Raw genomic sequence first — 49,668 nt, 5'->3', positions numbered from 1 at the left:
GGATGGCCCGCGCCCCACCTCCTATCTTGGTGCTGGCGGCGCGTGGGGGCGGGGTTGCCCCCGGGTTCGCAGTCCCGCTGCCCCCGCCCCAGGGGCGGCAAACCCCGCTCCCACAGGCCTTCGGCCTCAGAACAACGGCAAGGTATAGGCCAGGATCACCCGGTTCTCATCCCGCCGCCCGGTGGCATCGCCCTGCAACTGCACGTTGCGCCAGCGCAGCGCGAGGTTCTTCAGCGGTCCGCTCTGCACCACGTAGGTGATGTCGATATTGCGCTCCCACTCGCTGCCATCCTCGCCAGCGACCTTGAAGTTGTCGCCTTTGACATAGCGCGCGAAGGCACTCAGTCCCGGCACCCCCAAGGCTGCGAAATCCAGGTCGTAGCGCGCCTGCCACGAGCGCTCCTGGGCCCGGTCGAAACGCAGCACCTGCACGGCGTTGGCCGCCGCCGGCAGGTCGGTGTCGTGAATGAACGGCAGCGCACTGTCGCCAGCGTTGTACTGGTAGCCAAGGCGGAAGGTCTGCGGCCCGAGGTTGGCACTGACCATGCCGGAGCTCATGCGGCTGTCGAGCTTGCCCGCTTTTTCCGCACCGGACTCGCCGGTGTCGAGGTAGTTGAGGGTGCCGGACAGGTTCCAGTCGCCGAGCTTGCGCGTGTGGGTCACGGTGGCCAGGTTCTGCTGGTAGACATCCTCCAGCCGCCCGCCCCACAACCCCGCCGACCATTGCGGGGTGATGCGCCAGGTGCCGCCGAGGTAATCGAAGCGGTCACTGAACACGCTGTAGTAGTTGCCCACCTGGATATCCCGTGCCCCGGCGAACTCGCGCTGGTTGACCTGGCGCATCTGGCCGAGACTGAGATCGAGATTGTCGATCTCCTTCACATCGAGCATGGCGCCTTCGAAGAACTGCGGCAGCAGCCGCGCATCGCCGGAGCTGACCAGGGGAATCTTCGGGAACAGTCCGCCCACCTTCAGTTCGCTTTTCGAGTAACGCAGTTTCACCGCAGCAGTGGCCTCGGAGAACTGGTCCACCGAGCGCGGGTCGGCGTTGCGCGGCCCACCCGCACGATCGTAGGCCCCGGGCAGCAGCGCGCTGCCGCTGCGCGATGGCGAGGAGTCGAGCTTCAGGCCGAGGCCGGCGTAGAAGTCCACGCCAACGCCGATGGTGCCCTCGGTATAGCCGGACTCGCCCTTGAGGATGAAACCCTGCGCCCACTCTTCCAGCTTCGATTGCGCGGGCTTGGTGGAGTCACGCAGGTCGTGGTTGTAGTAGAAGTTGCGCAGGGTGACATTGGCCTTGGCATCGTCGAAAAATGCCGCGTGTGCGCCCAACGGCGCCAGGCCGAACAGCAGTGCCAGGGGTTTTGCCGAGCGAGCGAAGCCCGCCCCGTACGAGGATGATTTCATTGTTTTTGTTCTCTTGTTATGGAGGGTGGATCAGCGTTGCCAGGTGAAACTCAAGGTGGCCTCCAGGCTTTGCCCAGGGGCCAGTTCATGGGTGCCGCTCTCGCCCCAGTCCGTGCGCGGGCCGTTGAAGGCATCGGCGACATGGGAAACCGGCTCCAGGCACAGGTAGGCCGAACCCGGCGGGGCAAAGGCGACGAAGTGATTGAGCAGCGGCGATGCCTGCAACAGCAGGCTGCCCTGGCGATAGCTCAGGCGCAGCTCGCCATCCCAGCGCGACTGGTAGTGAGCGACCGGCGCAGCGTCGTCGGCCACCAGTTGCACCGTCTTCAAGGCGTCTTCGTAGTCGCCAGTTGCCAGGTACTCAGCATCGATCGACCACTCGCGGCCAACCCGATATTCGGCGCGCATCCCCGCATGGCGCTGGAAATACGGATGCAGGCCGAGCCCCGCAGGCATTGGCGTGTCGCCCAGATTGGTCACCCGCAAGGTGATGTGCAGTTGCTCGCCCGCGAGGACGAACACCTGCTCGGCACGAAACGCCCAGGGCCAGTGCTCACCGTCATAGTCGCAACGGATCAGCGCCTGCCCGGCATCGGCACTCACCACGTCCCACGGACGGGTATGGGCCACGCCATGCAAGGTGTGCGGTCGCGCTGCCGGATGCGCCGGCAGGCGATGCTCGACCCCCTTGAAGGCCAACCGTGCATCCCGCAGGCGATTGGAATACGGCATCAGCGGATAGGCTCCGGCCCGCGGCCAGTCGAGCGGATCGAACGCATCACCGGTGATCGGCAACAACAGATCCAGCCCGCCAGCCCGCAGCGCAGCGATACGCCCACCCCATTCCGGCAACAGGTGCAGTTGCCAGGTCGAATTGCCCAGTTCAATGGATTTCATGACACCTCCGCTCCCTTCAGCTACGCCGGAAGCGCTCGATAACCTGCAGGTCGATATCCAGGCCAAGACCGGCACCCTGCGGAACCTGCAACTGCTTGCCGCTGCGCAGGGCCTCCACCGGATACAGCCAGTCCGCCGGCTCGACGAACAGGTATTCCACCTGCGGCACCGTCGGCTGCACCGCCGCCAGGTGCAGGGTGGCGATCAGTCCGGGACCGAAGTACGGACAGTGCGGCAGCACCACGGCGTCATGCTGGCGCGCCAGCTCGGCGATGCGCAGGCATTCGGAGATGCCGCCGACCTTGGTCACGCTGGGCTGGATCGAGTCCACCGCCCCGGTCACCAGCGCTTGCTCGAACTGCATCGCGGTGCACCAGTTCTCCCCCGCCGACAGCGGCACGCCCTGCCCGCGCAGGCTGGCCAGGGTGGCGAAGTCTTCCGGCGGGAAGATCGGCTCTTCCAGCCAGGCCAGGTTCATGTCGCGCAGGGCCGGCAGCCACTCGCGGGTGTCGCTGACGCTCCAGCCGCAGTTGACGTCGGTGGCCAGCGGCACGTCATCGCCGATGGCGCGGCGGCAGGCGGCGATCTCGTCGAGGGTCACCTCGTGCAGCTTGATATCGCTGAAGCCCATGCCGAGAGCCTTCTCGCAGATGGCCGGGGCCACCTCGTTGTCGGCATAGCGCACCAGGCTGGCGTAGGCCGGCACCTGCTCGCGGGTCGCCTCGCCAAGCAGGCGGTGCAGCGGCAGGTTCTGCCGGCGCGCGGCCAGGTCCCAGAGGGCGATGTCGACGCCAGAAATGGCGAACATCGTCACGCCATAACGACCGAACAGGTGCAGGCGCAGCTGCAGTTCGCGGTTGAAGGCGGCGATGTCGGTGATTTCCCGGTCCAGCAGCAGCGGCGCGATCAGGCGGTCGACCAGGGCCTTGGTGGCGTCGGCGACGAAGTAACCGAAGGCCTCGCCCCAGCCGACATTGCCCTGCTCGTCTTCCAGGCGGATCAGCACGTTTTCCAGGGTGTGCCAGGTGGTCGGGGTGATGCCCAGGCCCTTGCCGCCGTCGTGGAAGGGAATCTCGACGACCCGGGTGTCGATACGGACGATCTTCATACGCGCTCCAGCACACTGGCCAGGGGAACGCCGGCGTAGGCACCGCCGACATGGTCACGGCCCGAGCCTTCCGGCGCCATGGCTTCGTAAGGCAGGTAATCGGCCGCGAGGTGGTCGCCTGCGTTGTCCTGCGGCGCGTAGCCCAGTTCGCGGGCGCGGCGGTTGTGGAACAGCGGGTTCGGGCTTTCGGAGACGCCGTAGACGATCTCGTTGCGCACCGCCGGGTGCTCCAGGCCGATCAGCAGCAGCTGGGCCAGGTCGCGGGCGCTGGTCCACAGGCGCAGGCGGCGGGCATCGGCAACCCTGGCGTCGGCGTTGCCGATGCGCACGATGAAGGTCGCCAGCTCGCCACGCAGGGAGAAGGTGGCGCAGGCCGCTTCGCCGAATACCTTGCTCATCGCGTAGTAGCTGTCCGGCGCCACCGGCAGGTCGTCGAAGAACGCGGCGTGGTCGCTGCGGTACTGGCCCAGCACATGGTGGCTGCTGGCGAAGACGAAGCGCTTGACGCCAAAGCGCTGCGCGGCCTCCAGCAGGTACAGGGTGGCGTGGTAGTTGGCTTCGACGGTGGCCTGGAACGGGATGTCGGTGCCATGGGCACAGGCCAGGTGAAGGATGCCATCGACGCCCTCCACCGCCTGGCGCACGCAGTCCGGGTCGGTGAGGTCGCCGACCAGCGCGCTTTCGCCTTCGACCAGGCCCTCGACGGGCTTGCGGTCGAGCAGGCGCAGGTTGAAGCGCTGGCGCAGGAAGGGCCGCAAGGCGGTCCCGACGATACCGGCGGCGCCGGTGACAAGAAGCGTAGGCATGACGAATTCCTGGAAAACTTGGGGTGTGGCCAGCCCGGGTAAGGGCTGGCCTGGCACGGCGAACCGCGCCACGGTTACCGGCCCGCAGGCCGGTGGTCGAGTATCAGGCCGCGGTTACCGCCGCGCCCTGCCTGGCCGGCTTGTGGCCGACGAAGAACGCCACGATCAGCGCACCCATGACGCCCAGCCCGCCGGCCAGGGCGAAGCCGCTGCCATAGGTGCCGGTGGCCTGGATGATGAAACCGGTGACGGTCGGCGCGACGATCCCGGACAGGTTGGCCAGGCCGTGCATGAAGCCGCCGGCGGTGCCCACCTGGTGATCCGGCACCGCGTCCTGGATCAGCGACCAGTAGGCCGGCGCGGTGAGCATCAGGAAGCCGATGGCCACGGTCATCACCGCCACGGTGCTGGTGACCGACTCTACCCGCCCGGTCAGCACGATGCACACCGCCGCCACCAACAGGCAGGTGACCAGCACCACCTTGCGCGAGAACAGCTGCTTGCCGGTGCGCTTGAACACCCAGTCGATCAGCAGGCCGCCACAGACGAAGCCCACCGTGCCCACCAGCCAGGGCAGCGCGGTGACGATGCTCATGGACTTGAGGTCGATGCCCTTGGCGTCGATCAGGTAGCTGGGGAACCAGGTCATGAAGAAGTACAGGATGTAGTTGTAACAGAACAGCGAGACACCGGTGACCAGCACCGAGCGTTGCAGGATGATCTGCAGCACCGGGGTGCGTGGGGCCTGCTCGGCAGTCATCACCGGGGCGACCCGGCCTTCGTTGATCTCGGCCAGTTCTTCCGGCGAAACCTTGGCGTGTTCCTGCGGCGTCGAGGTGGCCAGGCGGTACCAGGCGATGGCCCAGAGCACGCCGACCACGGCGATCACCACAAAGGCCACGCGCCAGCCCAGCCACAGGGCGAGGAAGCCGACGATCGGCCCGGCCAGGGCGCCGCCCAGCGGGCCGCCGGCCTGGTTGATGCCGATGGCGCGGGCACGTTCCTTGATCGGGAACCAGCTGTTGACGGTCTTGTTGGCAGTGGTCGACACCGGGCCCTCGCCAACGCCGAACAGCGCGCGGACGATCAGCAGCGACCAGAAGTTGAAGGCCAGCGCGGTGGAACCGCAGAGCACCGACCAGAAGCTCATCGACCAGGTCAGCACCTTCTTCGGCCCGAAGCGGTCGGCCAGGTAGCCACCAACGAAGCAGAACAGCGCATAGCCGAAGAAGAAGCTGGAGAAGATCATGCCCTTCTCGGCAGGGGTCAGATGGTACTCCTGGGTGATGAACGGCATGGCGATGGACAGCGCGGCCCGATCGACATAGTTGATGATCATGGCGATGAACAGCATCGTCAGGATCGTCCAGCGGTAATTCTTTTTCTTGTTCATGTACGTCTCCGTCCGGCGCCAGTGGCAGACCGGATCTTGTTGTTATAGCGCCTGCCCCCAGGCAGGGGCAGGCTGCCTGTCGGGTCCGGTGGCCTGTGTGGCTGATTCGATTACTCCACTTCGGCCCGAGGCTTCGCCATGCTGCGTTGCCATTCCTCGCCGTAGCTGGCTACGACTCGTCATGTCGCCTTGCCTGGCAAACCCTCGGACTCGAAGTCGAGCAACCGAATCAGCCGTACAGGCCACTAGACGCTGTAATCCACTGCCACCCACTCGAAGTACTGCTTCAAGTCCGCGACCAGGGCCTGGTGCGCGGGATGGGGCAGGTAACGCTCTACCGCAGCCGCATCGTCGAAGCCCGAGTCGAGGATGTAGTCCCAGCAGATGGGGCGCTCCAGCTCGTTGGCGGCGACGGTCCAGTCACGGATGAAATCGATCTCCTGATCGAGGCCGCGCATGCGCGCGACCAGGCGTTGCTCCAGTTCCGGCTGCCGCTCGACATGGGCCAGGCGGCGGAACATCACGACATGACGCATCATCGCGGCGCCCTCCCCTCAGCCCAAGACCCAGGCCGGCGCATCCTGCAGCGCCACCGGGCGCAGGAAGCGCTCCAGCGCGGCATAGCCGACCGAGGTGGTTTGCGGGGTGGTCGAGGACGGCCATGGACCGCCGTGCTGCTGGGCGTGGCACACCGCGACACCCGTCGGCACGCCGCCGAACAGCACGCGGCCGGAGACTTTCTGCGCCGCACGAACCAGTTGGCGATTGTCGTCGCTGGCCTGCTCGGCGCCCCACAGGGTGGTGGTCAGGCTGCCGCCGACGGCTTCCAGTACCGCCACGACTTCTGCAACGGATGCAGCACGCACCAGCAACGCCGCCGGGCCGAACATCTCCTCGCGCAGATGGGCATTGGCGATGAACGCCGCCGCATCGGTGCTGAACAGACGCGGCGCCGGACCGGCAGCATCGGCTGCCGGGGCGAACAGCGCCGACGCATGGGCCGCCACGGTTGCGACAGCCGCGTCGAAGCCCTGGCGCATGCCCGGCGTGAGCATACGGTGCGTGGCGATCGGCGCAATGGCCTCGGCCAACTGGGCGACGAAGCGCTCGCTGTGGGACGAATCGAGCAGCACGATCAGGCCGGGGCTGGTGCAGAACTGGCCACAGCCCAGGGTGATCGAGGCGGCCAGGGTCCTGGCCAGGCCTTCGCTGTCTTTTTCCAGGGCGGCAGGCAATGCCACCAGCGGGTTGATCGAGCCCAGTTCGCCGTAGAACGGCACGGGCGTCGGACGCTCGTTGGCCGCCTGCCACAGGGCCTTGCCACCCTGGTAGGAGCCGGTGAAGGCCACGGCCGCGATACCCGGATGCTGGACCAGGTAAGTGCCACCGGCGCGCGAAGTCGCTTCCACCAGGGTCAGCACGCCTTCCGGCAAGCCTTGCTGGCGCACCACCGCAGCGGCCAGTTCAAACACCGCGCGGGACAACTCCGGGTGACCGGAATGAGCCTTGACCACCACCGGGCAACCGGCGGCCAGCGCCGAGGCGGTATCGCCACCGAGCACGGAAAAGGCGAACGGGAAGTTGCTGGCGGAGAACATCGCCACCGGGCCCAGCGCACGCTGCACACGCACCAATGCCGGACGTCCGGCAGGCGGCGCACCGGCCACGGCCTCGCTGACGACCTGGCGATAAGGCACGCCGGCCTGCACTTCGCTGGCGAAACCGCGCAGCTGGAAAGCGGTGCGGGCCACCTCGCCGTTGAGGCGCGCTTCGCCCAGGCCGCTTTCGCGGTCGGCAATGGCTACCAGCTTGGCCTGTTGTTGCTCCAGCGCGGTGGCCAGGCCATCGAGCAGCGCGGCACGCACGGCCGCCGGGGATTCAGCCCAGAAGTCGGCGGCGGCAACGGCCTTGGCGACCACCTGGTCGATCAGCGCCAAGGACGGATCTTGTTGAATGCTCATCAAAGGGTTCCTTCAGCGGGCCTGGGGTTCGAGGTGGTAGCCACGGCCGGTGTAGTCGAAGTCCACCAGCTCGTTGATCGTCACGTCCTTGTCCGCCGGCGAGGCGTAGTAGGCGCGGATCTCGCGGATCAGGCCGCTCTGCTCATCGAACACGTACCACTCGTCACCGCGCAGGGCGGTGCCCAGCTTGCCTTTCCAGTGGGTCCACTCGATCACCGCCTCGTTGCTGTCGTGGCTGACCAGGATCTTCTCGATGGTCCACTGCGAACCGAGGTTCTCCACGCACCACACCCATTTGCGCGCGATGGTGTCGGCCGTGCGCCACGGCACGTCCGGCAGGCCGGCGGGGAAGTAGTGCACGGCGTCCGGGGTGAAGCAGGACACCAGCTTGTCGTAGTCGCCCTCGTTGCAGGCGGCAAAGTAGCGGCGGATGGTTTGCGCGTGCTTGTGCTCGGCCACGGTTCAGCCCTCCTGCTTGTCGATGATCGAAGGGATGGCCGGACGGCCGTTGGCGACCCAGGCGTGGTAGTCGGAGACCGACGCCGGGCTTGGCGGGTAGACGCCCCACAGCGGCTCGCCCGAGGCGATGCGCATGGCCAGGTAGTTTTCGATGTCGTCCTGCACGCTGCACACCTCGGCCAGTTCCTCGGCCAGGTGGGCCGGGACCACGGTCAGGCCGTCGGCGTCGCCGACGATGATGTCGCCCGGGTAGACGGCGACGCCGGCGCAGCCGATCGGCACCTGCAGGTCGGCAACGTGGTGGTAGGAAATCCGCGTGGTGGCGGTGATCTCGCGGGCATAGGCCGGCAGGTTCATCGCGGCGATCTCGCTGCCGTCGCGCAGGGCACCGTCGGTGACGATGGCCTTGGCGCCACGGGCCAGCAGGCGGGTCACCAGGATATTGCCGGCGGAGGCTGCGGCGGGGTCGTTGCGGCTGTCGATCACCAGCACGTCGCCGGCCTGCACCTGTTCCACGCCGACCCATTGCAGGTTGTCGTCGTTGGGCTTGGTGGTCATGGTCTGGTAGGTGTCGATGTCTTCGCGGGCCGGGATGAAGCGCATGGTGAAGGCTCGGCCGGCGAACGGCTTGGTGTCGCGGCTCATGGCGCGCAGGCCGACCAGCGCCGGCTGGCGGAAACCGCGCTTGAACAGCTGGGTGGTCAGCGACCCGCTGCTGCATTGGGCGAGCTTGGCCAGGGTGGCGTCACTGACCTCGACTTTCTTGCCCGAGGCGCTTTCGTGGGCATCGGCATAGGTGTGGATGACGGACATTCTTGTAGGTTCTCCAGGCGGGGTTCATCCGATGGGCGGCGGGCGCGGATTCCCAAAATGTGGAACAAAGACCGCTTGCCACCCCCGTTGACCTGGATTCTATGGGCGAAAAACCTGTCGGAAATGGGCAGAATCGCTGCCATGGCCAATCCGTTCCAACTGATGGGAAAAACCATGAAAACAGGTGAAGGCACCGCCGCCCTCGAAAAAGCCCTCGATGTCCTCCAGGCCGTGGGCGCCGAACCCCACGGCATCAGCCAGGCACAACTGGCCGAACAGGTGCCGCTGCCGCGCACCACCCTGTACCGCATCCTCGCCACCCTGGTGGAACGCGGGATGATCCGCCGCGACCCGACGCGCAAGGTCTATCGCCTGGGCTTCAACTACCTGGAGATGGTGCGCAACGCCTACCTGGAACCGGACCTGGTGGCCGCCGCCAGCGAAGAACTGCGGGCCTTGCGCGACCTGACCGGGGAAACCTCGTACCTCGCCGTGCTGGACGGCAACCAGGTGCTGTCGCTGGAACGCTGCGACGGCGCCCACACCCTGCGCTCGGCGGCCAGCCTCGGCCAGGGCAAGCCGGTGTATTGCACGGGCCAGGGCAAGGCGATCCTTTCCGCGCTGTCGACGCTGGCGCGGGACGAGATCCTCAAGGGCCTGGTGCTGGAGCCGCTGACCCCGCTGACCATCACCGACCGCCGCCGCCTGCTCGCCGAGCTGCAGATCACCCGCACCCGCGGCTATGCCCTGGACGATGAGGAAATCCGTCTTGGCGTGCGCTGCGTGGCCGCGCCGATCATCGACAAGCAGGGGGTGGTCCGTGGCGCCCTGAGCGTGGCCGGGCCGGCCTATCGCCTGACCCTGGAACGCCTGACCCTGCTCGGCCCGGAACTGGCCGACGCGGCGCGGCGGGTGGGTGAGCAGTTGCGCCCCGAGGCCGCCCAGCGAACGGCCGGCACCCAGCAGGTGCTGCCAGCGCCGTGGTCCTTCCATGGCGCCTTTCCGCGCTGGCACGCGGCGAGCGGCACCCTGTACTGGGCCGACACCCTGGCTCCGGCGATCCATGCCTGGGATGGCCAGGCCAGCCGCCTGCTGACCCGCCTGGACATGCCGGTGCGGGCCATGGAGCTGCACCGCGACGGCCTGCTGGTGGCCCAGGCCGGCGGCTGGTCACTGGTGGACTGGGAGGGTCGCGAGCACCCGATGCAGGATGTGCTCGGCAGTCGCCTGCTGGCATTGGCCAGCCATCCTTCGGGCAGCCTGTGGGCCTGCGCGCGCACGGCGGGTGGCTGCCTGATCGGCGAGATGAGCAGCGAGGGCGAGTTGCGTCATGGCTGGGCGCTGAGCGAGCAGGTCAGCGGCTTTCGCTGGGATGCCAGTGGCAGCGCTGTGTATGCCATCGCCCCGGAGACCGGCGACATCCTGCGCCTGCAACCGGGCAGCACGCTGGTCCGGCGCCTGGCCTCGCTGCCACGGGGCGGCGGCAGCCTCAGCGGCCTGGCGCTGGATGCACAGGGGGGCGTGTGGACCACCCAGCGGGATGGCTGGAGCCTGGCGCGCTTCGACGCGGAAGGAAACCTGGAGCGGATGATCGGCTTGCCGGTGCCCTGCCCCACGGACCTGTGTTTTGGCGGGCCGGATTTGCGCACCCTGTTCATTACCAGCGCCAGGCAGGAGCTGAAGCTGGAGGTGCTGGGCAGTGCGCCGGATTCCGGGTGCGTGTTGCAGGTGGAGAGCGAGGTGGCCGGGCAGGTGGCGGGTGGGGTCAGTCGGTTTCCGTGAGGGCGACCTTTAAATTCCATAAAGGCATTAATAAATGAAAATTCATTATTTCTGGTTCTATATGGAAATCCGTAGTCTCAGCCCATGCCCAAGGCCCCAGACAAGGAACATCCCATGAGCCAAGCCGCCACCGTCATCGACTTCACGCTCCACCGCAAACGCAAGCAGGCCCAGCAACAAGGCCGCCTGCTCTGGGCGCTGTACGCACGGCAGGCCGGCCTGGCCGCACAACCGGAGAGCATCGCCCCGTCGGCGAGCAAAGCCCCGCGCCTGGCCTGAGGCTGCCATGAACATCCCCACCGGTTTTCTCGTCACCTCCGACGAGCCGCCGCTGAGCCTGCCGCAAGCCAACCTTGAAGACGACGGCATCGGCCAGCGGGTCGCCAGCAACCTGCAACGCCTGCGCGGCAAGCGCCAGCTATCGCTGGATGCCCTGGCCCGGGCCAGCGGGGTCAGCCGGGCGATGCTGGCGCAGATCGAATCGGGGCGCAGCGTGCCGTCGATCCGCGTGCTGTGCAAGATCGCCCGCGGCTTGAAGGTTTCGGTGGCGGCGTTTCTCGATGACGATGCCTGTGCCGGCGTGACCGTCCTGCCGGCCCGCGAGAGCAAGCGACTGGTCAGTGGCAGCGGCAGCTTCGTCAGCCGTGCGTTGTACCCGGTGGATGCGTCGCAGCGGGCGGAGTTCTACGAGTTGCGGGTCAGTCCGCTGGGGGAGGAACACTCCGCAGGACATGGTCCGGGAGTGCGGGAGAACCTGGTGGTGGCCCAGGGCGCGCTGGAGATCAGCGTCAACGAGGAACGGTTCCTGCTGGCGACCGGCGATTCGATCGTCTTCTACGCCGACCAGCCCCACTGCTACCGGAACCCGGTGGACAGCGAGGCGGTGGCGTACCTGGTGGTCACCCACCCGGAATGAAGCTGCGCTGAATCAGCAGGTGCAGCACATCATCGGCATGCCGTTGGCGCTCATCATCATCGGCATGCTGCAGTCGTTCATCATCTTCATCATCAGCATGCAGCAGTTGTTCATCATCTCCATGCTCATGCCCGCCATCGGCATCATCTTGCAGGTCATGCCGTCGGCCATCAGGGTGCATTCCATCATGCACTTCATCATCGGCATCATCATGCCGTTCATGGGCATGGCCATCATCGGCATGCTCATGGCGTTCATGCCCATCATCGTCAGGTTGCCGCACTGCATCATCATCGGCATGCCGCAGTTCATCATCATCTGCATCATCTGCGCGCTGTTGCGGAACATCGCCATGTCCATGCCGGCGGCCGGCTTCATGGTGCAGAGCATGCCGCCCTCGACCATTTCGCAGGTCATGGTGGCCATCATCATCGGCATGCCGGTCATGGGCATCATCGGCATGGCGGCGTTCATGTTCATCGGCATCTGCATTGCGTTCATCATGGTGAAATCCTTGTTCAAGGTGACGAGGGGGACAAGTTCGATGGGGGCGATTCTAGGGCCGGCCCGGCTGGCGGCAAGATGGCGAAAAAGCAGCGGGAGGGGGTGTCGCGGCAAGCGTTTCGTGCAGATGGCAGGCCTTGCGAATGCAATGCTGACGATAGCGATGCGATCACAGCTGCCATGGCCGGCCTGGCAGCGAAAACGACAGGATGGATATCTCTGGAAAATCCAAGCTCATAACCTGGATGCATATTCGATCTAAGCGGCCAGCAGATATTTGTCTGGCCCGCGGCCTTGGCAGCTCTTCACCCCGCACCGGATCACGGCTAACCTTGGCGACCGACCGTTATTCCCTGTTCTGGAACTCCCCGTCACGATGGATATCCCTTCCCCGCAACCCGCGACCAACGGCAAGGACACCGCCGGCGGCCGCGTCCAGGTCATCGACCGCTCGATCGTCCTGCTGCGCACCCTGGCCAGCCTCAAGCATGGCGCCAGCGCCCTGGACCTTGCGCGACACACCGGCATCGAGCGCTCCACCATCCATCGCCTGCTCAAGACCCTGACCCACTGGGGGCTGATCGAGTCGCGCGGGGCCATCTATCACATCGGGCCGGAAAGTCTGATCTATTCCGCCGCCTACCTGAACCGCCTCAACCTGCGACGCATCGCCCTGCCCTATGCCATCGAGTTGCAGCGGGTGATCGGCGAACGCCCGGCGATCGTCTCGCTGTCGGTGCCGGTGGGCGACCAGGTGGTGCTGATCGAGCGCATGTGGACGCCGAGCACGCCGCTCAATGTCATCGTCGACCTGGCCGACCAGTTCCCCATCGAAGGCAGTCCCAGCGGGCGTGCGGTGCTGGCCACCTACAGCACGGCGATGGCGCTGGCGGTGCTCGGCGAGGAGCGTCATGCCAAGGCGTTGCCGGCGCTGGAACTGATCCGCAGCGAGCAGGACTTCGCCTTTGGCCATGGCGAGTTCAAGCCGGGGTTGTCGTCGGTGGCGTTCCCGATCCGGACAGAAAGCGGCCAGGCATTGGGTGCCCTGGTGGTGGCGGGGTTGGGAATGGAGGAAGAAACCCATCCCGGCTCGTCGCTGGCCGCGCATGTGCGCCGGGCCTGCGAGGGGATCGCGGGGCAACTGGGCAATCCGTGATTCGCCGCGCCCTGCAGGTCGAGCGCCGACCTTGTGGGAGCGGGTTTACCGGAACGCCGGACCGCCGCGATGACGATAGTGAATTCACCGACGCCATCGCGGGTAAACCCGCTCCCACAAGTCCCCGCGAAATCAACAAGTCATGTGGCCAACACCTCCAGCAAGCGCCCCCGCTGCACCTTCCCGTAATGCGAGCGCGGCAGTTCCTCGACGAAGAACACCCGCCGCGGCACCTTGTAGCGCGACAGCTGCCCACGGCAATGCTCGATCAGCGCCTCGGCCGAGGGCGCGCGGCCGGCTTCGACCACCACCGCCGCGCACACCTGCTCACCCCATTCCACATCGCCAAGGCCGAACACATGGGCCTCGCGCACTGCCGGATGGGCCAGCAGGCTCTGTTCCACTTCTCCCGGCTGCACCGACTTGCCGCCGCTGCGGATGATGTCCTTGCAGCGACCCAGCACCTCCAGGCGTCCATCCGGGCGAATCCGCCCCAGATCGCCGCTGCGCAGCCAGCCGTCCTCCAGCACCTCGGCAGTGCGTTCGGGCTGCTGCCAGTAGCCGCGCATCAACTGCGGGCCACCCAGGAGAATCTCGCCCACGCCGTCGGCACCGGCACCGTCGATGCGCAGCGCCGCCGAGAACAGCGGGCGGCCTACCACCCCTTCACCGCTCTCCCCGCGCTCGCGCAGCAAGGCCATCTGCCCGGCGGCGAGGTAGCAGCTCCAGGGAGCCTCGGTCATCCCGTAGAGCACGGCGATGCGCCCGGCGAACAGGCTGAAGGAGCCTTCCAGCACATCGCCTGTCAGGGCTGCCGCGCCGATATCCAGGCTCTTGAACGACGGCAATGACGCCGCCTGGCGACCTGTCTCGCGCAACAGGCGCAACAGCTGGGTCGGCACCAGCGAGCTGAACGCCACCCGATGCTCGCTCAGTTGCCCGAGGAACGCCTTGCTGTCGAAGCGCCCGCCCAGCACCACCTGGCCGCCGGCCAGCAGATGGGCCAGCACCGCCACCGCCGCGATGGGCCACAGCGGCCGCACGTTGAGCAGGACATCCCCCGGCACCGCGCCACGGGCCATGACGATGTTCTGCAGCACCGCGCAGAGGCTGGCGTGGCGATGCATCACTGCCTTGGGTACGCCGGTGGTACCACCGGTGTAGTTCAACGAGGCCAGGGATTGCGGGGGCTGCGCTGCGCGGGGCGGCAGATCGGCGGAGAACCCGGGGACGAAGGATTCAAGGGCGCGACAGGCGATACCGGCCTCGCCCAGCGCGCCTGCCATGTCGGTGAAGGCCGTCGAGTACAACAGCAACACCGCGCCGGCATCGCGCAACTGCGCCAGCAGTTCCTCCTGCGACAGGCTCGAATCCAGCGGCACCCGCACCCGCCCGTTGGCCATGCAGCCGTAGTCGGCGACCAGGTAGTCGATACTGGCGTCGGCCAGCAAGGCCACGCGCTCGCCCGGGCCGATCGCCAGTTCGTCGAGAACCTTCCCGAACGCGCTGAGCGCCCGGTCCAGCTGGGCAAAACTCAGGCGCCGCTGCCGCGCCGGTTCGAACAGCGCCGGGGCATCCGGCCATTTGCGCGCCGCCTGGCCCAGCAGGGTACTGATATCCATGCTCACCACCCGCTCAGGACGATACGTCCGCTGACCTGGCGCGACTCCAGCAAGGCATGGGCATCGGCCGCCCGGGGGAACGGCAGCACCCGGTCGATCAATGGCCTGACCTGCCCGCCATGGATCAGCGCCAGTGCGGTACGCAGTTGCTCCAGGGTCGCACTGCCCGAGCCTTGCAGCTTCAAACGGCGGCCGATCAGCAACCCCGGATTGACGGGCACGCTGCCCGGCTCGACATTGCCCAGCACCACCACGCGGCCGCCCAGGGTCATGCTGCGCAAGGTGTCCTCAAGGGTATGCCCAAGGTTCTCCATGGCGACGTCGACGCCACGCTTGCCGGTGAGCTTCCACACCTCGGCGCTGTAGCCGCCGGCAGCGACCACCACCTCATGGGCCCCCAGTTCATGCAGGAAGTCGCGCTTCGACGCGCTGCCAGTGACGGCAATCACTCGCGCACCCAGCGCCCGGGCCAGCTGGATCTGGTGCGCGCCCAAACCGCCGCTGGCGCCATTGATCAAGACTGTCTCCCCGGGCTGCAGGCCGGCTTCGCCATACAACGCGCGAACACTGGTGGCGATGGGGCAGGACGCCAGCGCCGCCAGGCTGTAGTCCAGCCCGTCCGGCAGTTCGACGGCGGAAATCGCCGGGATGCGCAGGTACTCGGCATAGGCGCCCTCGGTGTCCACCGACGGCAGGCCCAGCGCCCGGCACAGGTCCTGGCGCCCGCGCAGGCAATCGCGGCACTGGCCACAGAAGCGCCGCTGGTAGACCACCACCCGCGCCCCGACCTTCAGCTGCAACACGCCAGCGCCAACCTCGACCACCTCGCCTGCCACTTCATGCCCCAGCACCACGCCGGTATGTGCTCCCGGCAACTGTCCGGCACGGTGCAGCAGATCGTGATGGCAGACCCCGGCCGCGTGCACGCGAACCAAGACTTCACCCGGCCCGGCCTGGGGCGTGGGCACTTCCTCCAGCTGCAACTGCTCCGGCCCGCCGAAGGATTTAAGTACTATCGCTTTCATTTTTTATAACCATTTGTGAGGAATACAAAACATGTTCGTATAACAAACATGTTGTTTGCATTGTGAACATCCATTAAGTTTTCCCCACTTCGACGCCACGCCGCAAGAGGCAAAGCGTCTTTCTTTCACCCGCAGCGAAAACCCAGTCATGACCGTCGACTATCAACACCTTGGCGAAGGCGTGGTGCAGATCACCCTGAACCGCCCCGAGCGCCTGAATGCCCTGGATGGCCAGGCCAAGCGCGAGCTGGCCGAGGCCTGGGCCCGTGCCGCCGACGACCCGCAGGCCCGTGCCATCGTCTTGCGCGGCGCCGGTGACAAGGCGTTCTGCGCCGGCTCCGACCTCAAGGAAATCCAGGCCACCGGCGAAGCCGTGGCCAGCACCCTGCTCGCCCGCGCCCTGCCGGATGTCGGCCTCGACCTGGGCAAACCGGTGGTCGCCGCCCTGCACGGCCATACCCTGGGCCTGGGCATCAGCCTGGCGATCCATTGCGACTTCCGTATCGCCCGTCCGGATACCCGCTTCAGCTTCCCGGAAGTGCGCCACGGCATGCTCTCCGGCTTCAGTGCGATCACCCTGCCCAGCCTTGTCGGCGAAGCGGCGGCCCTGGACATCATGCTCAGCGCCCGCAGTTTCGATGCCGAAGAGGCCCTGGCCCTGGGCCTGATCAACCGCATCGCGCACGACCCGCACGCCGCCGCCATCGAACTGGCGACGCAACTGGCCGGCCATTCGGCCAAGGCCATGCAATGGAGCAAGACCCTGCTGCTGGCCACGCGCAAGCAGCGCCTCAAGGAACATATGGCGCTGGTCGACCAGGCCCGACAGGACGTCATGCTCTACCGATAAGCAGAACGACAAGCCCAACACCCCAAAAGCCTCGCCAGTACTGTCAGGAACACCCACCACCAGGAATGGATAGCGGCCCCCGATCCCGGAGCCTCACCATGTCTCGCCCCACCCTTTTCCAGCCCAGGCTCAACCTGCTCACCGCAGGCATCCTCGGCTTGTGCGTCGCGCCCCTGGCCAGCGCCGCCGACACCAGCAGCACCGACACCGCCCTGCAGACCGTGGTAGTGACCGGCGCCCGTGACAGCGGCCGCACCGTGGCCAAGAGCCTGGCGCCGATCGATGTCATCAGCGGCGCAGACCTGGCCCGCTCGGGCAAGCAGAACCTGCGCGATGCCCTCGCCGCCAGCGTGCCGTCCTATACCAATGCCGCCGGCTTTACCGGCGGCACCGGGCTGTCGGTGAAGTCCGCGACCCTGCGTGGCCTGGGCGGCAACCATGTGCTGGTGCTGGTCAACGGCAAGCGCCGGCACAACACCTCGCTGATCTTCGTGCAGACCGCCGCCACCTCCAGCGGCCAGTCGCCGGCCGACCTCGACCTGATCCCGGTCAGCGCCGTGGACCACATCGAAGTCCTGCGTGACGGCGCGGCGGCGCAGTACGGTTCCGATGCCATCGCCGGGGTGATCAACATCATCCTCAAGAACAACAGTTCCGGAGGCAGCGCCAGCGCGCTGTACGGCCAGTACGAGAATCGCATCGGCGGCAAGGGCAACTTCGGTGCCCGCGGCCAGGGCCAGATCAACCAGGGCTTCGAACTGCCCAACGACGGTTTCTTCAGCCTCAGCGCCGATATCGGCATCCAGGAAAGCTCCAACGTCGCCGGCGCAGTGCCCGACCGCACGCGCATCTACTTCCCGGTCAATGGCGCTGCCGACCCGCGGGAGAACAGCGAAAGCCGCTATCGCCAGCAACTCGGCCAGCCGCGCTCGCAGACCTACAACTTCGGCTACAACGCCGAACTGCCGCTGAACGAGCAGGTCAGCCTGTATTCGTTCTCCACCCTCAGCCACCGCAACTCCACCAGCTGGGGCACCTACCGCACCGCCAACTCGCCGCAGAACATCGTCTCGGTGTACCCGGAGGGCTTCTCGCCGCGCTTCGTGGTCGAGGAAGACGACTTCCAGGCCGTGGTCGGCCTGCGCAACGAGGATGTGCTGGGCTGGAAACTGGACCTGAGCACCAGCTACGGGCGCAACGACGCCAACACCCGCAACGAGAAGTCGCTGAACCCGTCACTCGGCCCGGACAGCCCGCGCGACATGGACGGCGGCCATCTGATCGCCAGCCAGTGGACCAACAACCTCGACCTGACCCGGGCCTTCGACACCGGCCTGTTCGCCAGGCCGCTGAACGTCTCCACCGGCCTGGAATTCCGGCGTGACGGCTTCGAGATCCAGGACGGCGAATACGCCTCCTACGCCGATGGCGGCTACGTGTTCCCCGCCGGCCACCCCCTCGCCGGCCAGCGCCCTAACCCCGGCGCGCCAGGCCTGGTGGGCTTCACCCCGGCGGACGCGCACAACTATTCGCGGACCAACACCGCCGGCTACATCGACCTCACCCAGAGCCTCACCGAGCAGTGGGACGTCAGCGTCGCCGGGCGCTTCGAGCACTACAGCGACTTCGGCGACACCGGCAGCGGCAAGCTCTCCACCCGCTATGCGTTCACCCCGCAGTTCGCCGTGCGCGGCACCATCAGCAACGGTTTCCGCGCACCGTCGCTGCAGCAGCAGTACTACTCGTCGTCGCTCACCGCCTGGCGCACCAGCCCGCTGAACGGCGTGCTGGAACAGGCCACCACGCGCTACGTGACGGTGGACGACGCGGCCGGCCGCGCCTTGGGCGCCAAGGACCTGAAGCCGGAAAAATCCATGAACTACAGCCTCGGTTTCGTCGCCACGCCGACCGAGAACCTGGACATCACCGTCGACCTGTACCAGATCGACATCAAGGACCGCATCCTGCAGACCAGCAACCTGCAAGGCACCGCCGTGTCCAACATCCTCGCCGCCAACGGCCTGGACCCGAACCAGATCGTCTCCTACTTCGGCAACCTGGCCGACACCCGCACCCGCGGCATCGACCTGGTCGCCGACTACCGCTACGACCTCGGCGAATACGGCAAGACCAAGTGGACCCTGCTGAGCAACCAGAGCCTGCAGACCATCGAGAAGATCAAGGAACCCGACGCCCTCGCCGGCACCGGTATCAGTGCAGTCGGCCGCGACCGCCAGGGCAACCTGACCACTGCCTATCCGAAGAACGTCACTTCGCTTACCGCCGCCTGGCAGCTGGGCGACTTCGACCTGACCCTGAAAGGCACGCGCTACTCCAAGGTCACCGGACGCAACCAGATCTCCGCCAGCCGCGACGAGGAAATCCGCCCGGCGTTCATCACCGACCTGAGCCTGGGCTACTGGCTCAGCGACGCGGTGAAAGTGACCGTCGGCGGGGAAAACATCTTCGACCGCCGGCCACAGCAGCTCAACGCCGAAGCCAAGCGCTACTACTTCTTCCCCACCGACGACCCGACCTACAGCTGGTACTCGCCGTACGGGCTGGAAGGCGCGTACTTCTTCGGCAAGGTCGAGGTGAGCTGGTAAGCCATGACCACGACCCTGTCCACCACCGCCTCCACCGCGCCAGCGGTGCAGGCCGACGCCTTCGACCCGCGCCTGTACCGCAAGCTGGCCTGGCGGATCATGCCGTTCCTGTTCCTGTGCTTCGTGCTGAACTGGCTGGACCGGGTCAACATCAGCTTTGCCCACCTGCAGTTCAAGGCCGACCTGAACATCAGCGACGCCACCTTCGGCATCATCGTCGGTGTGTTCTCCATCGGCTACCTGCTTTTCGAGATCCCCAGCAACCTGCTGCTGGAGAAGTTCGGCGCGAAGAAGACCATGACCCGCATCATGATCCTCTGGGGCCTGGTGACCATCGCCACCGCCTTCGCCCAGACGCCCGCGCAGTTCTACGTGCTGCGCGTGCTCCTCGGCGCCGCCGAGGCCGGCTTCTTCCCGGGGGTGATCCTGTACCTGACCTACTGGTTCCCGGCCCGCTACCGGGCACGGATCACCTCGCGCTTCATCATGGCCATCGCCGTCTGCGGCATCGTCGGCGGGCCCTTGTCGACCTGGATCATGGGCCACTTCGCCGGCATCGGCGGCTTCAGCGGCTGGCAGTGGCTGTTCGTGGTCACCGGCATCCCGCCGGTGCTGGCCGGGCTGTTCGCCTGGTACTGGCTGGATGACAAGCCGGCCAACGCCCGCTGGCTGAGCGACGCGGAAAAACAGGCGATAGCAACGGCCCTGGCCGAGGAAAGACGCAACCGCAAGCCCGGCGGGCACCAGCGCTTCGTCGAAGCCCTGGGCGACTGCAAGGTGTGGTTCATCACCCTGGCCTACTGCCTGACCATCATGTGCACCGGCAACGTCACCAACATCTGGGCGCCGTCGATCATCCGCGACGCCGGGGTGAGCAACCTCGGCCAGCTCGGCCTGTTCTCCGCCCTGCCCTATGTAGTCGGCGTGGCGGTGATGCTCTGGGCCTGCCGCCATTCCGACCTGCACCAGGAGCGCCGTTGGCACTTCGCCCTGGGCGGGCTGACGGCGGCGCTGGCGATGATCCTGCTGCCGAAGCTGATCGCCGGGCCCTGGTCGGCCATCGCCCTGCTGACCCTGATGACCAGCGGCTACCTGGTGGCCACGGCGGTGTTCTGGACCATCCCCACCTACTACCTCTCCGACCGCGCCCGCGCCGCTGGCCTGGCGCTGGTCAACTGCTGCGGGCAGATCAGCAGCCTGCTGACGCCGATCATGATCGGCAGCATCAAGACCAACACGGGCGATATCAGCCTGGCCCTGTACATCGTCGCCGGCCTCGTCGCCAGCGGCACTTTGATCCTTTTGCTCGGCGTTCCGCGCCAGGCCTTGCGCGATGCACCCTGATCCCTTTTTCGAGACATGCCCATGACCGATTACCTTGTACTGGCCAATGAACTGGCCAGCCAGATCCAGCCCGGCGCCGCCGAACGCGATGCCCGGCGCATCCTGCCCCACGAGCAACTGGACCTGATCCGCGGGTCCGGCCTGGGCGCCGCCCGGGTTCCCGTGGAACTGGACGGTGGCGATGTCAGCCAGCTCGACGTGGCGCGGATCTTCATCACCCTGGCCAAGGCCGACCCCAGCGTGGCCCAGGCGCTGTTCCCGCACTTCGCCACGGTGGAGCACCTGCGCCTGATCGCCAATGAAGAGCAGCAGCGTCGCTACCTGGGCGCCTTTGCCGAACGCCAGCTGTCCTCGGGCGCCATCGCCGAGCGCAGCGGCAAGTTCCGTGGCGAGATCCATACCCGCCTGGAGCGCGACGGCGACCGCCTGGTGCTCAACGGCAGCAAGTTCTACAGCACCGGCTGCCTGTTCGCCGACCTGCTGAAGATCCAGGCGGTGGACGAGGCCGGCAACGCGGTGTACGTCATGCTCCCTGCCGACACCCCCGGCATCACCCTGCTGGACGACTGGGACGGCATGGGCCAGCGGGTCACGGCCAGTGGCAGCACCTTGCTGGAGAACGTGCCGGTGCTGCCCGAACAGGTGATCCCGCTTGCCCAGTGGTACCAGCGGCGCAACTACATCGGCGCCAGCGCGCAACTGATCCATTGCGCCATCGACATCGGCATCGGCCTGGCGGCGCTGGACGATGCCGTGCAGTGGTCGCGCACCGGAGCCCGGCCAGTGCGGGAAAGCGGCGTCGACCAGGCGCGCAACGACCCGTACATCCTGCATACCGTGGGCGACCTGTCGGCGGCGATCCATGGCGCCGAGGCCTTGGTGGAAAAGGCCGCGCTGAGCGTCGACCTGGCCGCGCGCACGCAACTGCAGGGCACCCTCGACGGTGAAGCCCTCGACGCCCTGCTCGCCCGCACCTCCATTGTCGTGGCCGAGGCCAAGATCGCCTCGACCCGTGCCGCGCTGCATGTCTGCGAGCGCCTGTACGAAGTGGGCGGCGCGGCGACCACGCAGTCGCGCTACAACTTCGACCGCCACTGGCGCAACGCCCGCACCCACACCACCCACGATGCCGTGGCCTACAAGTACAAGGCCATCGGCGACTACCTGGTGAACGGCAACTACCCGCCGATCGCCTTCACCTATTGAACCGGGGGTTGCCTATGTGGCCATCGCGCGGGTTGGGTGCCGCCCTGCTGCTGTTGTCCGGCATCGTCCATGCCGATCAATGGGGCGACCTGGACGCCCGGATCGCCACGGCGCTGCCGGGGGTGATCGAGTTGCGCCATGCCATCCACCAGCACCCGGAACTGGGCAACCGCGAGCAACAGACCGCTGCCCGCATCGCCAGGCGCCTGCGCGAGCTGGGCCTGGAGGTGCAGACCGGCATCGCTCATACCGGCGTGGTCGGCATCCTTCGCGGCGGCAAGCCCGGCCCGGTGGTGGCGATCCGCGCCGAGCTGGACGCCCTGCCGCTAACCGAGCAGACCGGCCTGCCCTATGCCTCGACGCTGCGCACGCGGGACGAAGGCGGCGATTTCCGCACCCGTGGCAAGGAGGTCGGGGTGATGCATGCCTGCGGCCACGATGCCCATATGGCCATGGCCCTGGGTGTCGCCGAGGTGCTGGCGGCGCGGCGCGCCGAGCTGCCGGGCACGCTGAAGCTGATCTTCCAGCCTGCCGAGGAAGGCCCGCCCCTGGGCGAGGCCGGCGGCGCCAGGCTGATGATCGAGCAAGGCGTGCTGGAGAATCCGGCGCCGGCGGTGATCTTCGGCCTGCACGTCACGGCCGGCACCTCAGGTACCTTCACCCTCAGCCGCACGCGGACCACGGCGGCGGCAGACACCTTCGTCGCGCGGATCAAGGGCCGCCAGACCCACGCCGCGTTTCCCTGGACCGGCATCGACCCGGTACCGGTGGCGGCGCAGACGATCCTCGCCTGGCAGACCATTCCCAGTCGCCAGTCCAACCTCGGCGTGCTGCCGGCGCCGGTGATTTCCGTGGGGCGCATCGAAGCCGGGGACCGGCACAACATCATTCCCGCCGAGGTGCGCCTGGAAGGCTCGATCAGGACGGTCAGCGACGAGCAGCGCGAGGATGTGCTGCAACGCATGCGCCGTACCGCGCAAAAGATCGCCGAGGCGTCGGGTGCCAGTGCCGAGGTGGAGTACCTGCCGGGCAACTACCGGGCCGGACACAACGACACGGCGCTGGTGGACAGCCTGCTGCCGGTGCTGGAGCAGGTCTCGACCACACCGCTGAAGATCGACGCCGGCACCTATGGCGCGGATGATTTCGCCGAGTATGCGCGGCAGATTCCCGGGGTGTTCATGCGCATGGGCGTGACCCCGCCGGCACTGGCCGACAAGCCGGTATGGCCGACCCATTCGCCGGGGTTCCAGGTGGATGACCAGGCGCTGGCAGTGGGGATCAGGGCGTTGAGCCGGATGACCTTGAGTTACATGCGGGGTCATCGGCCATGAGGGGCTGATGGCCTCATCGCTGAATGGGTATCTACACATCTCCAGAGGTTGAGAGAGCGACGCGTACCCTGTGGGAGCGGGTTTACCCGCGATTACGGTAGTGGCTTCACCATAGCAATCGCGGGTAAACCCGCTCCCACAGGGGTCGGTCATTCACTCTGCACATCGCTGACCAGCACTACCGGGATCAAGGTCTAGACTCAACTCTCCACCTCGCGGGAGCCCGCCATCATGACCCCGAAGAACACCATCTGCCTCTGGTTCGCCGGTGACGCCCTGGATGCCGCCACCTTCTACGCCGCCACCTTCCCCGACAGCCGGGTCATCGCCGCCCACCCGGCCCCCGGCGACTATCCCTCCGGCAAGCAGGGCGACATCATCACCGTCGAGTTCAGCGTCATGGGCCTGCCCTGCCTGGGCCTCAACGGCGGGCCGATGTTCCAGCACAACGAAGCCTTTTCCTTCCAGGTCGCCACCGACGACCAGGCCGAGACCGACCGCTACTGGAGCGCCATCGTCGACAACGGCGGCGAGGCCAATGTCTGCGGCTGGTGCAAGGACAAGTGGGGTATTTCCTGGCAGATCACCCCGCGCATCCTTACCCAGGCCATCACCCACCCCGACCCGGCCAAGGCCAAGCGTGCCTTCGAGGCGATGATGCAGATGGGCAAGATCGATATCGCCGGGATCGAGGCGGCGCTGAAGGATTAGGCAAGAACAGGGTCGAATCGGGTTACCGGCGCCCTGCCTTGCTCGCCCAAGATGGAACGGTCTTCCACCGCTTCGAGGAATGTCCCATGCAAGTCATCGCCTATGGCGCCCACGCCAGCGACCAGCCGCTTGAGCCGCTGACCATCACCCGCCGCGAACCCGGTGCCCACGATGTGCGGATCGACATCGCCTACTGCGGCATCTGCCACTCCGACCTGCACCAGGTGCGCTCGGAATGGGAAGGCACCCAGTACCCCTGCGTGCCCGGCCATGAAATCGTCGGCCGCGTGGCCAGCGTCGGCGGCCATGTCAGCGGCTTCAAGGTCGGCGACCTGGTGGGTGTCGGCTGCATCGTCGACAGCTGCAAGCACTGCGCCGACTGCGACAAGGGCCTGGAGAACTACTGCGACGGCATGATCGGCACCTACAACTTCCCGACCCCGGACGCGCCCGGCTGGACCCTGGGCGGCTATTCGCAACAGATCGTCGTGCACGAACGCTACGTGCTGCGCATCAAGCATCCGGCCGCGCAACTGGCAGCGGTCGCCCCGCTGCTCTGCGCCGGCATCACCACCTGGTCGCCGCTGCGCACCTGGGGTGCCGGGCCGGGCAAGAAGGTCGGCGTGGTCGGTATCGGTGGCCTGGGCCATATGGGCATCAAGCTGGCCCATGCCCTGAGCGCCCACGTGGTGGCGTTCACCACGTCCGAGTCCAAGCGTGAAGCGGCGCTGGAGCTGGGTGCCGACGAGGTCGTGGTGTCGCGCAATCCGCAGGAAATGGCGGCCCATGGCAAGTCCTTCGACCTGATCCTCAACACCGTCGCCGCGCCCCACGACCTGGATGCCTTCCTGGTCCTGCTCAAGCGCGACGGCACCCTGGCCCTGGTCGGCGCACCGGCCAGCAATCACCCGTCGCCGAACGTGTTCAACCTGATCATGAAGCGCCGCAGCATCGCCGGCTCGATGATCGGTGGCATTCCCGAGACCCAGGAAATGCTGGATTTCTGTGCCGAGCACGGGATCGTCGCGGACATCGAGCTGGTCCGCGCCGACGAGATCAACCAGAGCTACGAGCGCATGCTCAAGGGTGAGGTGAAGTACCGGTTCGTGATCGACAACTCGACGCTGGCGGGCTGATCGATCGCAGCGCGGCCGCAGGGATCGCAACCGAACCCTGCGCCCCGCGCACAGTCCCAAGACCATCACCCCACACTACGAGGTGCCGGTCATGACCCCGATCAAAGGCGGATGCCTGTGCGGCAACGTCCGCTTCCAAGCCACCGGCCAACCCTACCGGGTCGGCCTCTGCCACTGCCTGGATTGCCGCAAGCACGTGGGTTCGCTGTTCAATGGCTCGGCGATCTTCCCGCAGGCTGCGGTGAGCATCAGCGGCCAGACCGCCGACTACCAGGGCCGCGTCTTCTGCCCCACCTGCGGCTCGCCGGTACTCTCGCGCAGCGGTGACGAGATCGAGATCAACCTGGGGGCCCTGGACCATCCCGACCAGTTCAAGCCGACCTATGAACTGTGGACGATCCGTCGCGAGCGCTGGCTGCCGGACTTCGGCCTGAAGCGCTTCGATCGCGACCGTCCTGCCAGGACCCGAAGCGAGGACTGAGGTGCTCAGCGCACCGGCAGCAATGCTCCGAACAGCACGAAGAAGCCGCCACAGACCTTGTTGAAACGCCGCCCGGTGCGCGCCAGCCATGGCCGCACCCGGTGCGCGGCGTTGACCACCAGGCACTCGACAAAGAACTCCACCACCGCGTAGGTCAGCGCGATCACCGCGGTCTGCACCAGCACATTGCGTTGCGGATCGAGAAACGGCGGGATAAACGCGGTGAACAAAAGCAACGCTTTCGGATTCGACACCGCCGACAACAAGCCCTGGCGAAACAGCGAAGCATTGCTGGAACGCGCCTCGACCACCATGTCCAGGCTCATCGGCGCCGAGCGCCACAGGCTGATGCCCAGCCAGATCAGATAGACGCCACCAAGGATCTTCAACCCGAAGAACAGGGTGACCGAAGCCTGGATCAGCGCGCCCAGGCCCAGCACGCACAGGGCGATGATGGCCATGAAGCCGAGCACACCGCCCGTCACCGTGAACAGCGCCCGCCGGTTGCCGTGCAGGGCACCGTGGGTCAGCACCAGCAAGGCGTTGGGCCCGGGGACCACCGCGATGCCGAAGCAGGTGAGGACTAGCAGCAACCAGGTTTCGAACTGCATGGACAAGGCTCCGGAGACCAATCAATCAGGGCCGCATCATCGCGCGCAACGGCCCCTTGAGAGAAACGCATAATGCGCAAGGATTCTATTCGCTAATCGAATGCTTCGATCCGCTTTCCAAGGCGAACCGGCGGACCAGCACCGCGCCCAGCAGCAACAAGCCCGCGCACACCGCCATCACCACCAGGAAGGCACCGTCGAACGCGCCCTTCGCTGTCTCGATCAACGCCGTGGCCTGGGCCGGCTCCAGGTGCCGAGCGGCAATCAGCGCCTCGTCCAGGCTGTCCTTGACCCTGGCCTCGACCGCCACGCGCTGCAGCGCCATCGCCGTGCTGTACACCGCCGACAGCACGCTGCCGAGCAAGGCCACGCCGACGGCACCACCGAACTCGTAGCAGACCTCCTCGATGGACGCCGCCATTCCCGCCTGCTCTGCCGGCACGCTGCCCATGATGGTGCTCGATGCCGCCGTGAAGGTCGCGCCGATACCGACGCCCAGCGCCGTCAGCGTAAGCGCCTGCACCAGGGTGCTGGCATCGTGCACCAGCAGATAAAGGCCCATGCCGGTCCCCGACAGCAGCAATCCCGCCGACAACACGTTCTTCGCCCCTGCCCGTGGTAGCGCCAGCCCCGCCAATGGCCCGGCGACGAAGGCAGCCAGTGGCAGCGGCAGGATGAACAGCGCGGCTTCCAGCGGCGACAGGCCCAGCACCAGTTGCAGGCGCTGGCTGAACACCAGCTCCATGCCGATCAGGGTCGCGGCGGCGATCACCGCTGCCGCCACCGCCGAGGAAAAGGTGCGGTTGCGGAAAATCGCGAAATCGATCAAGGGATGCTCGCTGCGGCGCTGGCGACGCACGAACAGCACGGCGAACAGGAGGCCGATCAGCAACGCCGCCAGGGCCGCCGTGAACGATGCCTCGCGCTTGCCGACCTCCTTGATCGCATAGGCGAAACCGATCAGGCAGACCATCACTTGCAGCGAACCGACCAGGTCCCACTGGCGTTCGCGGCGCACCACCGACACCGGCACGTAGCGCAGGGTCATGAGCAAGGCGACCAGCACCACCGGCACATTGATCAGGAACACCGAGCCCCACCAGAAATGCTCCAGCAGCACCCCGCCCACCACCGGGCCGAGGGCCGCGCCACCCGACGCCACGGCGGCCCAGACGCCGATGGCGAAGGCCTGTTCGCGCTCGTCGGCGAAGGTCAGGCGGATGATCGACAGCGTGGCCGGCATCATCATCGCCGCGCCGATGGCCAATACCCCGCGGGCACCGATCAACAGTGCCGAACTGCTGGAATACGCTGCCGCCAGGGACGCCAGGCCGAACACCACCAGGCCCCAGATGAACAGCGTGCGGTGCCCGAGCCGGTCGCCCAGGGTGCCCATGCCCAACAGCAGGCCGGCGCAGACCAGCGAGTAGATATTGATGATCCAGAGCTTTTCCGAGGCGCTGGCCGATAGCGCTTCGGTCAGCAGCGGCAGCGCCGTGTAGAGCACGGTCATGTCGATGACGATCAGCAGCAGCGCACTGGACACCACCGCCAGTACCAGCCAGCGCCGGTAGCCTGCCATTCCCGTATCGAGGGTCATGATTCCTGTCCTTTCCCAACTGAAAAATCGTGGGGCGGATTTTCCATCGGTGATAGGGTTGAATAAAGATAGGAACCATCGGAGATACCGATATGAGTTTTTCCCCCGACTCGCTCGAAGCCTTTGTCCAGGCCGCCAGCCTCGGCAGTTTCAGTGCCGCCGCACGCAGACTGAGCAAAAGCCAGTCGACCATCAGCGAGGCGATCTCGCGGCTGGAGATCGACCTGGGGGTCGCGCTGTTCGACCGCAGCGCCAAGCTGCCGGTGCTCACCGATGCCGGCAGCGCCCTGCTGCTCCAGGCGCAAGACGTACTGGCGGCTTCCCAGCGCTTGCGCCAGGCCGCCGACCTGCTGCACGCCGGGGTCGAGTCGCGGCTGACCCTGGTCATCTCCGATGCCTACGATTCGCCGGATTTCCAGGCCCATATGGTCAGGCTCGGCGAGCGTTACCCGGAACTGGAGTTCGAGTGCGTGTTCGCCGAGTACAGCGATGCGCTGAATCTGGTGCGCACCGGTCGTGCGGCACTCGGCATCCTGCCCTCGGAGCCCGGTTACCCGCCGGAAATCGGCCACGTGACCCTGGCCGAGCAGGCCGAGTTCGCCCTCTACGTGGCCAAGGAGCACGCCCTGGCCGGGACCACGCCGCTGAGCCAGGAGGTACTGGCCGGCTACCGCGCCCTGCGTCTCAACACCCTCGACGACTCGCCGCAGCGTGGCCTGTTCCAGATCGCCCGGCAGCGCAGCTGGTCGGCGCCGAGCTACCTGATCCTCATGGAGCTGGCCACCCAGGGCTTCGGCTGGGCGATCCTGCCGCGCTGGATGGTGCGCACCTATGCTGCGCGGATGCTGGTGGAACTGGACATGCCGGGCTGGCCGCGGCGCTATCCACTGGACCTGGTGTGGTCGCAGCAGCGCTCGCTGGGGCCGGCCGGGGCGTGGTTGCGGGACGCCTTGATGGCCGAAGGTCGCTAAGCCCCGGAACTTTCCCTGGACTTCATGGGGCGTAACCAGTCATAGGTTTCAAGGTCCTCGCGGGCGCTCACGGCGGCATCCAGCAGCGGACGAAGGGGCGCCAGGTCCGCCTCGTTCAATTGCACCCGGCAAGCGTAGAAAAACCTGCCCACATGCCGAGACTTTCTCGCACAACCGACCCAGCGCACAACCAACAAGGTCCAGCGCTCGTGTAGCGTCGCGGGCAACATCGGCAAGCGGCACAGGACGCCCTGCAATACATAGCTGTCACTGCTGTTCCCCGGCCCCTGCTCCAGCAGCGAAAGCCCCTCCTCGGCCAGCGCCAGCCAGCGCGTCAGCGGCACGGTCGTAACCTTGAGCAAGCGCGCGATGATGAAGCTACGTTCCGGATCCTCGCTGCGAGCCTTCAGCCACTGTTCGGCGCGAGCGATCACATCCGCTGCATACTCCGCATCGGACGACGCAGAGCTTGCCTCCAACATCCCTTCAAGCACATAACTCGCATCCTCGCGCTCGGCGTACAGGTCCAGCCAGACGATCGCCAGCCGAACGATCCGGCTCCGCTGGTCCAAGGGCAGCTTGCGCCAACGCAACAGCGGTGGCAGGACATAGCCAGCCTGAACCTGGACCGCGTTATCGGCAAACGCCAGCCAGCGCAAGGCCGCCGCCAGGACGTCCTGCTCCGCCGCAGCGAACTCCACAGGCTGCCACTTGAGCAAGAGGTGCAGAACGTAGCCGATTTCCTGCGAAGCTTGATTGTCACGCTGCGCCAGCCAGGCCAAGGACTGGCTCACCACCACAGGCGCATGCTCACCCAACTGCCAGCGCTCCCATTCGAGCAGCGCGCTCAGTACCCAATGCACACCGGTCTCGACCGCATGGAGGGCGGTCCAGTGCAGCGCAGCATCCAGTACCCTGTTCCGGTGGTCGCCTAGACGCTTCATTCCCCAGCGCAACAGGGGTGGCAGCATGAACCGGCCGACCGCATACGACTCCGCAAAGCGCTCCAGCCAGGCGACCGCGCTGGCCAGCACCTTGTCGCCCTGTTCACCCAGTCGCTCGGGCGCCCAGGCCAACAGCGGCGGCAATACGCGGTTCTGTTCCTGCTGCTGCGACTGTTCGAGCCAGCTTAGCGCCAAGGCCAGGACTCGCGGTTGGTCGCCCCCCAGACGGCGTTCATCCCATTCCAGCAGGGATGCGAAAACGAACTGCGCTTGCCTGTCGGTTCCATGCTGGCCGAGCCAGCGCAGCGCGGCGCCAATAACCGCGCCCTCTCGACCTTCCAATAGCTCTTCGCTCCAGCCCAGCAAGGGAGAAAGCACGAAACCCGCGGAACGGTCGGCGCCGTGACGCGCCAGCCAGTGCATCGTGCTGTCGACCACACTTTCGCGCTGTGCCCCCAGGTTCGCACGCTTATCCAGCAGCGGGCCAAGGATGAACGACGCCACCACCCGGTTGCCGTTGTCCGCGAGCCAGTCCAGCGCAGGCTGCAGCAAGCTGTCGCCAGGAAGGCTTTTCAGTCCGCGATGGATGAAATGACGCGCTTCCAGCAGGGAGCCATTGCGTTCGAGCCAGGGTGCAACCAACTCAGCCCACACTGACTCGGCAGTCTCGCGCCATGGTCGGTAATCGAGCAGCGAGCCCAAGGCGTAGGCCACCACCCCCGGATTTTCCTTGCTCAGCGCCTGGCCGAGAGTCGCGGCCTGGGTCTGCAGCCAGGCTCTGGTGGAAGTCTCGATGCTCGCCTTGTCTGCTTTCGGCAGCACGCCCTCACCGCTGAGACGGCCCAGGCTGCGCGCGAAACGCCCCAAGGGGCGCCCCTGCCCGGCGCTGACGAGAAGGTCGGCCATGACACGGTCCGGGTGTTTGAGCATCTGCCTGAGAATCTCGTCCGCGATGGCATCGTGGGGTGTTCGATAGCTGTCGCCGTCGACCTCGATCCAACCGTCGTTTTCCAGCGTCTGCAGGATCCACGCAACCTGTGCTTGCTCGCCTTGCAGCGTGCATTCGATCACTTGGGGCAACTCGTCCGCCGGAAACGGGCACACCGCCAGCGCGGCAGCCACGGCGATCAGTTGGCGAGAGGGCGCCGCCGGCATTTCCCAGCGCGACGCCGCCTGCCATTGCGGAAACATCCCCGCTTCGCTCTGGCGTCGGCGCAACCAGCCCAACAGGTCGTCCGGTTGCGGAATGTTGTCCAGCTGAGCGCGCAACTCCCCGGCCACTGCCAACCGTTCCAGCGCCTGGGCGATGAACATGGCAATGATGGGACGCGGGCCGCAATGCCTCTGCACTGCCTCCTGTCCGATCTGGGCAATGGCGGTAGGGCAAAGCCGTGCCTCGATACTGGCGGTCACGCGCTTGCGCTGTTCCGCGTCGGGGCGCATCAACACGCTCCTGAACAACTCGCTGCTCTTCAATCGCTCCAGCGATTCGCTCGAACCGCTTGGCCGGGCATTGGTCAGCAGGTGCAATCGCACACCTCGCTCCAGGGCCTCGGGCAGCAGGGTATTGCGCCAGTAAAGGGCATCGAAGTTGGCCAGCTGGTCGATGTAGTCGATCAGCACCAGGGTGTCGTTGGAAGAGCTCAAGAGCATGGGCGCCGCTTCGGCGAGGTCCACTTCCTGCTCCGAGGGCCGCAGGTGCAGGACCCTCCAGCGCCGTTTCAGCGCCAGCTCCGCGACCTCGTGCAAGGTACGGGTCTTGCCGATGCCGCCCTCACCCTCCAGCAGCAGGTTTTCACCCCGCGCCAGGGCATCGAGCAGCACCTTCGGATGCGCAGGATCGTCGTCAGGTGGCGTGATGAACGACAGGTTCTCTTCCAGCAGATAGGTCTGGAAACTCAACTGGCCGCGACGCGGTGCATCGCGCAACTGCTTGCACAGCCCCAGATGATCGATCCACTGTGCCGGCTGCACGCCCCGCCAGTGATCGCAGAGCAGCACCTGGGTATTTAACCAGGCGCGCAGGTCCGACCAATCCCACACACGGATCTGCTGCGGATCGAGGGGAGGACGCTGCGCCGCCGGCAAGCCAGCGAAGAAGTCGCGGATTTCCTTCTGCAGATCATTCCGCGCCTGCTGATTGGGAAAGCGCGCGCTGATGCAGTACAGATAGGCACGCGCCTGGCGCCACGGCTCATAGAGGCCGGGCCAGCCATCGCCGGCCTGTTTCAATAGCTTCTTTTTGACCGCCGCCCAGCCACGGGCAATGTTCGCCGAGGTCTGGGGCAAGTCGTCATCGTGGTGCTTGCACTCGACCAAGAGCGGAAAGCAGAAACCGTTGAACTGGCCATCGGCACGCGCCGCCTCGGTCACCCAGGCATCGATCGAACCGTCCCGGCCAGCCGTGGAGGCCACGTGCGCGTCGGCCAGGAAGTGACCGTGCAGGGCATCCCCGAGCAATTGCTGGAAAGCATCGCTGGCCAGGATGAACTGCTTGCTTCGTGCACCGCTCCAGGCCTGGGGGGCAAATTGCTCGGGAAACAGATGCATGTCCGTGTACATCACTCATGGCGGGCGAAAGGCCGTAATGGTAATGGATCCAGGCCAGCAAGTGGAGCAATTGGCCAGCACTCACGAACGGGATCGTTGCCCGCTCAGGTCCGCAGCCGCTCCAGCACCCGCTGCGCGTTGCCCACGCAATCCTGCCCCTGTGGCGGGTTCTCGATCCCCACGATCGCCACCAGCAACTGCGCCTTGTTCCGCGCCAGGCGCTGCTGCAGTACCTCGATTTCCTCGACCTTGCGCTTCAACCCGGCCAGCAGTTCCTCGTGCTGCCAGCCGCCACTGGACACCGGCAGCAGGCTGCGAATCTCGTCGAGGGAAAACCCGGCACTCTGCGCCCCGGTGATGATCTCCAGCATCCACAGCACCTCCGGCCCGTAGCTGCGGTAGCCATTGCCCGTACGCTCCACGGCGGTGAGCAATCCCCTGGACTCGTAGAAACGGATGCTCGACGCCGTCAGCCCACTGCGCCTGGCCAGTTCGCCAATCTTCATGATCCTCTCCAAAGTGCTTGACCTTAAAGTTCACTTTAAACCTAAGGTTGGCCCACGACCAACCGAGGTGTGCCCCATGAACCTGTTCGATCCCCTGACCCTGCCCAACGGCGCGATCATCCCCAACCGCCTGGCCAAGGCGGCCATGGAAGAAAACATGGCCGACGCCGAGCATGCGCCCTCCCCTCGGCTGATCCGCCTCTACCAGGCCTGGGCCGAGGGCGGCGCCGGCCTGCTGATCAGCGGCAACGTGATGATCGACGGCCGGGCCATGACCGGTCCCGGCGGCGTGGTGCTGGAGGATGATCGTCAGTTGCAGCGTTTCCGCCAGTGGGCGCAAACCGGACGTGCCCATGGCGCGCGCTTCTGGCTGCAGCTCAACCACCCCGGTCGGCAGATGCCCGCCAACCTTGGCCAACCGACCTGGGCGCCATCGGCGGTAGCACTGGCGCTGGGCAACATGTCCAGGCACTTCGCCCTGCCACGGGCCATGGACGACGGGATGATCGCCGAGGTGATCCAGCGCTTCGCCAGCAGCGCCCGCCTCGCCGAACAGGCCGGCTTCGACGGCGTGCAGATCCATGCCGCCCACGGCTACCTGCTCAGCCAGTTCCTTTCGCCCCTGAGCAACCAGCGCAGCGACCAATGGGGCGGCACGCTGGACAACCGCGCCCGCTTGTTGCTGGAAGTGGTCAAGGCCGTGCGGGCGGTGGTCTCGCCATCCTTTGCCGTGGCGGTGAAGCTCAATTCCGCGGATTTCCAGCGTGGCGGCTTCAGCGCCGAGGATGCCCGCGAGGTGCTGCTGCGCCTCAACGAACTGGCGGTGGACCTGGTGGAACTGTCTGGCGGCAGCTACGAAGCGCCGGCCATGCAGGGCGACGCCCGTGATGGCCGGACCCTGGCCCGGGAAGCCTACTTCATTGATTTCGCCCGAGACCTGCACGCCGTGGCGCGGATGCCGCTGATGGTCACCGGCGGCATCCGCCGCCAGCCGGTGGCCGAACAGGTGATTGCCTCAGGCGTAGCCATGGCCGGCATCGGCACTGCCCTGGCCCTCGAACCCCACTTGCCCCGACACTGGCGCGAAGGCCGCGACAGCGCCCCGGCGCTGCGGCCGATCACCTGGAGGAACAAGGTGCTGGCGTCGCTGGGGAACATGGCGGCGGTGAAGTTTCAGTTGCGCCGGTTGAGCCGGGGCAAGGCGCCCGTCCCGCAGGTAGCACCAGGCTGGGCATTGCTTCTGCAACAACTGGCCACCGCCCGCCAGGCGCGGCGTTATCGGCGCTGGATGGAGCAGCGCGGCATCAGCTTTCCGGCGCAGTGACCGTCGACTCGTCGACATGGGGGATCAACGCGCTGGCTTCCAGGTCGCGCATCAGCTCGGTGAGCATCTGTCGCCGGTTCTCGGTGTTGGGCGGCGGCACGTACCAGGCAGCGACTCCGGTGCCTTCCCGGCGGTAGGTGAACGTGCGCAACAACTTGCCGTCCTTGAACACCTTGCCTTCAAGGTTCTGCACATAGCCGTAGGGCACGGGCAAAGTCAGCAAGGTGATCGCATTCAAGGCCACCAGCACGCCCGCGCCTTTGCCTGGCGGCTCGCTGATCACCAGGCCGTAACCCTTGCGCGCCCAGCCATGGTCGGTGAACGAGAACGCACCGGAGCTCTTCACCGCCGTCACCAGCAGGTCACGCTCGGCAACATCCAGGCGGGTGTAGCTACGGGGCACCACCATCAGGCTCATGGGCACATAGGGTTTTTCCGCGTGATAGCCCAGCGGCTTCATCGAAGGGTTGCAGCCCGCCAGCAGCGACAGCCCGACCGCGAGCGACCCGACCTTGAGCAGCACATTCATCGACGAGCCTCCTGCGACGGCTCGGCGAGGCTTGCTGCCTGCATGTCGCGGGCGAAAGCACGCGCCACCCTGCGGATGTTTTCCTGGCGCTCGGGAATGCCGAGATCCAGCAGCCAGGAATACTTGGTCATGTAGTTCTCGTAGCGATAGCGGTTGAGCACCTTGCCGTCGCGCATCACGGTGAACTCTGCCTTGGTATCCATGTCGTTCTGGATCGGCAGGAGGAACAGCGTTGCGGCGCTGAGGAGCAGTACCGGCGCCGGAGCGACCTTGCGCTGGGCGTCGAGCTTGACCATCACCTGGGTCTCGTCCTGTGCTGCCGAGCCACTCTCGACCTTGCTGAACACACCGCTCTGGCGCAGATAGTTGCGCAATTCGGAGCTGTGCTCCAGCGAGTCCACCATGACCGTTATGGGCGGCAGGTAATCCTGTCCGGTCTTGATCTGCGGGTCGGGCAAGGTCTGGGTGCCGGCGCAGCCGCCGAGCAGCAGGCCGGCGACGAGGATCAGGGGCTTGTTCATTGCTTGCTTTCCTTGCTGATGGCGGCATCGGCGGCCGCGCGGGTCGTGGTCGAAGGCACGACGAAGGGAAACGCCGGCGCCAGATCCAGATTCATGGCCTGCAGCGTTGGCAGGACCGAGTTGTAGCGGCGAGCGATGGCCTCGTCCCGCGACTGCTGGTCACCGTGAAAGAACAGGCAGGCGGCAGTGCCCAGGCAACGCGAGCGGAACTCGCCAATGTAGTACGCCTTGCCCGGCTCCAGGCGCAGGGGCACGAGGAACTGCTCGCGGGCCTGGAGCGAGCGGAAGCTGCTGTTGTAGCCGGTCCAGAAGAACTGGAAGTCGTAGAACTCGTAGTCACCCGGCTTGAGCGGCATGACGAAAACGCTGGCCTCACCCGGCGGTGCGGCCTTGTCGCTGCTGGGTGAGTCCTCGATGTCCTTGGGCGTGTGGGCGACTTCGGCATGCCCCCACCACGCGGCCGCGCCATATTGCGATCCGCGCTCGCGCAGGAGAATACGCTGGTTGGTATACGCAGCGTCGCGACCGAGGGGGCCGATGCTGCCGACCAGGTAGGCGACCGGGCCGCCCGCCGTGGGTTGCAGGGGCTCGCTGACGAGACTGGAGGATTGGGCGGCGCAGCCGGTGATCAGGGCAACAGGTAACAGACGTGCAAATGCACGGATGAATCCAGGCATGAAAGGTCCTTGGGGTGAAATGCGTTCCTTCGATGACCGCGACAGCGAAACAGCCGGGACAAAGTTCCTGCCCGTCGCGCGGCAAGGATCATATAGGCAATGCCGCCGGACTCGCCAGTGCTCATGCGCCAACGCACATGGCAACCATGCGTTCCACGCCATGGGTCGCAGCTGCTGGCCTCGCTAGCATGGCCGGGCAATGCAAGGTCACGCGGTCGAGGCAAGCGACCGCCACGCCGCGTTGCTCCCGTGTCAGCCAATGCCAGGAGAAAAACAACATGAACAGCCCCGCCATTGCGTGCCAGGACATCACCTGGAACCCCATCACCCGAACCAGCACCTTCACCCCGCAGGACCGCGAGATCCTCACCCGCCACTGGCACCCCGTGGCCTTCTCGGCGGAGGTGACCGACAAGCCCCATGCCGTGATCCTGCTCGACGAACCGGTAGTCCTCTACCGTACCGGCGAGCGCATCAACGCCGCCCGTGACATCTGCAGCCACCGCGGTGCGCCGCTGAGCAAGGGCTGGGTGCAGGGCGACAACATCATCTGCCCGTACCACGGCCTGCATTTCGGCACCAACGGCCGCTGTACACGGATCCCCTCCGAGCCCAACGCCAACCTCACCGAGCGACATCGCATCCAGATCTACCAGGCCCGCGAGGAATACGGCCTGGTCTGGGTATTGATGGCCGGCGACAGCGCGCCCTTCGCCGAGATGCCGACCTGGCACGACAGCAGCTTCCAGCGCATCCTGCCGCCGGCCATCGATATCGCCGCCTCGGCGGGACGCCAGGTCGAGGGCTTCATCGATGTCGCCCACTTCGCCTGGATCCACCATGAAGCCTTCGCCGAACGCGACAATCCGGTGGTGCCGACCTACAAGGCCGAGGTGACGCCGTATGGCGTGCATGCCGAGTACGTCAGCAATGTCAGCAACTTCCCCAAGGCCTTGCAGCACCGCGCGCCGGACGACTTCCTGTGGACGCGCACCTTCGATGTCTTCGCGCCGTTCACCGCGCGGCTCAGCGTCGACTTCCCCAGCCCGGGCGAACGCCTGGTGATCCTCAACGCCGCCAGCCCGATCTCGGCGCGCAAGACCCGCATGTTCTGCGCCATCACCCGCAATTTCGACCAGGACCTGCCGCTGGCGGACGTCTACGCCTTCAACCAGCAGGTGTTCGAGGAAGACCGCGACATCGTCGAGCTGTGCCGCCCGGAAGACCTGCCACTGGACCTGTCCCTGGAAATCCACATTCCCGCCGACCGCTCTTCCACCGCCTACCGCCGCGCCTTGAGCGCCCTCGGCCTGGGCCGGGCCTTTACCAGCTAAGGAGGACGCGCCATGTACAAGTGGGAATGCCTGGTATGCGGCTTCTTCTACGACGAGGCCCTGGGCCGGCCGGAGGACGGTATCGCCGCCGGCACGCGCTGGGAGGATGTGCCGGAGGACTGGTACTGCCCGGAATGCGGGGTGGGCAAGGCGGATTTCGAGATGGTTCGCCTGCCCCAGGATGCCGTGGAAAAACAGCCTGCGGCGCAGCCCGACCCCGTGGTCATCCTTGGCTCAGGTCTCGCCGGCTACACCGTGGCCCGTGAGCTGCGCAAGCTCGGCCGTGAGACGCCGATCCTGATCGTCACCCGTGACGGCGGCGAGTTCTACTCCAAGCCGGCGCTGTCCAACGCCTGCCAGACCGGGCGCCTGCCCGAACAACTGGTGACCGCCAGCGCCGAGCAGATGGCGGAGCAACTGCAGGCGCGGGTCATGACCTGGAGCGAGGTCGAGCGGATCGATACCGAGGCGCGGGTGGTACATATCGCCGGCCAGCCGCAGCGCTACGGCGCGCTGGTTCTGGCGCTGGGGGCGGATGCCCGGCGGGCGGCCCTGGAGGGTGATGGCGCGGACGCGATCGTCACCGTCAACGACCTGGAGGACTACCGCCGCTGGCGCGGACGCATCGGCACGGCCAGCCGCATCGCCATCCTGGGTGCCGGGCTGATCGGCTGCGAGTTCGCCAACGACCTGCGGCATGCCGGGCACGAGGTCTGCGTGGTCGACCGCGCCACCTGGCCGTTGAGCCGCCTGCTTCCGGAGCAAGCCGGCCAGGCGATGGCGGATGCCCTGGCCGCCATCGGCGTGCGCCTGGCGCTGGGCAACAGGCCGGTGGCGGTGTTCCGGCACGGGGACGGTTATCGCCTGCAACTGGCGGACGCACGGACGGTCGAGGTGGATTACGTGCTGTGCGCCATCGGTCTTGAACCGCGGGTCGCCCTGGCCCGCGCCGCAGGGCTCGACGTGGCGGGCGGGATCGTCACCGATGCGTACCTGCGCACCAGCGCGGCGGATGTCTATGCCCTGGGCGACTGCGCGCAGGTGCATGACCTGGTGCTGCCCTACGTGGCGCCGATCATGCTCCAGGCCCGGGCGCTGGCGCAGACCCTGGCCGGCCGGCCGACGGCGGTCGCCTACCCGGCGATGCCGGTGACCATCAAGACCAGCGTGCTGCCGACCGTGGTGGCCTCGCCGCTGGACAGCGGCGGGCTGTGGTCGACGCGGCTGGCGGCGCCGTGCGACAAGGGCATCGCCAGTGTCAGGTCGCTGTATCACGACGCCGACAGCCGGATGCTCGGGTTCGTGCTGATGGGGGCGGCGGTGCAGGAGAAAGCGGAATTGCTCAAGGGATTGCCGGATTGGCGCTAGGCGGGTGCGTCGCTATATAGTCTTATATATATCGATTTGAAGCTGATGGCCTCATCGTTGCGTGGGTATCTATACATCTTGGATGTGCCACAACGCGGTCGGTGTAGGAGCGGATTTATCCGCGATCGGCGGCGAAGCCGTCGTAAATCCTGAGCCCCGGTTTTTCCTGATTCACCGGGGAGGCAGGTTTTATGGCCGCTTCGCGCCCAATCGCGGATAAATCCGCTCCCACAGGGTTCGCATGGGCTTGATTGAGATGTGTAGATACCCATGCTCATCAGCATCGACATCATTGCCAATGACCTACCAGACCACCGAGCCCCCCAGTGCCCAGCAACCTCCCCAACTGCGACGCCCAGCTGATCCGCACCCTGCACACCCTGCTCAGCGAATGCAGCGTGTCGCGCACCGCCGACCTGCTGGGCCAGACCCAGCCCGCCATCAGCGTCGCCCTGCGCCGCCTGCGCGAGCTGACCGGCGATCCGCTGCTGGTACGCAGTGGCCGCGGCATGGTCCTCACCACCCACGGCCAGAGCCTGATCGAACCCGCCTCCCGCGCCCTCGCCAGTATCGAGCAGATCCTCCACCCCATCGACCGCTTCGACCCGGCCACCACCCGCCAGACCTTCCGCATCAGCACCCCGGACTACCTCAGCGTGTTCTTCGTCCCGGCCATCGTCGAGCGCTTCAACGCCCAGGCGCCCTGCGCCACCCTGGAACTGACCCACCTGCAAGCGGAGGGCGGCTACGCCAAGGGCCTGGAGGACGGCCACCTGGACCTGGTGATCGGCAACTGGCGGACACCGGCCGAACACCTGCACCTGCAACCCCTGTGCGATGACGACCTGGTCTGCCTGCTGCGCGAAGAACACCCGATCCCGCCGGGCGGCCTGACCCGCGACGCCTACAACGCCGCCGACCACCTCGCGGTGATGACCCACAACGCCAGCGGCCACGGCACTATCGGCGACGAGCTGGCCGGCAACGGCCTGGCCCGGCGGGTGACCACGACCCTGCCCTACTTCTGCATCGCGCCCTACGTGCTGGTGAAGTCGAACCTGCTGTTCACCACCACGCGCTCGTTCGCCAAGCACTACAGCGAGTTGCTGGCGCTGCGCATCGAGCCGTTTCCAGTGGAGGTGCAGCCGTTGCGCTATTACCAGCTGTGGCATGCGCGCAAGCACCGCTCGCAGGCGTCGCGGTGGTTGCGCGGGGTGGTACTGGAGGCGGCGCGTAGCCTGGGCCGGATCGCCCAGTACAAGTGACAAGGGGTTAGCAAACGCACCTAGCGCTGGAACACATGTTCCTCGTGATAAGCCAGATACTGCGCCAGTTCGCCCGGCATGAACCGCAACGCTTGCGGCAGCCCCAGCGCCTGGCGATGCCCGGCATCGAGCCAGCGCGATACCAGCATGTCGCCGTTCTGGTCGAAGCTGATCAGCCCGCGATAGAACAGCACATCCAGGTTCGCCGCCAGCAGCAACCCATTGCTGCTGTCCAGACGCTCCGCCGCACTCGACGCGGCCCACGGTTTGATATGCGAAGCCCGCAGCACCTCGGTGCAGGCCAGCCCGGTGACCGCGCACGCGCCACCCCAGATCCCCAGCAGGTCTTCGCGGAACTTGCCGCGACCACGTCGCGTCAGGATCGTGGTAAGCAGGTCGGCCACCGGCTCGTTGCCTTCCAGCAGCGCATCGCGATCCGAGGCCACCACTGGCTCGGTCGGCGCACAGTGGATGGCATCGATCAGCCGTACCCATTTCTCGCCACGCTGGCCTTCGGGAATGGCATCCATGATCCGTCCCACCAGGGCCAGGTCCAGCTCGGTCAGGGTGCCGGGCAGGTCCGGCAGCTTCTGCTTGCCGATCAGGGTGCGGGGGTCGAGGGTCACGGGTTCGTCGAACCACCAGAAGTATTCTTCCGGACAGATCCAGCTGGGGATGCGGTGCAGGTTCTGCTTCCAGCCACGGATGAAATGATGGCGGTCGTCTTCGTGGATCCGTCGCACCTTGGTGACAGCCCAGGCTTCTTCCCAGAGGTCCTGCAGGGCCAGCTTCTCCACCAGTTCCTGGCGTTGCGGCTGCAGGCGCTCATCGAACAGGCCGACGGCATTGCCGGCGATGCCCACCAGTTGCTGGATGCCGTTGTGGGTGGCGGTCATGAAGACGAAGGTCTGGCCGGCATTCTCCACCAGCGGCGCACTGCCCAGGCCGTCGGTGTGGAAGATCCGGTAGCGCTGGTTGCCCTGGCGCAGGAGCAGGCGCGGCGAGTTGTTCCATTCCTCATGGCCGTAGCCGTTTTCCTTGGCATAGCCACTGGTGGCGAAGCCGCCCGACGGTGCGGTATAGCCATTGGTGTTCCAGAAAACCGGCTTTTGTACGAATAACGCCATTTAACCTTTCATCCTTGTGTCAGCCACCTGTTGGATCGTGGGGTCTCGTTGTGCGCCGATGATATCAAAAAGACAGCTACCGATCCGCCCTACCATGCCCACATGAGACAAGCATCATAAAATAATTAATTTTGATTTTAAGATCCGTATAGATACACAAATCACATAATTAGCTTAGAACCAAAAAGCCTTTCCCAGCCCATGCTGGCAAGGCATATCGTCTGTTCCAGACCCGACCCCACTCCCGGCGGAGGCCGTCCCCCAACGACCTCGCCAAGGAGTGTGCCCCTTCATGATTCCCCTGTTTCACAACGCCCCCGCCCCGCTCCACCTGGACGCTGACGTACTGGTGATCGGCGGCGGCCTGGCCGGCACCTGGGCGGCGGTGGCCGCGGCGCGCGAAGGCGCCAGGGTGGTGCTCGCCGAAAAAGGCTACTGCGGCACCAGCGGCGTGACCGCCACCGCCGGCCCCGGCCACTGGTGGGTGCCACCGGAACAACGCGCCAACGCCGTCGACAAGCGCGTGGCCAGCGCGGCTGGCCTGGGCGATGCGCGCTGGATGGCGCGGATCCTCGACACCACCTGGCACTCCCTGCCGCAGCTGGACCGCCTCTACCGATTCCCCGACGACGAGCAGGGCCGCAAGCAGTACCGCGCCCTTCGCGGCCCGGAGTACCTGCGTGCCATGCGCCAGCTGGCCGTGGAACACCAGGTCACCCTGCTCGACCAGAGCCCGGCCCTGGAGCTGCTGCAAAGCGAAAGCGGCCACCTCGCCGGCGCCCGCGGCTGGCAACGCCAGGCGGGGCGCGAATGGCAGGTGAAGGCTGGGGCGGTAGTGCTCGCCACTGGCGGTTGCGGCTTCGCGTCGCGCCTGCTGGGCAGCCACACCAACACCGGCGATGGCTACCTGATGGGCGTCGAAGCCGGCGCCGAGCTGTCCGGCATGGAGTTCTCCAGCTATTACTGCATCGCCCCGGCCGGCAGCACCATGACCCGCTCGATGGTCTATACCTTCGGCCGCTACTTCGATGCCGCCGGGCGCGAACTGGAGATCCCACAAGGTCCCGGCTTCAATGACGCCCTCGCCCGGGCCCTGCTGCAAGGCCCGGTGTTGTGCCGGCTCGACCGCATTCCCGACGACATCCGCACCCGCCTGCCCCAGGTGCAACCGAACCTGATGCTGCCCTTCGACCGCCTGGGCATCGATCCGTACCGCGACAAATTCCCGGTCACCCTGCATGGCGAAGGCACCATCCGCGGCATCGGCGGCCTGCGGGTGGTCGATGACGATTGCCAGACCACCGCCCCCGGCCTCTTCACCGCTGGAGACGCCGCGAGTCGCGAGGCGGTGACCGGGGCGATTTCCGGCGGCGGCGCGGTGAACTCGTCCTGGGCCCTGTCCAGCGGGCAATGGGCCGGTGCAGGCGCGGCACGGTATGCCCTGGCCCGGCGCGGAACCCGTACTGCGATACGTAACGTGGCACGTTACGGAGTCCTGCCCATCGGCACGCCAGGTCACGATCACCGCGACACGGTCCGGGCGGTGCAGGACGAACTGCACCCCTACGACAAGAACCTGTTCCGCAGCGGCACCCGCCTGCAGCGTTCGCTGGAAGTGCTCGACAACCACTGGGACCGCCTGCGCAGCCAGCGCAGCGTTGCCGACCCCACCGCGCTGCTGCGCTGGCGCGAGACCGCCGCCCTGCTGGCCAGCGCCCGCTGGTGCTACGCAAGCGCCCTGGCACGCAAGGAAAGCCGCGGCATCCACCAGCGCGAGGATGCACCCACGCAGTCGCCACGCTTCGATGCCCACCTGCGCAGCGGAGGTTTCGATACGCCCTGGGTTCGACACGACCCGGTACGCGCGGAGGTCCCGGCATGATCGAACTGATCTTCAGCGAACGCTGCAGCGCTTGCGCCCGTTGCGTCACGGTCTGCCCGAGCAACGTCCTCGCCATCGGCGCCGACGGCAAGCCGCGCATCGCCGACCAGGCCGCCTGCCAGACCTGCTTCATGTGCGAACTGTACTGCCCGGGCGACGCCCTCTACGTCCACCCGGACTGCGAACGCCCGACCAACCCCGACCCGGCGCGGATCCTCGCCAGCGGCCTGCTCGGCCAGTACCGCCGCGACTCCGGCTGGGACGAATTCGCCGACGACCCGCGCTACAGCAACCAGCACTGGCGCATGGAGGGCATCTTCGCCCTCGCCCGCGAGCTGGCCACCCCTTCCCCCGTCACAGGATCCCGCCATGAGTGAATCCCTCAACCACCTGCTCGCCGAACTGCACGCCGAGCGGCAGCGCACCTGGGCCCCGGAGGCCCTGCAAGTGAATATCGACCAGCGAAAGCGCCTGGTGGATGAAGCCGATCCGCAGCGCTTCATCAAGGCCGGCGACATCGTCGAGCCCTTCAGCCTACTCAAGGTCGAAGGCGGCAGCCTCGACCTCGACCAGTTGCTGGCCAACGGCCCGGCGGTGCTGGTGTTCTTCCGCTTCGCCGGCTGCCCGGCCTGCAACATCGCCATCCCCTATTACCAGCGCAACCTGCAGCCCGCCCTGCAACGCCGCGGCGTGCCGCTGGTGGCGATCAGCCCCCAGGTGCCGGAGCGGCTGCTGGAGATCAAGGACAAGCACCAGCTGACCCTGCAGGTCGCCAGCGACCCGGACAACACCCTCGGCCGGCGCTTCGGCGTGCTCTACAGCTTCGACGAGGCCTCGCGCCAGGCGGCCCTGGCCAAGGGCAGCAGCATCGGCGAAGTCACCGGCACCGGGACCTGGGAACTGCCGCAACCCACGGTGGTGGTGATCGGCCGCGACCGCCGCGTGCACTTCGCCCAGGTCAGCCCGGACTGGCTGGTGCGCAGCGAAGCGCAGCCGATCATCGACGCGGTGGACGCCGCACTGGATGCCGACAGCTTGCTGGTACGCCACGCCTGGGCTTGATTCCCCCGACTTCTCCCTAGAGGACCCACACCATGAGCACACGGCAATTGCACCTTGGCGCCATCCTCACCGGCGTCGGCACCGACCCGCAGGAATGGCTGGACCCGGAGATCCCCGGCACCGCCAGCATCGATATCGACTGGTACAAGCAGCAGGCCCGCGCGGCCGAGGCGGCGAAGTTCGACTTCGTCTTCATCGTCGACAGCCCCTACATCACCCCGGACTCGGCGCCGCACTTCCTCAATCGCCTTGAGCCCCTGACCCTGCTCTCGGCCCTGGCTGGCGCCACGGACAGGATCGGCCTGGTGGCGACCCTGACCACCTCCTACACCGAACCCTTCAACGTTGCCCGACAGTTCGCCTCGCTGGACCAGATCAGCCATGGCCGCGCCGGCTGGAACGTGGTCACCACCGGGCTGGAAGGCGCTGCCGGCAACTTCGGTCGCGAGCAACATATCGACCATGGCGAGCGCTACCGCCGCGCCCATGAGCATGTGGCGGTGGTCCAGGGGCTATGGGACTCCTACGAGGACGACGCCTTCCCCCGGGACCGGGCGAACAAGCGCTTCCTCGACCCCGCCAAGCAGCACCGCCTGGACCATCGCGGCGAATTCTTCTCGGTCACCGGGCCGCTGAACATCTCCCGCTCGGCCCAGGGCCAGCCGGTGATCTTCCAGGCTGGTGTGTCGGAGTCCGGCCGTGGCCTGGCCGCGCAGATCGCCGAAGGCATCTTCGCCGGCGTCGACAACTTCGAGGACGCCCGCGAGTACTACGCCGATATCAAGCGCCGTGCAGCCGCGGCCGGGCGTGATCCGGACCAGGTGCTGGTGTTCCCCGGCATCTCGCCGATCATCGCCGACAGCGACGAAGAGGCGCAGGCCCTGCTCAAGGCGCGGCATGGCGAGCTGGACCTGAAGAAAGCCCTGGTGCAACTGGGCCGGCCGTTCAACTACCACGATTTCGGCCAGTACGAACTGGACGCGCCATTCCCCGAACTGGGGGACCTGGGCAGCAATGGCTATCGCGGGCATGCCGAGAAGATCAAGCGGGTGGCGAAGGAACAGGGGCTGACCCTGCGCGAGACAGCCTTGCGCTTTGCCCGGCCCTTCACCGGTTTCGCCGGCTCGCCGGAAACCGTGGCCAACGAGATCGAGCGCTGGTTCCGCGAAGGTGCGGTGGATGGCTTCAATATCCATGTCGGCGCACCGGCGGCGTTTGCCCGGTTTACCGATGAGGTGCTGCCGATCCTGCGGGCACGGGGTCTGTTCAGGGAGGACTATGCCGGCAGGACCCTGAGGGATCACCTGGGGCTGGAGGTGCCGGTCAATCGATACCAGGCGGCACCGACAGAAGCCGTAGCCTAGAAAAAATACGCCAACTGCGCCCACACACGAGGCTGGCGCTCGCTGGCAGCCGCAGCCGGTTGCTCACCAAGCTTCCAGCCTGCCAGCGCACTGATGCTCCATGCCTGGGCCGACCAGCCGGCGCCCAGGCCTGCGGCAGACAGCCGGCGAGGCGCGGTATCGATGCTCAGGGCCGGTGCGTTCAGGCGCGCTTCGCCATGGTCGGCGAAGGTCACCAGGCGCCAGTTATCGGTCAGGGCGTAGCGCAACTCGGCGCTGGCCAGCCAGCCTCGGTCGCCGAAAGCCGCCGTCTGGTAGGTCGAGCGCGCGCCGAAGGCGCCGCCGATATACAGCCGTTGCGAGTCGTCCAGGTTGTCATCGCTCCATTGGCCCACGGCCCGCACGTACAGGGCCAGGCGCCCACCCAACTGCTGCAGACGCGCCAGCTTGACCCGCAGCACACTGAAATGCCCGGGATCGGACTGGCCAACCAATGACCAGGGCGCACCGTCGATATCCAGATGGCCCTCGCTCCAGCTCAACGTCAGGCTGCTCTCGGCCCCTTCGAGCAACCCATCCCGGACGCTGCCGGTCAGGCTGTAGTCGACCACACGGGAGCGCTTGTCACTGTCCATGCCCAGCAAGCCGATTTCGTCCTGCAGGTGCTTTTCGTCGTACTGCAACCGGGCCTTGAGGCTGAACCCCTGCCCTTGCAGCAGCGGCTGGATGATGAAGGCGCTGGCGGTACGGGTCGTGCCCTTGGCCGCCAGGATCTTCAGTTCGTCACCCAGTTCATAGGACAGGTCCGACGCCATGATCCCCGCGCGCGTCGACCAAGGCCCGATGCCCAGGTGATAAGCCGCCCAGTGGTAGTGCCCCTGCTCCGCCGAGCCCATGCTGCGCAGGCTGAGCAGGTCGCTGGAGGCCAGCACGCCACGCAGGTTGAGGGCAGTGGCCAGCCGCCCTTGGTCGTCATGCCCGCCAAAGTTGTCCAGCGCCACGCCGCCACTGAGGAACGGCATGGCCTCCAGGTTATCCGGCGGCTCATAGGAGGTGTCGCCCTGGGTCAGGCTGGTGGCGGACGGCAGGTCGGGCATCTGCTGGAACGGCAGCAGACCCTCCCCGTTGCCATTGGCAAAGCAGGCAAGAGGAAGCACGCAAAACGCGGACAACAGGCAGGACGCCAGGCGCATACAGGCAATACCGGGATGATGGTCGGAGGACGTGGCCCGGGCGGCGTCCCTGCATTCACCCTGGATTCGGCAAGATATGGCTTTGTGCCACTTTCGCGCAAGCACTGCCCGACAGCTAATACCTGTCAGGGGCCGCTCTGCGGCCCTTCGCGAGCAAGCTCGCTCCCACAGAGTTTGGCGCCGTGGGAGCGAGCTTGCTCGCGAAGGGCTGCAACGCAGCCCCAAATCGGTAATCAATTGGCTTACTGACCAGCACTAGTATTTCATCGCCGTACAGACCTAGAAGAACTTCACCACTTGCGCCCACACCCGCGGGCTGCGGTCGACATCGCTCTGCGGATCATCGTTGCCCAGCTTCCATGCGGCCACCGCATTGACCTGCCAGCCATACGCGGCCCAGCTTGCGCCGACACCCGCCGCCGACAGGCTGCGGTGGTTTTCACCGTTGCTCCAGGTGTCCTTGTTCAGGCGCACTTCACCGTGGTCGACGAAGGTACTCAGCTGCCAGGCATCGGTCAGCGCGTAGCGCAATTCGAGGTTGGCCAGCCAGCCCTGGTCGCCAGACGCCTCGCCCTGCGGATAGGCACGCACGCCGTAGGCGCCGCCGAGACTGATCTTTTCCGAGCTGTCCAGATTGCCGTCGGCCCACTGGCCTTGCAGTTGGCCATACAGGCTGAAACGCTCGGTCAGGCGTTGCAGGCGCACCAGGCTCGGGTTGAGCTTGTGGAAGCGGCCTTGCGTGCCAGCGGTCAGGTCGTCGATGGTCTGGTTCAACTGGCCGTCGATATTCAGGCTGCCCTGGCTCCAGGCCAGGGCGAAACTGTTCACCCCACCGCCAAGCAGGTTGTCGCGGCTGTTGCCGTTGAGGGTGGCGATGACCACCCGCGCGCGCTTGTCGCTCTTGCTGCCGAACAGGTCGATATCGTCCTTCAGGCGCTTGTCGTCGAACTGCACCTGGGCGTACAGGGAGAAATCGCGACTGCGTACCAGCGGCTGGATCGCGTACAGGCTGGCGATACGGGCATTGCCGTGGGCGTCGAGTTCGTCGAAATCCTTGGCCAGCTGGTAATCCATGTCCGAATAGGCCACGCCCACCTGGGTGGCCCAGGGGCCGACCGGCAACTGGTAGGCGATGCGGCCGTATTGCTGGTCCTCATCCGAGCCCATGGCCCGCAGGGTCAGGCGGTCGCCCAGGCCCAGCGGGCTGTTGACGTTGAGCGTGCCGCCCAGGCGGTATTCGCCGGTGAAGCGGTTGCCGTAGTTGTCGGCATCCACCGAACCGGACAGCAACGGGCCCGGCGTGACATCGACCAGCAGGTCGGTAGCACCGACCGAAGCGCCCGGCTTGAGCGTGGACTTCACCTCCACGCCCGGGGTGTCGGACAGCAGCAGCAGGCTGCGCTCCAGTTCGGCGGAGCGCACGGCATCGCCGCTCTTGAGCGCCGTGAGCGGTGCCAGGGCTGCGCCTGAAACCCGCGAGGTGTTGTTCAGGCCGACCTCACCGAAGCGGCCCTCCATCACGACAATCCGCACCACGCCGCCGTCGATCTCCTGCGCCGGAATGTACGCCCGGGCCAGCGGGTAGCCCCGCTCGCGGTACAGCCGGGTGATGCGGTTGGCACCGGCCTGCAGTTCACCGAGTGACACCGTGCGGCCTTGCAGGTCGCCGAGCAGAGGCAGCAGTTCGTCGCTGCCGATGGCGCCGTTGCCTTCCAGGGTGAAGCCGTTGACCTGCAGGCTGGGACCGCTGGCCGTCGCTGCGGCCGATGGCGTGTCGGGCAGGTTCAGCTCCAGGCGCTGCTTGCCAGGCAGTTGCAGCGGGAGCTGGTCGATGTTCTGTTGCGACTGGCCGGCGTCCGGCAAGGTGGCCGCCATCACCGACAGCGACAGCAGGGACAGGCCGCCGCCGATCAAAGAACGAACGAAACGCATGAATCAGATTCCTTCTGGCAGGCGGATGCCTTGGTTGACGACGTGCAGGTTGAGGCGCTCGTCGGACGGGTTGGTGATCAGCAGGTCGTGGCTCAGGCCCTGAGGTTCGCTAGCCTCTTGTGTGACCTGGCCCGATACGATCTGGCCGTTGGAGGCCAGTACGCCGAGGTAGTCCTGGTCCATCACCGGCAGGCTCGGCTCGCTCAGTGCAGGGAGCACGAACAAGATGCCGTTCTCGTACCGAATGGTGTAGTTGCTCAAGTCAGCACCGGTGGCGGCGCTGGCCACGATGGCATGCGAGCCGGCGGCGGCGCTGGCCGCTTCGCCGCTGCTGGCGAGGCTGACCGACGCCACGCTGTCGCCGGCGACCAGGCCACGGGTGCTGTAGCCATTCAAGGAGATGCTTTGCCCGGCCACCTTGCTGGCGTCATCGGCGGTAATGGTCAGTGCGGCCTTGGTGATATCGGCCTGGGTGCTGCTGGTGTCGCTGGCCAGGACGTAGTTGCCGGCATCGGCGCCGCCGAGGACGATCCCGGTGATGGCGACCGACTTGCCGTCGCCGGCGTTCCTGTCGGCGAAAGCGCCGTTGGCCGAGGTCACGCTCAGTTCGTCATTGCCGAAGCGGCCGCTGAAGCTCGCGCCAGCGGTGTTCAGGCTGGCATCGGTGGTGCCGTCATAGGTGCGGTTTTGCGCGGTGATGCCGGTTACGCCACTGATGCTCGCCTTGGCGATATCGGCGCTGCTGGCCGCAGAGGTGTCGAGCAGGGTGTAGTTGCCCGCGTCCGCACCTCCGAGGACGATCCCGCTGATCGCCACCGTCTTGCCGTTGCCAGCATTCTTGTCGGCGAACGCGCCGCTGGCCGAGGTCACGCTCAACTCGTCGTTGCCGAAGCGGCCGGTGAACGCGGCGGCGCCGGTGTTCAAAGCAGCATCGGTGGTGCCGTCGTAGGTGCGGTTCTGTGCGGTGATGCCGGTCACGCCACTGATGCTGGCCTTGGCGATATCGGCGCTGGCGGTCGCGGTGTCGTCGGCCAGCGTGTAGTTACCGGCGTCGGAGCCACCGAGGACGATATTGCCGACATTGACGATCTTGCCGTCGCCAGCATTCTTGTCGGCGAACGCGCCGCTGGCCGAGGTCACGCTCAGTTCGTCATTGCCGAAACGACCAGTGAACGCGGCAGCGCCAGTGTTCAGTCCAGCAGCGGTGGTGCCGTCATAAGTGCGGTTCTGCGCGGTGATTCCGGTTACGCCACTGATGCTGGCCTTGGCAATATCGGCGGTCGTGCTGGCGGTGCTGTCAGCCAGGGTGTAGTTGCCGGCGTCGGCGCCGCCCAAGACGATATTGCCGATGTTGACGGTCTTGCCGTCACCAGCGCTCTTGTCGGCGAAGGCTCCGCTGGCCGAGGCCACGC

General features: G+C 66.5%; 44 protein-coding genes. 21 read left to right on the top strand and 23 right to left on the bottom strand.

Annotation, left to right across the window (positions count from 1 at the left end; translation table 11 throughout):
• Nucleotides 1-126 precede the first annotated feature (126 nt).
• The 9 genes from V0R59_RS27450 to V0R59_RS27410 all read right to left on the bottom strand — a co-directional run bounded on the left by V0R59_RS27450 (nt 127) and on the right by V0R59_RS27410 (nt 8,844).
• A complete protein-coding gene (locus V0R59_RS27450) occupies nt 127-1,407 on the bottom strand; it encodes an OprD family porin (RefSeq protein ID WP_330077319.1) in 1,281 nt (426 codons plus the stop codon).
• 30 nt (nt 1,408-1,437) lie between these two features.
• Nucleotides 1,438-2,304, bottom strand: a complete 867-nt coding sequence (locus tag V0R59_RS27445) for an aldose 1-epimerase (RefSeq protein WP_330077320.1) — start codon at nt 2,302-2,304, stop codon at nt 1,438-1,440.
• Between the two features lie 16 nt (nt 2,305-2,320).
• Nucleotides 2,321-3,412: a mandelate racemase/muconate lactonizing enzyme family protein gene (locus V0R59_RS27440; protein ID WP_330077321.1), complete on the bottom strand. Its 1,092-nt coding sequence runs from the start codon at nt 3,410-3,412 to the stop codon at nt 2,321-2,323.
• The gene (locus V0R59_RS27435; protein WP_330077322.1) at nt 3,409-4,218 is read right to left on the bottom strand and encodes an NAD-dependent epimerase/dehydratase family protein; all 810 of its coding nucleotides are present in this window, start codon (nt 4,216-4,218) and stop codon (nt 3,409-3,411) included. The genes V0R59_RS27440 and V0R59_RS27435 overlap by 4 nt, the downstream gene beginning before the upstream one ends.
• Before the next feature lie 103 nt (nt 4,219-4,321).
• Nucleotides 4,322-5,611, bottom strand: a complete 1,290-nt coding sequence (locus V0R59_RS27430) for an MFS transporter (protein ID WP_330077323.1) — start codon at nt 5,609-5,611, stop codon at nt 4,322-4,324.
• A gap of 245 nt (nt 5,612-5,856) precedes the next feature.
• A complete protein-coding gene (locus tag V0R59_RS27425; RefSeq protein ID WP_330077324.1) occupies nt 5,857-6,150 on the bottom strand; it encodes a Dabb family protein in 294 nt (97 codons plus the stop codon).
• Between the two features lie 15 nt (nt 6,151-6,165).
• Entirely contained in the window at nt 6,166-7,572 is a 1,407-nt protein-coding gene (locus tag V0R59_RS27420; RefSeq protein ID WP_330077325.1) for an aldehyde dehydrogenase (NADP(+)), read from the bottom strand.
• 12 nt (nt 7,573-7,584) lie between these two features.
• Complete coding sequence (locus tag V0R59_RS27415; RefSeq protein WP_330077326.1) at nt 7,585-8,031, bottom strand: nuclear transport factor 2 family protein; 447 nt, start codon at nt 8,029-8,031, stop codon at nt 7,585-7,587.
• Nucleotides 8,032-8,034: 3 nt separating this feature from the next.
• Complete coding sequence (locus V0R59_RS27410) at nt 8,035-8,844, bottom strand: RraA family protein (protein WP_330077327.1); 810 nt, start codon at nt 8,842-8,844, stop codon at nt 8,035-8,037.
• A gap of 174 nt (nt 8,845-9,018) precedes the next feature.
• Between V0R59_RS27410 and V0R59_RS27405 the strand changes: the two genes are divergently transcribed.
• From V0R59_RS27405 to V0R59_RS27395, 3 genes are all read left to right on the top strand, one after another.
• Nucleotides 9,019-10,626 (top strand): IclR family transcriptional regulator domain-containing protein, encoded by a 1,608-nt coding sequence (locus V0R59_RS27405; RefSeq protein ID WP_330077328.1) that lies wholly within the window; start codon nt 9,019-9,021, stop codon nt 10,624-10,626.
• A gap of 114 nt (nt 10,627-10,740) precedes the next feature.
• Nucleotides 10,741-10,905: a hypothetical protein gene (locus V0R59_RS27400; RefSeq protein WP_330077329.1), complete on the top strand. Its 165-nt coding sequence runs from the start codon at nt 10,741-10,743 to the stop codon at nt 10,903-10,905.
• Nucleotides 10,906-10,912: 7 nt separating this feature from the next.
• Nucleotides 10,913-11,542 carry a helix-turn-helix domain-containing protein gene (locus V0R59_RS27395; RefSeq protein ID WP_330077330.1) on the top strand — a complete coding sequence of 210 codons (630 nt, stop codon included), beginning with the start codon at nt 10,913-10,915 and terminating at the stop codon, nt 11,540-11,542.
• Between the two features lie 12 nt (nt 11,543-11,554).
• Here V0R59_RS27395 and V0R59_RS27390 read toward each other — a convergent pair whose 3' ends face one another.
• Nucleotides 11,555-12,046, bottom strand: a complete 492-nt coding sequence (locus tag V0R59_RS27390) for a hypothetical protein (protein WP_330077331.1) — start codon at nt 12,044-12,046, stop codon at nt 11,555-11,557.
• A gap of 376 nt (nt 12,047-12,422) precedes the next feature.
• Between V0R59_RS27390 and V0R59_RS27385 the strand changes: the two genes are divergently transcribed.
• Nucleotides 12,423-13,202 carry an IclR family transcriptional regulator gene (locus V0R59_RS27385; RefSeq protein WP_330077332.1) on the top strand — a complete coding sequence of 260 codons (780 nt, stop codon included), beginning with the start codon at nt 12,423-12,425 and terminating at the stop codon, nt 13,200-13,202.
• A 140-nt stretch (nt 13,203-13,342) separates the two neighbouring features.
• On the opposite strand, the gene V0R59_RS27380 is transcribed toward V0R59_RS27385, so the two are convergent.
• Both V0R59_RS27380 and V0R59_RS27375 read right to left on the bottom strand, forming a co-directional pair.
• Complete coding sequence (locus V0R59_RS27380) at nt 13,343-14,824, bottom strand: class I adenylate-forming enzyme family protein (RefSeq protein WP_330077333.1); 1,482 nt, start codon at nt 14,822-14,824, stop codon at nt 13,343-13,345.
• A 2-nt stretch (nt 14,825-14,826) separates the two neighbouring features.
• Nucleotides 14,827-15,849 (bottom strand): alcohol dehydrogenase catalytic domain-containing protein, encoded by a 1,023-nt coding sequence (locus V0R59_RS27375; RefSeq protein WP_330077334.1) that lies wholly within the window; start codon nt 15,847-15,849, stop codon nt 14,827-14,829.
• 148 nt (nt 15,850-15,997) lie between these two features.
• Here V0R59_RS27375 and V0R59_RS27370 point away from each other — a divergent pair, with 148 nt between their 5' ends.
• From V0R59_RS27370 to V0R59_RS27335, 8 genes are all read left to right on the top strand, one after another.
• Nucleotides 15,998-16,699 (top strand): enoyl-CoA hydratase/isomerase family protein, encoded by a 702-nt coding sequence (locus tag V0R59_RS27370; RefSeq protein ID WP_330077335.1) that lies wholly within the window; start codon nt 15,998-16,000, stop codon nt 16,697-16,699.
• A gap of 98 nt (nt 16,700-16,797) precedes the next feature.
• A complete protein-coding gene (locus V0R59_RS27365; protein WP_330077336.1) occupies nt 16,798-19,305 on the top strand; it encodes a TonB-dependent receptor plug domain-containing protein in 2,508 nt (835 codons plus the stop codon).
• A 3-nt stretch (nt 19,306-19,308) separates the two neighbouring features.
• A complete protein-coding gene (locus V0R59_RS27360) occupies nt 19,309-20,649 on the top strand; it encodes an MFS transporter (RefSeq protein ID WP_330077337.1) in 1,341 nt (446 codons plus the stop codon).
• A gap of 21 nt (nt 20,650-20,670) precedes the next feature.
• Complete coding sequence (locus V0R59_RS27355) at nt 20,671-21,855, top strand: acyl-CoA dehydrogenase family protein (RefSeq protein ID WP_330077338.1); 1,185 nt, start codon at nt 20,671-20,673, stop codon at nt 21,853-21,855.
• A 14-nt stretch (nt 21,856-21,869) separates the two neighbouring features.
• Nucleotides 21,870-23,189, top strand: a complete 1,320-nt coding sequence (locus tag V0R59_RS27350) for an amidohydrolase (RefSeq protein WP_330077339.1) — start codon at nt 21,870-21,872, stop codon at nt 23,187-23,189.
• A gap of 231 nt (nt 23,190-23,420) precedes the next feature.
• Entirely contained in the window at nt 23,421-23,900 is a 480-nt protein-coding gene (locus tag V0R59_RS27345) for a VOC family protein (RefSeq protein ID WP_330077340.1), read from the top strand.
• 86 nt (nt 23,901-23,986) lie between these two features.
• Nucleotides 23,987-25,036 (top strand): NAD(P)-dependent alcohol dehydrogenase, encoded by a 1,050-nt coding sequence (locus V0R59_RS27340; protein WP_330077341.1) that lies wholly within the window; start codon nt 23,987-23,989, stop codon nt 25,034-25,036.
• A 91-nt stretch (nt 25,037-25,127) separates the two neighbouring features.
• Nucleotides 25,128-25,517, top strand: a complete 390-nt coding sequence (locus tag V0R59_RS27335; RefSeq protein ID WP_330077342.1) for a GFA family protein — start codon at nt 25,128-25,130, stop codon at nt 25,515-25,517.
• 5 nt (nt 25,518-25,522) lie between these two features.
• Here the strand turns inward: V0R59_RS27335 and V0R59_RS27330 are convergent, their stop codons facing one another.
• Nucleotides 25,523-26,128, bottom strand: coding sequence for a LysE family translocator (locus V0R59_RS27330; RefSeq protein ID WP_330077343.1), 606 nt, complete (start codon nt 26,126-26,128; stop codon nt 25,523-25,525).
• Between the two features lie 85 nt (nt 26,129-26,213).
• Nucleotides 26,214-27,710 (bottom strand): MFS transporter, encoded by a 1,497-nt coding sequence (locus V0R59_RS27325; RefSeq protein ID WP_330077368.1) that lies wholly within the window; start codon nt 27,708-27,710, stop codon nt 26,214-26,216.
• 110 nt (nt 27,711-27,820) lie between these two features.
• On the opposite strand from V0R59_RS27325, the gene V0R59_RS27320 reads away from it, so the two are divergent.
• Nucleotides 27,821-28,699 carry a LysR family transcriptional regulator gene (locus V0R59_RS27320; RefSeq protein ID WP_330077344.1) on the top strand — a complete coding sequence of 293 codons (879 nt, stop codon included), beginning with the start codon at nt 27,821-27,823 and terminating at the stop codon, nt 28,697-28,699.
• On the opposite strand, the gene V0R59_RS27315 is transcribed toward V0R59_RS27320, so the two are convergent.
• Together V0R59_RS27315 and V0R59_RS27310 are read right to left on the bottom strand one after the other, a co-directional pair.
• Nucleotides 28,696-32,193, bottom strand: coding sequence for a hypothetical protein (locus tag V0R59_RS27315; RefSeq protein ID WP_330077345.1), 3,498 nt, complete (start codon nt 32,191-32,193; stop codon nt 28,696-28,698). The genes V0R59_RS27320 and V0R59_RS27315 overlap by 4 nt on opposite strands.
• 104 nt (nt 32,194-32,297) lie before the next feature.
• A complete protein-coding gene (locus tag V0R59_RS27310) occupies nt 32,298-32,699 on the bottom strand; it encodes a MerR family transcriptional regulator (RefSeq protein ID WP_330077346.1) in 402 nt (133 codons plus the stop codon).
• Between the two features lie 76 nt (nt 32,700-32,775).
• Between V0R59_RS27310 and V0R59_RS27305 the strand changes: the two genes are divergently transcribed.
• Nucleotides 32,776-34,023, top strand: coding sequence for an NADH:flavin oxidoreductase/NADH oxidase family protein (locus tag V0R59_RS27305; RefSeq protein ID WP_330077347.1), 1,248 nt, complete (start codon nt 32,776-32,778; stop codon nt 34,021-34,023).
• On the opposite strand, the gene V0R59_RS27300 is transcribed toward V0R59_RS27305, so the two are convergent.
• From V0R59_RS27300 to V0R59_RS27290, 3 genes are read right to left on the bottom strand one after another with little or no spacing between them, the layout of a single operon-like run.
• Entirely contained in the window at nt 34,004-34,552 is a 549-nt protein-coding gene (locus V0R59_RS27300) for a hypothetical protein (protein ID WP_330077348.1), read from the bottom strand. The two genes, V0R59_RS27305 and V0R59_RS27300, sit on opposite strands and share 20 nt — an antisense overlap.
• Complete coding sequence (locus V0R59_RS27295) at nt 34,549-35,073, bottom strand: hypothetical protein (RefSeq protein WP_330077349.1); 525 nt, start codon at nt 35,071-35,073, stop codon at nt 34,549-34,551. Before V0R59_RS27295 ends, V0R59_RS27300 begins: the two co-directional genes overlap by 4 nt.
• Nucleotides 35,070-35,750, bottom strand: coding sequence for a hypothetical protein (locus V0R59_RS27290; protein ID WP_330077350.1), 681 nt, complete (start codon nt 35,748-35,750; stop codon nt 35,070-35,072). Before V0R59_RS27290 ends, V0R59_RS27295 begins: the two co-directional genes overlap by 4 nt.
• Before the next feature lie 278 nt (nt 35,751-36,028).
• On the opposite strand from V0R59_RS27290, the gene V0R59_RS27285 reads away from it, so the two are divergent.
• From V0R59_RS27285 to V0R59_RS27275, 3 genes are all read left to right on the top strand, one after another.
• Nucleotides 36,029-37,084 carry a Rieske 2Fe-2S domain-containing protein gene (locus V0R59_RS27285; RefSeq protein WP_330077351.1) on the top strand — a complete coding sequence of 352 codons (1,056 nt, stop codon included), beginning with the start codon at nt 36,029-36,031 and terminating at the stop codon, nt 37,082-37,084.
• Between the two features lie 12 nt (nt 37,085-37,096).
• A complete protein-coding gene (locus V0R59_RS27280) occupies nt 37,097-38,452 on the top strand; it encodes an FAD-dependent oxidoreductase (RefSeq protein ID WP_330077352.1) in 1,356 nt (451 codons plus the stop codon).
• 326 nt (nt 38,453-38,778) lie between these two features.
• Nucleotides 38,779-39,717, top strand: coding sequence for a LysR family transcriptional regulator (locus V0R59_RS27275; RefSeq protein WP_330077353.1), 939 nt, complete (start codon nt 38,779-38,781; stop codon nt 39,715-39,717).
• 20 nt (nt 39,718-39,737) lie between these two features.
• Here V0R59_RS27275 and V0R59_RS27270 read toward each other — a convergent pair whose 3' ends face one another.
• On the bottom strand, nt 39,738-40,844 hold the full coding sequence (locus V0R59_RS27270) for an HNH endonuclease (protein WP_330077354.1): 1,107 nt from the start codon (nt 40,842-40,844) through the stop codon (nt 39,738-39,740).
• Between the two features lie 292 nt (nt 40,845-41,136).
• Here V0R59_RS27270 and V0R59_RS27265 point away from each other — a divergent pair, with 292 nt between their 5' ends.
• From V0R59_RS27265 to V0R59_RS27250, 4 genes are read left to right on the top strand one after another with little or no spacing between them, the layout of a single operon-like run.
• Entirely contained in the window at nt 41,137-42,726 is a 1,590-nt protein-coding gene (locus V0R59_RS27265; protein WP_330077355.1) for an FAD-binding protein, read from the top strand.
• Nucleotides 42,723-43,103, top strand: coding sequence for a 4Fe-4S dicluster domain-containing protein (locus V0R59_RS27260; protein ID WP_330077356.1), 381 nt, complete (start codon nt 42,723-42,725; stop codon nt 43,101-43,103). The genes V0R59_RS27265 and V0R59_RS27260 overlap by 4 nt, the downstream gene beginning before the upstream one ends.
• Nucleotides 43,096-43,788 (top strand): peroxiredoxin-like family protein, encoded by a 693-nt coding sequence (locus V0R59_RS27255; protein WP_330077357.1) that lies wholly within the window; start codon nt 43,096-43,098, stop codon nt 43,786-43,788. The genes V0R59_RS27260 and V0R59_RS27255 overlap by 8 nt, the downstream gene beginning before the upstream one ends.
• A 32-nt stretch (nt 43,789-43,820) precedes the next feature.
• The gene (locus V0R59_RS27250) at nt 43,821-45,152 is read left to right on the top strand and encodes an LLM class flavin-dependent oxidoreductase (protein WP_330077358.1); all 1,332 of its coding nucleotides are present in this window, start codon (nt 43,821-43,823) and stop codon (nt 45,150-45,152) included.
• On the opposite strand, the gene V0R59_RS27245 is transcribed toward V0R59_RS27250, so the two are convergent.
• The 3 genes from V0R59_RS27245 to V0R59_RS27235 form a co-directional block, all read right to left on the bottom strand.
• Nucleotides 45,149-46,324: a ShlB/FhaC/HecB family hemolysin secretion/activation protein gene (locus V0R59_RS27245; protein ID WP_330077359.1), complete on the bottom strand. Its 1,176-nt coding sequence runs from the start codon at nt 46,322-46,324 to the stop codon at nt 45,149-45,151. The two genes, V0R59_RS27250 and V0R59_RS27245, sit on opposite strands and share 4 nt — an antisense overlap.
• 279 nt (nt 46,325-46,603) lie before the next feature.
• A complete protein-coding gene (locus V0R59_RS27240) occupies nt 46,604-48,256 on the bottom strand; it encodes a ShlB/FhaC/HecB family hemolysin secretion/activation protein (RefSeq protein ID WP_330077360.1) in 1,653 nt (550 codons plus the stop codon).
• Between the two features lie 3 nt (nt 48,257-48,259).
• Nucleotides 48,260-49,668, bottom strand: a 1,409-nt coding sequence (locus V0R59_RS27235) for a YDG domain-containing protein (RefSeq protein WP_330105848.1), incomplete at its 5' end; no start/stop codon positions are given.

The organism is Pseudomonas ulcerans, from assembly GCF_036324125.1.
In the GTDB taxonomy this organism is placed as follows: Bacteria; Pseudomonadota; Gammaproteobacteria; order Pseudomonadales; family Pseudomonadaceae; genus Aquipseudomonas; species Aquipseudomonas ulcerans.
The sequence above is the reverse complement of the archived record's forward strand: the minus strand, read 5'-3'. Positions and strand labels throughout refer to the sequence as shown.

Bases quoted from the DNA above. Each gene is read 5' to 3' on its own strand.
- V0R59_RS27305 (WP_330077347.1), top strand. From the start codon at position 32,776: ATGAACCTGTTCGATCCCCTGACCCTGCCCAACGGCGCGATCATCCCC.
- V0R59_RS27340 (WP_330077341.1), top strand. From the start codon at position 23,987: ATGCAAGTCATCGCCTATGGCGCCCACGCCAGCGACCAGCCGCTTGAG.
- V0R59_RS27355 (WP_330077338.1), top strand. From the start codon at position 20,671: ATGACCGATTACCTTGTACTGGCCAATGAACTGGCCAGCCAGATCCAG.
- V0R59_RS27445 (WP_330077320.1), bottom strand. From the start codon at position 2,304: ATGAAATCCATTGAACTGGGCAATTCGACCTGGCAACTGCACCTGTTG.
- V0R59_RS27240 (WP_330077360.1), bottom strand. From the start codon at position 48,256: ATGCGTTTCGTTCGTTCTTTGATCGGCGGCGGCCTGTCCCTGCTGTCG.
- V0R59_RS27325 (WP_330077368.1), bottom strand. From the start codon at position 27,710: ATGGCAGGCTACCGGCGCTGGCTGGTACTGGCGGTGGTGTCCAGTGCG.
- V0R59_RS27295 (WP_330077349.1), bottom strand. From the start codon at position 35,073: ATGAACAAGCCCCTGATCCTCGTCGCCGGCCTGCTGCTCGGCGGCTGC.
- V0R59_RS27335 (WP_330077342.1), top strand. From the start codon at position 25,128: ATGACCCCGATCAAAGGCGGATGCCTGTGCGGCAACGTCCGCTTCCAA.
- V0R59_RS27410 (WP_330077327.1), bottom strand. From the start codon at position 8,844: ATGTCCGTCATCCACACCTATGCCGATGCCCACGAAAGCGCCTCGGGC.
- V0R59_RS27395 (WP_330077330.1), top strand. From the start codon at position 10,913: ATGAACATCCCCACCGGTTTTCTCGTCACCTCCGACGAGCCGCCGCTG.
- V0R59_RS27430 (WP_330077323.1), bottom strand. From the start codon at position 5,611: ATGAACAAGAAAAAGAATTACCGCTGGACGATCCTGACGATGCTGTTC.
- V0R59_RS27365 (WP_330077336.1), top strand. From the start codon at position 16,798: ATGTCTCGCCCCACCCTTTTCCAGCCCAGGCTCAACCTGCTCACCGCA.
- V0R59_RS27375 (WP_330077334.1), bottom strand. From the start codon at position 15,849: ATGAAAGCGATAGTACTTAAATCCTTCGGCGGGCCGGAGCAGTTGCAG.
- V0R59_RS27345 (WP_330077340.1), top strand. From the start codon at position 23,421: ATGACCCCGAAGAACACCATCTGCCTCTGGTTCGCCGGTGACGCCCTG.
- V0R59_RS27360 (WP_330077337.1), top strand. From the start codon at position 19,309: ATGACCACGACCCTGTCCACCACCGCCTCCACCGCGCCAGCGGTGCAG.
- V0R59_RS27260 (WP_330077356.1), top strand. From the start codon at position 42,723: ATGATCGAACTGATCTTCAGCGAACGCTGCAGCGCTTGCGCCCGTTGC.
- V0R59_RS27320 (WP_330077344.1), top strand. From the start codon at position 27,821: ATGAGTTTTTCCCCCGACTCGCTCGAAGCCTTTGTCCAGGCCGCCAGC.
- V0R59_RS27420 (WP_330077325.1), bottom strand. From the start codon at position 7,572: ATGAGCATTCAACAAGATCCGTCCTTGGCGCTGATCGACCAGGTGGTC.
- V0R59_RS27285 (WP_330077351.1), top strand. From the start codon at position 36,029: ATGAACAGCCCCGCCATTGCGTGCCAGGACATCACCTGGAACCCCATC.
- V0R59_RS27280 (WP_330077352.1), top strand. From the start codon at position 37,097: ATGTACAAGTGGGAATGCCTGGTATGCGGCTTCTTCTACGACGAGGCC.
- V0R59_RS27265 (WP_330077355.1), top strand. From the start codon at position 41,137: ATGATTCCCCTGTTTCACAACGCCCCCGCCCCGCTCCACCTGGACGCT.
- V0R59_RS27290 (WP_330077350.1), bottom strand. From the start codon at position 35,750: ATGCCTGGATTCATCCGTGCATTTGCACGTCTGTTACCTGTTGCCCTG.
- V0R59_RS27390 (WP_330077331.1), bottom strand. From the start codon at position 12,046: ATGATGAACGCAATGCAGATGCCGATGAACATGAACGCCGCCATGCCG.
- V0R59_RS27330 (WP_330077343.1), bottom strand. From the start codon at position 26,128: ATGCAGTTCGAAACCTGGTTGCTGCTAGTCCTCACCTGCTTCGGCATC.
- V0R59_RS27245 (WP_330077359.1), bottom strand. From the start codon at position 46,324: ATGCGCCTGGCGTCCTGCCTGTTGTCCGCGTTTTGCGTGCTTCCTCTT.
- V0R59_RS27270 (WP_330077354.1), bottom strand. From the start codon at position 40,844: ATGGCGTTATTCGTACAAAAGCCGGTTTTCTGGAACACCAATGGCTAT.
- V0R59_RS27435 (WP_330077322.1), bottom strand. From the start codon at position 4,218: ATGCCTACGCTTCTTGTCACCGGCGCCGCCGGTATCGTCGGGACCGCC.
- V0R59_RS27315 (WP_330077345.1), bottom strand. From the start codon at position 32,193: ATGCATCTGTTTCCCGAGCAATTTGCCCCCCAGGCCTGGAGCGGTGCA.
- V0R59_RS27400 (WP_330077329.1), top strand. From the start codon at position 10,741: ATGAGCCAAGCCGCCACCGTCATCGACTTCACGCTCCACCGCAAACGC.
- V0R59_RS27250 (WP_330077358.1), top strand. From the start codon at position 43,821: ATGAGCACACGGCAATTGCACCTTGGCGCCATCCTCACCGGCGTCGGC.
- V0R59_RS27300 (WP_330077348.1), bottom strand. From the start codon at position 34,552: ATGAATGTGCTGCTCAAGGTCGGGTCGCTCGCGGTCGGGCTGTCGCTG.
- V0R59_RS27385 (WP_330077332.1), top strand. From the start codon at position 12,423: ATGGATATCCCTTCCCCGCAACCCGCGACCAACGGCAAGGACACCGCC.
- V0R59_RS27450 (WP_330077319.1), bottom strand. From the start codon at position 1,407: ATGAAATCATCCTCGTACGGGGCGGGCTTCGCTCGCTCGGCAAAACCC.
- V0R59_RS27440 (WP_330077321.1), bottom strand. From the start codon at position 3,412: ATGAAGATCGTCCGTATCGACACCCGGGTCGTCGAGATTCCCTTCCAC.
- V0R59_RS27370 (WP_330077335.1), top strand. From the start codon at position 15,998: ATGACCGTCGACTATCAACACCTTGGCGAAGGCGTGGTGCAGATCACC.
- V0R59_RS27425 (WP_330077324.1), bottom strand. From the start codon at position 6,150: ATGATGCGTCATGTCGTGATGTTCCGCCGCCTGGCCCATGTCGAGCGG.
- V0R59_RS27255 (WP_330077357.1), top strand. From the start codon at position 43,096: ATGAGTGAATCCCTCAACCACCTGCTCGCCGAACTGCACGCCGAGCGG.
- V0R59_RS27405 (WP_330077328.1), top strand. From the start codon at position 9,019: ATGAAAACAGGTGAAGGCACCGCCGCCCTCGAAAAAGCCCTCGATGTC.
- V0R59_RS27380 (WP_330077333.1), bottom strand. From the start codon at position 14,824: ATGGATATCAGTACCCTGCTGGGCCAGGCGGCGCGCAAATGGCCGGAT.
- V0R59_RS27350 (WP_330077339.1), top strand. From the start codon at position 21,870: ATGTGGCCATCGCGCGGGTTGGGTGCCGCCCTGCTGCTGTTGTCCGGC.
- V0R59_RS27310 (WP_330077346.1), bottom strand. From the start codon at position 32,699: ATGAAGATTGGCGAACTGGCCAGGCGCAGTGGGCTGACGGCGTCGAGC.